The organism is uncultured Parasphingorhabdus sp. (genome assembly GCF_963975735.1).
GTDB lineage: Bacteria > Pseudomonadota > Alphaproteobacteria > Sphingomonadales > Sphingomonadaceae > Parasphingorhabdus.
This window is the reverse complement of record NZ_CAXBIA010000014.1, coordinates 1-55,169: the sequence shown is the minus strand read 5'-3', so window position 1 is coordinate 55,169 and position 55,169 is coordinate 1. Positions and strand designations below refer to the sequence as shown.

The 55,169-nt window shown below is 54.0% G+C and carries 63 protein-coding genes (1 of these 63 running past the window's edge); 32 read left to right on the top strand and 31 right to left on the bottom strand.

Annotated elements, in window-relative coordinates; all coding sequences use genetic code 11:
* The 3 genes in view from AACZ86_RS13560 to AACZ86_RS13550 are tightly spaced (each overlapping or abutting the next) and all read right to left on the bottom strand, a layout consistent with a single transcriptional unit that may run on beyond the window.
* Positions 1-911, bottom strand: the 5' portion of a protein-coding gene (locus AACZ86_RS13560) for a Wzz/FepE/Etk N-terminal domain-containing protein (protein ID WP_339693397.1). It extends 529 nt beyond the left edge of the window; the window shows 911 of its 1,440 coding nt (coding positions 1-911); the start codon lies at positions 909-911; the stop codon falls past the left edge of the window.
* Entirely contained in the window at positions 911-2,149 is a 1,239-nt protein-coding gene (locus AACZ86_RS13555) for a hypothetical protein (protein WP_339693396.1), read from the bottom strand. Before AACZ86_RS13555 ends, AACZ86_RS13560 begins: the two co-directional genes overlap by 1 nt.
* Entirely contained in the window at positions 2,146-2,751 is a 606-nt protein-coding gene (locus AACZ86_RS13550) for a polysaccharide biosynthesis/export family protein (protein WP_339693394.1), read from the bottom strand. Before AACZ86_RS13550 ends, AACZ86_RS13555 begins: the two co-directional genes overlap by 4 nt.
* Positions 2,752-2,870: 119 nt before the next feature.
* On the opposite strand from AACZ86_RS13550, the gene AACZ86_RS13545 reads away from it, so the two are divergent.
* Together AACZ86_RS13545 and AACZ86_RS13540 are read left to right on the top strand one after the other, a co-directional pair.
* A complete protein-coding gene (locus tag AACZ86_RS13545; protein WP_339693419.1) occupies positions 2,871-4,394 on the top strand; it encodes a hypothetical protein in 1,524 nt (507 codons plus the stop codon).
* The gene (locus AACZ86_RS13540) at positions 4,391-5,176 is read left to right on the top strand and encodes a WecB/TagA/CpsF family glycosyltransferase (RefSeq protein ID WP_339693393.1); all 786 of its coding nucleotides are present in this window, start codon (positions 4,391-4,393) and stop codon (positions 5,174-5,176) included. Before AACZ86_RS13545 ends, AACZ86_RS13540 begins: the two co-directional genes overlap by 4 nt.
* A gap of 1 nt (position 5,177) precedes the next feature.
* Here the strand turns inward: AACZ86_RS13540 and AACZ86_RS13535 are convergent, their stop codons facing one another.
* On the bottom strand, positions 5,178-6,377 hold the full coding sequence (locus tag AACZ86_RS13535) for a glycosyltransferase family 2 protein (protein WP_339693391.1): 1,200 nt from the start codon (positions 6,375-6,377) through the stop codon (positions 5,178-5,180).
* A gap of 125 nt (positions 6,378-6,502) precedes the next feature.
* On the opposite strand from AACZ86_RS13535, the gene AACZ86_RS13530 reads away from it, so the two are divergent.
* Entirely contained in the window at positions 6,503-7,462 is a 960-nt protein-coding gene (locus AACZ86_RS13530; protein WP_339693389.1) for a UDP-glucuronic acid decarboxylase family protein, read from the top strand.
* Here AACZ86_RS13530 and AACZ86_RS13525 read toward each other — a convergent pair.
* Positions 7,448-8,533, bottom strand: coding sequence for a glycosyltransferase family 4 protein (locus tag AACZ86_RS13525; protein WP_339693387.1), 1,086 nt, complete (start codon positions 8,531-8,533; stop codon positions 7,448-7,450). The two genes, AACZ86_RS13530 and AACZ86_RS13525, sit on opposite strands and share 15 nt — an antisense overlap.
* Before the next feature lie 90 nt (positions 8,534-8,623).
* Here AACZ86_RS13525 and AACZ86_RS13520 point away from each other — a divergent pair, with 90 nt between their 5' ends.
* Positions 8,624-9,199, top strand: a complete 576-nt coding sequence (locus tag AACZ86_RS13520) for a hypothetical protein (RefSeq protein WP_339693385.1) — start codon at positions 8,624-8,626, stop codon at positions 9,197-9,199.
* 205 nt (positions 9,200-9,404) lie between these two features.
* Here AACZ86_RS13520 and AACZ86_RS13515 read toward each other — a convergent pair whose 3' ends face one another.
* Genes AACZ86_RS13515 through xrtV form a run of 3 tightly spaced genes read right to left on the bottom strand, consistent with a single transcriptional unit; the run spans position 9,405 to position 11,932 of the window.
* A complete protein-coding gene (locus tag AACZ86_RS13515; RefSeq protein ID WP_339693384.1) occupies positions 9,405-10,259 on the bottom strand; it encodes a hypothetical protein in 855 nt (284 codons plus the stop codon).
* Positions 10,260-10,278: 19 nt separating this feature from the next.
* Positions 10,279-10,977, bottom strand: coding sequence for an exosortase-associated protein EpsI, V-type (gene epsI / locus AACZ86_RS13510; protein ID WP_339693383.1), 699 nt, complete (start codon positions 10,975-10,977; stop codon positions 10,279-10,281).
* Positions 10,970-11,932, bottom strand: coding sequence for an exosortase V (gene xrtV, locus AACZ86_RS13505; protein ID WP_339693382.1), 963 nt, complete (start codon positions 11,930-11,932; stop codon positions 10,970-10,972). The genes epsI and xrtV overlap by 8 nt, the downstream gene beginning before the upstream one ends.
* Positions 11,933-12,052: 120 nt before the next feature.
* Here xrtV and AACZ86_RS13500 point away from each other — a divergent pair, with 120 nt between their 5' ends.
* The 4 genes from AACZ86_RS13500 to AACZ86_RS13485 all read left to right on the top strand — a co-directional run bounded on the left by AACZ86_RS13500 (position 12,053) and on the right by AACZ86_RS13485 (position 16,319).
* Entirely contained in the window at positions 12,053-13,066 is a 1,014-nt protein-coding gene (locus AACZ86_RS13500; RefSeq protein ID WP_339693381.1) for a cell wall hydrolase, read from the top strand.
* 19 nt (positions 13,067-13,085) lie between these two features.
* Positions 13,086-13,970, top strand: coding sequence for an NADH-quinone oxidoreductase subunit J (locus tag AACZ86_RS13495; protein WP_339693379.1), 885 nt, complete (start codon positions 13,086-13,088; stop codon positions 13,968-13,970).
* A gap of 69 nt (positions 13,971-14,039) precedes the next feature.
* A complete protein-coding gene (locus tag AACZ86_RS13490) occupies positions 14,040-14,564 on the top strand; it encodes a TIGR02281 family clan AA aspartic protease (RefSeq protein ID WP_339693378.1) in 525 nt (174 codons plus the stop codon).
* A gap of 1,164 nt (positions 14,565-15,728) precedes the next feature.
* Positions 15,729-16,319, top strand: a complete 591-nt coding sequence (locus tag AACZ86_RS13485) for a PEPxxWA-CTERM sorting domain-containing protein (protein ID WP_339693376.1) — start codon at positions 15,729-15,731, stop codon at positions 16,317-16,319.
* 223 nt (positions 16,320-16,542) lie between these two features.
* Here the strand turns inward: AACZ86_RS13485 and AACZ86_RS13480 are convergent, their stop codons facing one another.
* The 3 genes from AACZ86_RS13480 to AACZ86_RS13470 are packed head-to-tail and all read right to left on the bottom strand — an operon-like array spanning position 16,543 to position 17,749.
* Complete coding sequence (locus AACZ86_RS13480) at positions 16,543-16,848, bottom strand: DUF1971 domain-containing protein (protein ID WP_339693374.1); 306 nt, start codon at positions 16,846-16,848, stop codon at positions 16,543-16,545.
* Positions 16,848-17,291: a hypothetical protein gene (locus AACZ86_RS13475; RefSeq protein WP_339693372.1), complete on the bottom strand. Its 444-nt coding sequence runs from the start codon at positions 17,289-17,291 to the stop codon at positions 16,848-16,850. The genes AACZ86_RS13480 and AACZ86_RS13475 overlap by 1 nt, the downstream gene beginning before the upstream one ends.
* A 2-nt stretch (positions 17,292-17,293) precedes the next feature.
* The gene (locus tag AACZ86_RS13470) at positions 17,294-17,749 is read right to left on the bottom strand and encodes a group III truncated hemoglobin (RefSeq protein ID WP_339693370.1); all 456 of its coding nucleotides are present in this window, start codon (positions 17,747-17,749) and stop codon (positions 17,294-17,296) included.
* A gap of 83 nt (positions 17,750-17,832) precedes the next feature.
* Between AACZ86_RS13470 and AACZ86_RS13465 the strand changes: the two genes are divergently transcribed.
* The 4 genes from AACZ86_RS13465 (at position 17,833) to pal (ending at position 21,383) form a co-directional block, all read left to right on the top strand.
* On the top strand, positions 17,833-18,258 hold the full coding sequence (locus AACZ86_RS13465; RefSeq protein WP_339693368.1) for an Rrf2 family transcriptional regulator: 426 nt from the start codon (positions 17,833-17,835) through the stop codon (positions 18,256-18,258).
* Between the two features lie 179 nt (positions 18,259-18,437).
* Entirely contained in the window at positions 18,438-19,949 is a 1,512-nt protein-coding gene (locus AACZ86_RS13460; protein WP_339693366.1) for an ATP-binding protein, read from the top strand.
* The gene (locus AACZ86_RS13455) at positions 19,946-20,629 is read left to right on the top strand and encodes a response regulator transcription factor (protein WP_339693364.1); all 684 of its coding nucleotides are present in this window, start codon (positions 19,946-19,948) and stop codon (positions 20,627-20,629) included. The genes AACZ86_RS13460 and AACZ86_RS13455 overlap by 4 nt, the downstream gene beginning before the upstream one ends.
* Before the next feature lie 238 nt (positions 20,630-20,867).
* On the top strand, positions 20,868-21,383 hold the full coding sequence (gene pal / locus AACZ86_RS13450; RefSeq protein WP_339693362.1) for a peptidoglycan-associated lipoprotein Pal: 516 nt from the start codon (positions 20,868-20,870) through the stop codon (positions 21,381-21,383).
* Positions 21,384-21,476: 93 nt separating this feature from the next.
* Here the strand turns inward: pal and AACZ86_RS13445 are convergent, their stop codons facing one another.
* The 6 genes from AACZ86_RS13445 to AACZ86_RS13420 all read right to left on the bottom strand — a co-directional run bounded on the left by AACZ86_RS13445 (position 21,477) and on the right by AACZ86_RS13420 (position 26,076).
* A complete protein-coding gene (locus AACZ86_RS13445; protein WP_339693360.1) occupies positions 21,477-22,070 on the bottom strand; it encodes a YetF domain-containing protein in 594 nt (197 codons plus the stop codon).
* On the bottom strand, positions 22,063-22,512 hold the full coding sequence (locus tag AACZ86_RS13440) for a hemerythrin domain-containing protein (RefSeq protein WP_339693359.1): 450 nt from the start codon (positions 22,510-22,512) through the stop codon (positions 22,063-22,065). Before AACZ86_RS13440 ends, AACZ86_RS13445 begins: the two co-directional genes overlap by 8 nt.
* A gap of 474 nt (positions 22,513-22,986) precedes the next feature.
* Positions 22,987-23,214 carry a hypothetical protein gene (locus AACZ86_RS13435; protein ID WP_339693358.1) on the bottom strand — a complete coding sequence of 76 codons (228 nt, stop codon included), beginning with the start codon at positions 23,212-23,214 and terminating at the stop codon, positions 22,987-22,989.
* A 71-nt stretch (positions 23,215-23,285) separates the two neighbouring features.
* Complete coding sequence (locus tag AACZ86_RS13430; protein WP_339693356.1) at positions 23,286-24,023, bottom strand: Crp/Fnr family transcriptional regulator; 738 nt, start codon at positions 24,021-24,023, stop codon at positions 23,286-23,288.
* The gene (locus AACZ86_RS13425) at positions 24,023-25,528 is read right to left on the bottom strand and encodes an HWE histidine kinase domain-containing protein (protein WP_339693354.1); all 1,506 of its coding nucleotides are present in this window, start codon (positions 25,526-25,528) and stop codon (positions 24,023-24,025) included. Before AACZ86_RS13425 ends, AACZ86_RS13430 begins: the two co-directional genes overlap by 1 nt.
* A 257-nt stretch (positions 25,529-25,785) precedes the next feature.
* Positions 25,786-26,076, bottom strand: a complete 291-nt coding sequence (locus tag AACZ86_RS13420) for a DUF883 family protein (protein WP_339693352.1) — start codon at positions 26,074-26,076, stop codon at positions 25,786-25,788.
* Positions 26,077-26,243: 167 nt separating this feature from the next.
* Here AACZ86_RS13420 and AACZ86_RS13415 point away from each other — a divergent pair, with 167 nt between their 5' ends.
* The gene (locus tag AACZ86_RS13415; protein WP_339693350.1) at positions 26,244-27,023 is read left to right on the top strand and encodes a response regulator; all 780 of its coding nucleotides are present in this window, start codon (positions 26,244-26,246) and stop codon (positions 27,021-27,023) included.
* An 8-nt stretch (positions 27,024-27,031) separates the two neighbouring features.
* Positions 27,032-27,160, top strand: coding sequence for a hypothetical protein (locus AACZ86_RS13410; RefSeq protein ID WP_339693348.1), 129 nt, complete (start codon positions 27,032-27,034; stop codon positions 27,158-27,160).
* A 36-nt stretch (positions 27,161-27,196) separates the two neighbouring features.
* On the opposite strand, the gene AACZ86_RS13405 is transcribed toward AACZ86_RS13410, so the two are convergent.
* Together AACZ86_RS13405 and AACZ86_RS13400 are read right to left on the bottom strand one after the other, a co-directional pair.
* Positions 27,197-27,787: a sigma-70 family RNA polymerase sigma factor gene (locus tag AACZ86_RS13405; RefSeq protein WP_339693346.1), complete on the bottom strand. Its 591-nt coding sequence runs from the start codon at positions 27,785-27,787 to the stop codon at positions 27,197-27,199.
* Positions 27,780-27,896 carry a NepR family anti-sigma factor gene (locus tag AACZ86_RS13400; RefSeq protein WP_339693417.1) on the bottom strand — a complete coding sequence of 39 codons (117 nt, stop codon included), beginning with the start codon at positions 27,894-27,896 and terminating at the stop codon, positions 27,780-27,782. The genes AACZ86_RS13405 and AACZ86_RS13400 overlap by 8 nt, the downstream gene beginning before the upstream one ends.
* Positions 27,897-28,175: 279 nt before the next feature.
* Here AACZ86_RS13400 and AACZ86_RS13395 point away from each other — a divergent pair, with 279 nt between their 5' ends.
* Positions 28,176-28,391, top strand: coding sequence for a hypothetical protein (locus AACZ86_RS13395; RefSeq protein WP_339693344.1), 216 nt, complete (start codon positions 28,176-28,178; stop codon positions 28,389-28,391).
* A gap of 68 nt (positions 28,392-28,459) precedes the next feature.
* Here AACZ86_RS13395 and AACZ86_RS13390 read toward each other — a convergent pair whose 3' ends face one another.
* Together AACZ86_RS13390 and AACZ86_RS13385 are read right to left on the bottom strand one after the other, a co-directional pair.
* Positions 28,460-28,933, bottom strand: a complete 474-nt coding sequence (locus tag AACZ86_RS13390; protein WP_339693343.1) for a BLUF domain-containing protein — start codon at positions 28,931-28,933, stop codon at positions 28,460-28,462.
* A gap of 71 nt (positions 28,934-29,004) precedes the next feature.
* Positions 29,005-30,393: a mechanosensitive ion channel domain-containing protein gene (locus tag AACZ86_RS13385; RefSeq protein WP_339693341.1), complete on the bottom strand. Its 1,389-nt coding sequence runs from the start codon at positions 30,391-30,393 to the stop codon at positions 29,005-29,007.
* A gap of 131 nt (positions 30,394-30,524) precedes the next feature.
* Between AACZ86_RS13385 and AACZ86_RS13380 the strand changes: the two genes are divergently transcribed.
* From AACZ86_RS13380 to AACZ86_RS13370, 3 genes are all read left to right on the top strand, one after another.
* On the top strand, positions 30,525-30,968 hold the full coding sequence (locus tag AACZ86_RS13380; protein ID WP_339693339.1) for a PA2169 family four-helix-bundle protein: 444 nt from the start codon (positions 30,525-30,527) through the stop codon (positions 30,966-30,968).
* Between the two features lie 37 nt (positions 30,969-31,005).
* Complete coding sequence (locus AACZ86_RS13375; RefSeq protein ID WP_339693337.1) at positions 31,006-31,191, top strand: PLDc N-terminal domain-containing protein; 186 nt, start codon at positions 31,006-31,008, stop codon at positions 31,189-31,191.
* 113 nt (positions 31,192-31,304) lie between these two features.
* The gene (locus AACZ86_RS13370; protein WP_339693335.1) at positions 31,305-31,709 is read left to right on the top strand and encodes a DUF202 domain-containing protein; all 405 of its coding nucleotides are present in this window, start codon (positions 31,305-31,307) and stop codon (positions 31,707-31,709) included.
* Between the two features lie 238 nt (positions 31,710-31,947).
* Here AACZ86_RS13370 and AACZ86_RS13365 read toward each other — a convergent pair whose 3' ends face one another.
* Positions 31,948-33,360, bottom strand: coding sequence for a phospholipase D-like domain-containing protein (locus AACZ86_RS13365; protein WP_339693333.1), 1,413 nt, complete (start codon positions 33,358-33,360; stop codon positions 31,948-31,950).
* Positions 33,361-33,507: 147 nt separating this feature from the next.
* Between AACZ86_RS13365 and AACZ86_RS13360 the strand changes: the two genes are divergently transcribed.
* Together AACZ86_RS13360 and AACZ86_RS13355 are read left to right on the top strand one after the other, a co-directional pair.
* Positions 33,508-34,329 (top strand): mechanosensitive ion channel, encoded by an 822-nt coding sequence (locus AACZ86_RS13360; protein ID WP_339693331.1) that lies wholly within the window; start codon positions 33,508-33,510, stop codon positions 34,327-34,329.
* Between the two features lie 79 nt (positions 34,330-34,408).
* Complete coding sequence (locus tag AACZ86_RS13355) at positions 34,409-35,023, top strand: GNAT family N-acetyltransferase (RefSeq protein WP_339693330.1); 615 nt, start codon at positions 34,409-34,411, stop codon at positions 35,021-35,023.
* A 181-nt stretch (positions 35,024-35,204) separates the two neighbouring features.
* Here AACZ86_RS13355 and AACZ86_RS13350 read toward each other — a convergent pair whose 3' ends face one another.
* Positions 35,205-36,467, bottom strand: coding sequence for a DUF2254 domain-containing protein (locus tag AACZ86_RS13350; RefSeq protein WP_339693328.1), 1,263 nt, complete (start codon positions 36,465-36,467; stop codon positions 35,205-35,207).
* 221 nt (positions 36,468-36,688) lie between these two features.
* Here AACZ86_RS13350 and AACZ86_RS13345 point away from each other — a divergent pair, with 221 nt between their 5' ends.
* On the top strand, positions 36,689-37,192 hold the full coding sequence (locus tag AACZ86_RS13345) for a c-type cytochrome (RefSeq protein WP_339693326.1): 504 nt from the start codon (positions 36,689-36,691) through the stop codon (positions 37,190-37,192).
* Here AACZ86_RS13345 and AACZ86_RS13340 read toward each other — a convergent pair whose 3' ends face one another.
* Positions 37,193-37,768 carry a DNA-3-methyladenine glycosylase I gene (locus AACZ86_RS13340; RefSeq protein WP_339693325.1) on the bottom strand — a complete coding sequence of 192 codons (576 nt, stop codon included), beginning with the start codon at positions 37,766-37,768 and terminating at the stop codon, positions 37,193-37,195. It lies immediately after the preceding gene.
* Positions 37,769-37,805: 37 nt separating this feature from the next.
* Positions 37,806-39,131, bottom strand: coding sequence for an isoprenylcysteine carboxylmethyltransferase family protein (locus tag AACZ86_RS13335; RefSeq protein ID WP_339693324.1), 1,326 nt, complete (start codon positions 39,129-39,131; stop codon positions 37,806-37,808).
* A gap of 154 nt (positions 39,132-39,285) precedes the next feature.
* On the opposite strand from AACZ86_RS13335, the gene AACZ86_RS13330 reads away from it, so the two are divergent.
* Complete coding sequence (locus AACZ86_RS13330) at positions 39,286-40,452, top strand: PQQ-dependent sugar dehydrogenase (RefSeq protein ID WP_339693323.1); 1,167 nt, start codon at positions 39,286-39,288, stop codon at positions 40,450-40,452.
* Between the two features lie 18 nt (positions 40,453-40,470).
* Here AACZ86_RS13330 and AACZ86_RS13325 read toward each other — a convergent pair whose 3' ends face one another.
* On the bottom strand, positions 40,471-41,334 hold the full coding sequence (locus tag AACZ86_RS13325) for a DUF1499 domain-containing protein (protein ID WP_339693416.1): 864 nt from the start codon (positions 41,332-41,334) through the stop codon (positions 40,471-40,473).
* A gap of 132 nt (positions 41,335-41,466) precedes the next feature.
* Here AACZ86_RS13325 and AACZ86_RS13320 point away from each other — a divergent pair, with 132 nt between their 5' ends.
* The 5 genes from AACZ86_RS13320 to acs all read left to right on the top strand — a co-directional run bounded on the left by AACZ86_RS13320 (position 41,467) and on the right by acs (position 46,442).
* Positions 41,467-41,979 (top strand): N-acetyltransferase, encoded by a 513-nt coding sequence (locus AACZ86_RS13320; RefSeq protein ID WP_339693322.1) that lies wholly within the window; start codon positions 41,467-41,469, stop codon positions 41,977-41,979.
* Between the two features lie 47 nt (positions 41,980-42,026).
* Positions 42,027-42,587, top strand: a complete 561-nt coding sequence (locus tag AACZ86_RS13315; protein WP_339693321.1) for a DUF1285 domain-containing protein — start codon at positions 42,027-42,029, stop codon at positions 42,585-42,587.
* Positions 42,584-43,183, top strand: a complete 600-nt coding sequence (locus tag AACZ86_RS13310; protein WP_339693319.1) for a CoA pyrophosphatase — start codon at positions 42,584-42,586, stop codon at positions 43,181-43,183. Before AACZ86_RS13315 ends, AACZ86_RS13310 begins: the two co-directional genes overlap by 4 nt.
* Positions 43,180-44,400 carry a CCA tRNA nucleotidyltransferase gene (locus AACZ86_RS13305; RefSeq protein WP_339693317.1) on the top strand — a complete coding sequence of 407 codons (1,221 nt, stop codon included), beginning with the start codon at positions 43,180-43,182 and terminating at the stop codon, positions 44,398-44,400. The genes AACZ86_RS13310 and AACZ86_RS13305 overlap by 4 nt, the downstream gene beginning before the upstream one ends.
* Positions 44,401-44,480: 80 nt before the next feature.
* Positions 44,481-46,442, top strand: coding sequence for an acetate--CoA ligase (acs, locus tag AACZ86_RS13300; RefSeq protein WP_339693414.1), 1,962 nt, complete (start codon positions 44,481-44,483; stop codon positions 46,440-46,442).
* A 97-nt stretch (positions 46,443-46,539) separates the two neighbouring features.
* Here acs and AACZ86_RS13295 read toward each other — a convergent pair whose 3' ends face one another.
* Entirely contained in the window at positions 46,540-47,217 is a 678-nt protein-coding gene (locus AACZ86_RS13295; protein WP_339693315.1) for a nitroreductase, read from the bottom strand.
* A gap of 158 nt (positions 47,218-47,375) precedes the next feature.
* Here AACZ86_RS13295 and AACZ86_RS13290 point away from each other — a divergent pair, with 158 nt between their 5' ends.
* Both AACZ86_RS13290 and AACZ86_RS13285 read left to right on the top strand, forming a co-directional pair.
* Positions 47,376-47,555, top strand: coding sequence for a hypothetical protein (locus AACZ86_RS13290; protein ID WP_339693314.1), 180 nt, complete (start codon positions 47,376-47,378; stop codon positions 47,553-47,555).
* A 169-nt stretch (positions 47,556-47,724) separates the two neighbouring features.
* Positions 47,725-48,192 (top strand): hypothetical protein, encoded by a 468-nt coding sequence (locus AACZ86_RS13285; RefSeq protein WP_339693313.1) that lies wholly within the window; start codon positions 47,725-47,727, stop codon positions 48,190-48,192.
* 572 nt (positions 48,193-48,764) lie between these two features.
* Here the strand turns inward: AACZ86_RS13285 and parC are convergent.
* The 3 genes from parC to AACZ86_RS13270 form a co-directional block, all read right to left on the bottom strand.
* Entirely contained in the window at positions 48,765-51,038 is a 2,274-nt protein-coding gene (parC, locus tag AACZ86_RS13280; RefSeq protein ID WP_339693312.1) for a DNA topoisomerase IV subunit A, read from the bottom strand.
* A gap of 84 nt (positions 51,039-51,122) precedes the next feature.
* A complete protein-coding gene (locus AACZ86_RS13275; RefSeq protein WP_339693310.1) occupies positions 51,123-51,905 on the bottom strand; it encodes a ceramidase domain-containing protein in 783 nt (260 codons plus the stop codon).
* Positions 51,902-52,366 (bottom strand): hypothetical protein, encoded by a 465-nt coding sequence (locus AACZ86_RS13270; protein ID WP_339693308.1) that lies wholly within the window; start codon positions 52,364-52,366, stop codon positions 51,902-51,904. Before AACZ86_RS13270 ends, AACZ86_RS13275 begins: the two co-directional genes overlap by 4 nt.
* Positions 52,367-52,540: 174 nt before the next feature.
* Here AACZ86_RS13270 and purC point away from each other — a divergent pair, with 174 nt between their 5' ends.
* From purC to purQ, 3 genes are all read left to right on the top strand, one after another.
* On the top strand, positions 52,541-53,320 hold the full coding sequence (purC, locus tag AACZ86_RS13265) for a phosphoribosylaminoimidazolesuccinocarboxamide synthase (protein WP_339693306.1): 780 nt from the start codon (positions 52,541-52,543) through the stop codon (positions 53,318-53,320).
* Positions 53,321-53,527: 207 nt separating this feature from the next.
* Positions 53,528-53,782: a phosphoribosylformylglycinamidine synthase subunit PurS gene (purS, locus tag AACZ86_RS13260; RefSeq protein ID WP_339693304.1), complete on the top strand. Its 255-nt coding sequence runs from the start codon at positions 53,528-53,530 to the stop codon at positions 53,780-53,782.
* A complete protein-coding gene (gene purQ, locus AACZ86_RS13255; RefSeq protein WP_339693302.1) occupies positions 53,782-54,438 on the top strand; it encodes a phosphoribosylformylglycinamidine synthase subunit PurQ in 657 nt (218 codons plus the stop codon). The genes purS and purQ overlap by 1 nt, the downstream gene beginning before the upstream one ends.
* 314 nt (positions 54,439-54,752) lie before the next feature.
* Here the strand turns inward: purQ and AACZ86_RS13250 are convergent.
* On the bottom strand, positions 54,753-55,169 hold a 417-nt coding region (locus AACZ86_RS13250), incomplete at its 5' end, for an OmpA family protein (protein ID WP_339693300.1).

Genomic DNA, 55,169 nt, shown 5'->3' with positions numbered 1-55,169 from the left:
TTGCTTTTCGCCAGCTCGCGCGCCTGCGCCAAATTTTGTCGGGCGATGATTACATCGGGGTGCGTTTCGGAATAAACCGCCCGCGCTGCTGCCAATCGTTGCTCTGCAGCGGAAACCACGGGATCGCGAGTGTCACTGGTTTGCGCAATATTTCTTTGCTGAAGCAAAGATTGATTGTCGCGTTGCAACGCCGCGATCTGGACATCATAGCTACCCGAATTCCCGCTAAGAATCATTGCCCCCCCGGATAGAACGCCGCCATTCTGTGCGTTGATCTGGGCTATTTGTCCCTGGAGATCGTTAATCTGAACCTCCAGACCCTCTGCTTGATCGGTCAGGAACTGAACCGTGTTGGTCGCTTGCTCTACATTCCCGCTGGCATCCAGTTGCAAGATACGGTTCATTAGTTCTTGGGCGACTGCCTGGGTTTGAACGGGTTGACTATAATCGAACGCCAATTCGAAAGCGATCGTCTTCTGATCTGCCCGGCTACCAGGGATATTGGCTTCTGCCGGCGTAAGGCTAATCGCTTCCCGCATATTCTCAATGACTTCGGAAAGCGGTTTGGACCGACGTTCCGAAGTATAAAGTCCATATTGCTCGATTAATGCGATAAGATCTGGACGGCTTGTAATTTGCTGGCGGATCCGCGCGACTCTGCGGTCGATGATATCAAAATCGTCAGTCCCGATCACATCACTCGGTAATTGTGGCGATTCCACAAGCATGATCGCATTGGACCGATAGACAGAGGGGATAAGCAAAATGGCGGCAATTGCAGCAACTATACCCAAAATAGTGGGCACGATAATCCACCATCTACGTTGCCATAATATAATCGGTAACTGCTCAATCAAATTATTCGCGGAAGCCTGATCCGATTCAGGCATATCAAACGCCGGATATTCCATTAGCGCAACTTCCCAAACCGAATTTTAATTGACGCCATGATCGAATAATTGGGATCGCGATCCACCAAGGGTTCATAAATTTTGGTGAAACTGGGCATAATGTCGAAAGATACTCGATCGCTGAGATATCGAGTATAAACTGCCTGCGCCCCGTAAATCTCGCTTTTCCCACGGGTGTTGGAAAATAATGGATCGCTACTACGATCCGTTCGGCCATATCGACCGGAAACTGCAAAACGATCTTTCAGGCTGAGCTGTAAATCATAATTGATTGCGACGCTGGTCACCGCGCTAATACCACCAAGAGCAGTGGGCTCGGCGCTCCGTGACATCGATCCACAAATAGAACTTCTGACATCTCGATCACAGAGCGAAAATTGTCCCGAAATATAGGTACGGCCGTTTCTATCGCCGGCACCATCGTCGATAGATGCATAAGATACGCCAGCGCTGGCATTCAAGGAAACACGCTCGCTTAGTTGATGCTCGACGCCAAATTGGGGACTGACAATCGTAGCATCGCCGATGCTGCTGCCTATATAGTCCGCTATTCCTGCACTTACCGATGCCGAAACCGAAGTCCGCTCTGACAATCGACGGCTATATTGCAGATTTCCAAACCCGGTGCGATAATCCGATCCTACACCATCGCTGAATTTTGAATATGACGTCACGGCTGAGAAACTTATAGAAGCAGAGGGACTCAAAACATGGTTAATGCCGGCAGATGCATCAAAAGTATTTACCCGAACCCGGCGGCCAGCGACGGTTACGTCAGTTAACGGCACCTCTGGAACAAAACCGGGATCGAATGGATCTGACGGGTTTAGAAAGAACGAGTCCTGCAATGTAGAGCGCGAAGATTGAAAGCCGGCGCGAGTGGACACGGAGGTTCGTTCATCCACCTGTGTGCGGGCCTGCGCCCCAATGCGGGCGGCTTCATCGCGGCCATATCTGTTCGTATATTGTGATAAGCGAAAACTACTGTCAATTATCGCGCTTGAACTTTCATTCTCCCAAATAACCTTTGGCTCGATCTTGACCGTAGCGGCGGCGGACGAATCTCCATTCGTCAGGAGAAAGGGATTGCTGTCGGCTACGCCCCCAAAGGATAAATCGATAGTCAATCGCGGTTCATTTGCCTGTGCACGTACGGTCGCGGGGAACGAACAGGCCGCTGCCGCCACCAATAATACAGATAGTTCCAAGCGCACATCATTGCATGATCGGTAGGTCATGGAACAATCACCGTGTCGCCGGTCTTGAGCGGTTGAATATTCGCACGCGCGATGTCATTGGCGTCCGCACCGACCTTGAATAACGGTGCTAGCCGAACCCGGAAGCTATCGAGCTGGTCGCCGACCTTCCTAATAATCAAAATATTATCCAGACTGGCAAATTCATTGGGTCCGCCAGCCATGCTGAGGGCTTCCAGCACATTCACATAGCGACCCGGCGTAAATGTACCGGGGGAGTTAACTCGCCCCATTACAGAGAATTGCATTCCACTTGGAGAAATGACGGATACAGTTACCTGAGGAACTTCTCCCCGATATTGATCCCTGAGGCCGGTACTTATCAAAGTTTCAATTTCGGAAGGAAGATGTCCTTGCGCTACAATCTGGCCAACCAGAGGAAACGCGATCGTCCCATCAGGCAACACCTTCGCTGTCCGCTGCAGACGCTCTTCCCCCCAGACATAGATTGACAGTTCATCGCCAGCATTTATCCGATACGCCGAAGCACTAACAGAGGCTGGCGGCGATCCTGCTTGTGCCATAGCCTGCGAAGATAAGGATCCAGTCAGCGCAAACGCGAGCATATACCATATTCGGGTCATAGATTCAGAATATCCTAACTTCAGTCGACACGTGTTCTTGGGGCTCTATAAGACACCGTATGTTGTTTTGCTATACCATTTACCTTTATCGCTATCTGGCGAAATACGCATGCGTGATTATGCTGCTTATATCCGTTGCGTCGTTGGCTGCGTGTACCAGCTCACAAGAAGAAGCCGCTAAGAAATCGGCACAAGCGCAGTCTTATCTTGGACAGAATAGAATCGCAGAAGCGCGAATCGCGATTGAAAAAGCAGTTTATCTGCAGGATGATGTCCCGGAATATCAAATTCTCCGCGGCAGGATAGAATATGCTGCAGACGCCAATGAAAATGCGTTCACTGCGTTCAGCGAAGCTCTGTCGCTAGATGCAACGAATCAGGAGGCGTTACAAGCCGTCTCCCAGATCGGTTTGCAAATCGGACGCTGGCGTGAATCCCTTGAGGCTACGGACAAACTGCTTTTACTCAATCCGAATGATCCAAATGCGCTTCTGGTGCGCGGACTGCATGCGTTGCTAAAGCGTGATTTTGGGAATGCGGACGCCTATGCCATTAAATTACTGGCCATCAATCCAGCGAATGAGGGCGCCATCGCTCTAAAAGCGCGCGCCGCGTTTTTGGAAGGCAAGCCGGAAGAAGCGCAACATATCCTTGATCAGCATTTGACTCTATATCCTAACACAACGGCAATTTCCCTAACCCGGTTGGAAGTAAATCGGGAACTTCGCAATGCCGCGGAGATGGAAAAGCAATTTTCAGAATTGCGAAAATTACAGCCGGATGACATGTCTATCCGTATTGACGAAGCCAATTTCCGCTACAAAACCGGTAAAAGAAAAGAAGCTACAGCGATTGTTGCAGCGATATTGGCCAATGAAAAGACATCTTTGGAAATTATTCGTTCTGCCGTTGACCTGTGGCGCGAATATTCAGTGTCCCGGCTTGATCGAGATTTTGTAAGCCGGATTGTTCAAACCGCTAAACCACAAGCACGGATCGCGGCAGCCCGGCATTTTGCGAATTCCGGAAACGACACGACGGCAACCCAACTTCTTGAGGGCTTGACGGGTCCGAAAGTGGATGCAGAACTTGCGAACATCGCCATGTTAACGGGCAATGATGCCCGGGCCAGAACCCTGCTAGATTCGATCTTGGCTTTCGATAAGACGAATTGTGCATCGCTGGAAACACAGGCCCAGCTTCAGTTGAATGCGGGAAAGGTCAAAGCTGCGCTTCTATCCGCGCAGAGAGCCGCCTCGGAATGCCCGGACAATATCAAGAGTTGGGCATCCGCAGCAAAAGCATATTCACAGCTTGGCGACCAGGTCAATGCTCGCAGAGTTTTCCGCCAAGGAATAGATGCCAACAAGCAAAATGAGCCGTTAGCACGCACCTTTGCAGAATGGTTGATTGCCGAAGGAAAGGATCGAGAAGCCATTGCGACTGCCAAACGGTTAACACGATTGGCTCCTGCCCTTACCAGCGGCTGGCGACTGTACAGCGAGATTTGCACCAAGACAAAATCGGATTGCGTAGCCGAAGCGAAAAGGGGCCTCGAGGACTCAGCGACCCGATACGGGATCGATCTGCTACCCGGTCAGCTTGCCCCGAATGGCCTGTTTGGCAGATTTGTGATCCGATGAACAAACCTTTGCCGGCACCAATAATGAGTTCTGAGGTAGATCAAAATACGGTCGAATTTTTCGGGCTGGACTTCAATATTATAGACGAGAACATGGCTGTTTACCAAATTCGGCAGTTGGAAAAACAGAGCGGTTATTTTTATGTGGTAACCCCCAATGTCGATCACATCGTGCAATTGGACAAATCGACCGACAGTTCGCTGATAGAGGCCTACCAAGGCGCCGACATGATCATTTGTGACAGCCGCATCCTTTCCTTTCTGGCAAAACGATCCGGTATTAATCTTGATGCGGTTCCAGGAAGCGACCTGACGCGTGAATTGTTGCGAACGGGAAGAAAAAATTGGCGAGTAGCGATGATAGGTGGCGGTTCATTGCTCCACAAAAAGCTGCAGACACTTTATCCCGACTACGAGTGGGTTTTTCATGAGCCGCCAATGGGGATCCGCCGAAATCTCGCTGCCCGCATTACAATTGCAGAATTTATCGAGGACAAAAAGGCCGATATGGTTTTTTTCGCAATCGGTGCCCCGCAAAGTGAGATAACTTGCCGCGAGATTGCCTTACGCGGCAAAGCGACAGGTGTCGCATTGTGCATCGGTGCATCACTAGAATTTCTGACCGGCGCAAAGCGCCGGGCGCCCCGCTGGATGCAGCGCACGGGATTGGAATGGCTCTATCGTCTAGGCAGCGAACCGCGCCGGCTTTGGCGTCGCTATTTGGTTGAAGGGCCGAAGATATTCCCAATCTGGTGGCGATGGAAAAAGTTGAAGCGAAAATAGCTCAGGGTTTTTCCCCATCCCGACGCGTCCTGTTCCAGCCGGTCTGGCGAGAAGTAAAAAAACCGAGATAGATAGGTATTTTCCACATAATGTAGAAGGGAAACCGCATAAGCGATTTATAGGTGATAACGTCGCGCCCTTCTTTCCACCACGCAACGAGTAATAGCGTTACAGCGCCGAAAAAACTCACCAAAAGAACCAATAAAGGTGCGTAATATCCGGACCAAAACGCAATAATGCTTACACCAAGCAACATGAAGATCGACAACAGCATCAACATGGCAAGTGGTGGAACGAGCATATGAGCGCCTATGGCGACAAGATGCCTCGAGCGCTGGCGCAGCCCTGAAAACAACAGTGGCAAGCCATTGTGCGCGGCAGCTTGGAGAAAACCGTGCTCCCACCGACTCCGCTGCCCTTTACTGTCGGCAATAGATGCTGCCGGGCTGGTAACCAGCGCACCATCTTCGAACGAGACCTTAACGCCCCGCCTTGCGAGAGCCAGGCCTAGCTCAATGTCTTCGACTGCATTTGAAGTAGCAAGATCGAGCCGCGCAAATAATTTCCACGGGAACGCCATGCCTGTACCAAAAAGCAAAACGCCGCCGCCCATCCGCGCAAGTCCCCGCGCGCGAACCAAATTTTTAACTAGCATTGCAAAATTGGAAATATCCACGAGCGGCGAGGTAGTCACCGTTCGTTCCAGCAGATTGACAGATTGCACCGGCTCGCCGCTCGTCACTGCCTTCTCAACCAGTCTCGCTACGCTACCCTCCGACAGGCGACAATCCGCGTCAATGACGACAACGGCATCCGGTGGGGCCTTGGCCAAAAAGTCTCGGCCATAGGCGAGCGCAAATCCTTTTCCACGATGATCGGGATCCGACCGGCTTATCGTCTCAGCCCCTGCCGTCCGTGCGAGACTGGCGGTTTCATCAGTGCAGTTATCCGCAACCACCAATATCCTGCAATCCGGCGCACTAAATTGCAGTGCTTCAACGGTCGCAGCAATGCCTGAAGCTTCGTTATGCGCCGGCACGAGTATAACGCCTGACCAATTTCCCGACATCACAGGGGCAGCGTCTTTACCGGACCGCGTTAGTCCCGATGCAATCTCAGCCGTCAGATAGATTAATATAATCGACAATGGGATGGCCATCAGCCAGGCAAGAATCATGAGAGCAAATTGCATATCATGCATTCTAGCACGGGCAATATGGCGGTGTATACTTGCGCCAGACTGTCGATTGCGAGATTAAAAGCATAGACGGACTTGCGCACGCATTCTCTTCGGCTAATACAGGCAAATTTTCTCGGGAGAAGTCTATGGCGCGCGAATATTTTTCAGCTCGGCGAGTATTAGTTACGGGCGGCGCTGGCTTTGTGGGTTCCCATCTTATTGATCGCTTGATCGAGCGAGGCGACGAAGTACTCTGCGTGGACAACTTGTTCACGGGGGCGAAAGCCAATATCGCCCATCTTCTAGACCATCCCCGGTTTGAATTTCTACGCCATGACATATGCTTTCCGCTGTTCGTTGAAGTCGATGCAATATTCAATCTCGCCTGCCCCGCATCCCCGATCCACTACCAGCATGACCCCGTTCAGACGACGAAGGTATCCGTGATCGGCTCAATTAACATGCTAGGGCTAGCCAAACGCATCAAAGCTCCGATTCTCCAAGCTTCAACTAGCGAAGTCTACGGGGATCCAACGCAACATCCCCAAACCGAAGCTTATTGGGGGAATGTCAATCCAATCGGAATAAGGTCTTGCTACGACGAAGGCAAGCGATGCGCGGAGACGCTGTTTTTCGATTATCATCGTCAGCATGATCTCAACATAAAGGTTGCACGCATTTTTAACACCTATGGCCCGCGGATGCACCCATCAGACGGCCGGGTAGTTTCCAATTTTATCATGCAGGCGCTCGCGGGCGATGATATCACTATTTACGGCGACGGCTCCCAGACGCGCAGCTTTTGCTATGTTGACGATCTCGTCGACGGCCTCATGCGATTGATGGACAGTCCAGAAGGATTTACTGGCCCTGTCAATCTAGGCAACCCAGTGGAATTCACGATACGGCAACTTGCAGAAACGGTCATCGAAATGACCGGAGCGAAATCTATGCTTGTCGAACAGCCGTTACCATCGGACGACCCCACACAGCGCCAGCCGGATATCTCGCTAGCAAGATCACAACTGGGATGGGAGCCCGAGCAGAATCTACGAGAAGGCCTTGAAAAGACAATCAGCTATTTCCAGAGGTTAAAGAACGGATAGGGCGCTTTTCTGCAAGCCGCAGATAAAGTTTCTGTACTCCTGTGCGATGGTTGACCATGCAAACCTTTCAATACCATCAATTTTATTGACCCGGTCTGACGTTAGCGCCTCCGTTATTGTATTCGCCAGCGCGGGCGTGTCTTCAGTATCGCAGAGATTGCCATAGTCGCCCAAGATCCACCGCAATCTTTCGGTATCATGCGCAATGATCGGCAGTCCCGTCGCCCAAGCTTCAAGAAACACATTCCCGAAAGATTCCAGCAAAGATAAATGCAGAAAAGCATCAGCAGATTGGTACAGAGCGGGCATTTCCTGAGCGGTCAGACTTATCCGTTGGAATCTGTTTGGCATGAGCCTATCCGCCAGTTTCTGTGCTTCATCGCGCAAGGGACCATCGCCTGCAACGACCAGATAGGCATCGTCCATTGTCGACACTGCCCTTATTCCGTCCAGCACCCGCTTGCTCTCGATAAAAGCGCTGACTATAAGAACAATTCGCTTGTCGGCCGGGAAACCGAAACGGGCGCGGTCTCCGGGACCGGGTTTAAATTGAGCGAGATCCACGCCATTGGGGATCAGCGCGCAATTCCATGTTGACCTGTTGCGATCGTAATAATCCGGATTGGTGCAAACCAGGCCATCACAGGAAAATGAGCGATATTCAGACCGGTTTTCAATAGCTGGCCAATCGCCATTTTGAGTAACAAATATCTGCAGCGGCTTTTTCCGAGCAGGCCTGCGCAACGCCCAATGAGTGAAAGGAAATGAACAGGTAACGACCGCGTCATATGCAGATGGATCATAGGAACGGAGCAAGTTTGCCGAAAAACTGGCGTCCTCCCATGACGTTTCGCTGCGCAACGGCGGAAAATGAGGCCATTTTTCAAAACGTTCTCGCGCAACGGCATCGACATGTTGGAAACGGTAGGAAGTTCCGGGACGCGCTTCACCTGAACCCATCAAAGTGACCTCATCACCGGACGCAGCCAATGCTTCTGCGACAGACATCAGAGCAACTTCCGCGCCGCGGTCATATTTGTGAAACCCTGGCAGGGCGAAAAGCAGTCTCATCGGAATTCCTCTGTATGCATGGCTATCTGTAAGTTAAGCTGATAAGTACTTGGGTATAAAACCGATATCATCATTCCAGAGCAGTATTTCATGACGATCAATTGGGAACCCGGAATTGGCGATCCTACCCAAATAGGCTGGTTCACCGTGTTTGCATATTTTGTGACCGCCATCCTCTGCTACCGTGCCGCAATGACTGCCAACGCAAGATCGATCGATATTAGGACAGCCGCTAATCTGGAACAGTATTTTTGGTTCGCGGCCTCAATTTCGCTAATCTTGTTTGGTATAAACAAACAGTTAGATTTACAATCGCTGTTTACAGAAGTCGCTCGCGTGATCGCCAAGCTGCAGGGCTGGTATGATAATCGCAGAATCTATCAACTGTTCTTTATCGAAGGGTTGGGTATTGTTGCCCTTGCCGTTGGCGTGGGGATCTTATGGCTGCTGCGAAAAACAGATGCTCGGGTTCAGATCGCGCTGTTCGGATTTTTCTGCCTAGGAGCATTTGTTGTCCTTCGTGCTGCATCCCTTCATCATGTAGACCATTTTCTCGGAGACAAAATATTAGGTTGGCGATGGAACTCAATTCTGGAATTGTCCGGCATCGGAGTGGTCGCCATTGCATGTCTCACCTATCTGCGGAAGTTCCATCCGCAGCACTAGTTTTGCTCAAATTGAGCAATCCAAGACAAACTTTGGCCCCTGAATATTAAGGGGTGATAGACCTCTCAATTTTTCACACAATCTGCCGCCAATATGCAGACCCGATCGAGCTTGAAGCTAGCTCGCCCTTTGATCGGATCCGCCAAGGACAAATCCCTCGTCCGCTTTAAAATCGCGAATAATCGGAGCAACCTTACACTTGAATCTATTTAGCGGGAGCTTTCTCGGACTTCTTCTCTTCATCTGAAGAAGGCGCAAATTGGGGTTGGTATTTTATATCTCCCTTTGCCCGCGCTTGCTTCAACCGCTCTTGCAAAGCCTTCGCCAGTTCTTGATTTCGCATCGCCTGCATAGCCATTGGGCCCATATCGGCGCCCTCAGCAGAGACTGGGCTTTCACCCGTTATAACGGCTACTGTAACCATACCATTTTCTGGAATGACAAAAGGTTCACCTTCAGGAAGTGCTTTGATCTGATCAAGGCGCTTTTGGCCTAGTTGAGCAGAATCCATCTTTGCAGCCCCGCGCTGATACTTGATACCTAATTTGTCTAACTTGGCCGCTACATCCGTCATAGAGTGGTCGTCTTCCAACGATTTTAGCTGCTCCATATTACCCGGAAGAGGGAACTGGATCCGATCAATCGTAAAGACCTTTCTCCCGGCGAACATGGACGGGTTCTCAGCCATATATTTGTCCACGGCCTGTTGATCAGGCACCCGAAGGGTTCGCTCCGCCCTTTTTCCTAGCAACTGGACCAACAGTGAATCTTCAAGCTGGCGACGCCGGATCAAATATTCCGGAGTCTTGTCCAAATCTTCTTCGCGAGCAGATTGTGCCAATAGCCGACGTTCTACAATTCGCGACAATGCGGCTTTCTGGATCACTTCCTTGTCGATGCCTTCGGGAATATTTGCATCACCAACTTCGGCATTTATCTCCTGAAGGGTTATCTCTTCCCCATTTACAACAGCCGCAACCTGACCCTCGGGCTCCTTCTCACAACCGGCCAAAAGAAGGGTGAAGCACAAGGCCCCATATAGATAACGTTGATGGAACATATTGATCTCCTTAAGCAATTCAGCCGATGAGCAATTTTTGCAAGTGGCGGGGTGATGCTTCGATAAATTCGCGGGTAAATTCAGTTAAAATCGGCAACGCTTTTTGCTGGTCGACCCCCAACACAGAGACGCGCATCATCATGCCATCAGGGATATCTCCAGCCAGATTTGCCCGCATCACCGAAATTCGCTGTTCGCTCCAAGAGCGTGGGAATGCATTGCCAAGGCGGGTGAAATAAACAACGTGTTCAGTCCGCCGAGGTGACTTTGCGGTGAAAATATTTGCAGGAATTGACCTTCCCGCTCCAGCGATCCCGATTTGGCGCGTTTCGCTGAGCTGGAAGCCTCCGACAGGATAGCATACCTCGGGCCTGTGGACCTGCAACACACCATCCTGTTCGTTGTTATACGCAAGCAACATCATCACGGGCGGGGACCCGGACTTTGCGTAAACACGTGTTACCAAATTATCATATAGCCGATCTTGCAACGCATCAGGCGGCGGCAATACAACTTCGCCCTGTGACAATGACATCCAATTTCCGAAAGCCTTAGGCACAAGCTTGTCAAACGCTTCCGCCTCGACCACGGGTTCTGCAACCTCCGGCTGCCGCGTATAGGCAATCGCTGAAGCACTTGCCAATATCGCTCCGATGATAACATAGCGACGATTGACACGACCGGTCTGATTGCCCTGCTTCGATTTTCCCTTATCCATAATGATCGGCCGCCTTCGATTTCACGATATATCGATCCCAAATGGGCTTCAAAATTTCATCGGCGGCAAATATCGTCAATAATGCTATCGCGAACATCGCAATTCCGGCAAAATTGTGCAGAAAGCCCTGGGCCGTTGCTTCACCAGCATGATAGGTCAACAAGATCAAAATCAGTACTCGGAAAAAATTTGCCACCAGCGCAACGGGTACGATCAAAAATACCAGCAACAGGGAATAACGCCAATCTGCCTGATGACGCATATAGATATAAAATAGGGAGATTGCTGACAAAGAAATAATGGAGTTGATCCCCGAACATGCGGCGGCAACAAGCAATTCATATTGGCCGATGTAGATTCTAACCCCTTCCCCGCCTATCGGGTAGCCAAACAGCTGAAGAAAACCGATAGCCGCCTTCGATAACCATATTTTCATTGGCACTGTAGCCAGTGCGACAATCGTTTCCGGCGGTGGGAAAATAAAGGCCAGATAAAAGATCGGAAACCAGAGCCGCTTCATCACTTCCATACCGACAATACTGTAGAGGACTATCAGCATCGTTGCATACATCAGATACCCCTCGACCTCGACAATCTGGGTGATTCTGGCGAAGATTTGCAGAGGGACGAAAATTGCGAGCAGTAGCCATACGAGCGGCATAGAAGGCGCTTGAACGGAAGTTTTTGACACTTTCCACCTGCGCAACAACAGCCATATTCCCGTGGCCAGCACGATGGGGCCGTGTGCGCCCTCTTCTCCGCTCCAAGATTGCTCGATGACAAATTTCATGGTTGGCACACAAAACACAATAAGGCCGAGCAACAATATCACGGATTGAAACGACCACCCACCCGGAATCTTGTCTGGCGAAAAAATTTTGTCGCCGCGGACGGGCGCATTGGCTATATCGTTATTCAAAAATACCCCCTCCTTGAGGCCTTCCCAATAGATCACGTCATACCTGTTGCCAATGGCTGATGTTAGACTATGTTTCTATCATGTCTCAATCCGGAACATTTGGGATCCTTTTGTTGTTAATCGCCGGAATGGTGTAAGTGTTCTTATCATCAAACCTTGTTTACATTGGAAGAGAATATGAGCCGGCAAGGTCAAAATATTCGGCTACGCTTGATCACTGTGACGGGATTACTTCTAGCTGCAGCAGGAATTGGCACCGCGTTATATTTCCTGTTGGGGCACGCTGGCCCTACTACTGGACACGGCAAGATGCCAGTTACAACCGCCAATAGAGAATACGCCCCGCCTCCGAACCCGGAACTGCAATTGTACAAGCCGATAACTGCTGAACAGGCGGAAGAAGAAAATGACGAGCTGCCATTTTCGGATGCGCCAATCGAACGGGCACTACCGTTAGTCTTGCCATCCAGCCAGTTGCTGCCGATTGAACGTCGAAATGCGATTAATTGCCTGTCCTCTGCGATTTATTATGAAGCAGGTAATGAAACTAGCCAAGGAAAACGGGGTGTTGCCCAGGTTATTCTTAACAGGGTTCGTCATCCCGCATTTCCCAATTCAATTTGCGGAGTAGTTTATCAGGGCTCGGAACGCCGTACCGGCTGTCAGTTCAGTTTTACGTGCGACGGCAGTCTCGCTCGTCGGCCTGCTCGAAATAGTTGGGAGCAGGCTAGGCTCATCGCAATCGGAGCCATTTCAGGAGCCGTGGAGCCAAGTGTCGGAATGTCCACGCATTATCATGCAAATTATGTCATGCCTTACTGGGCACCATCACTGAACAAGATCGTTAAAGTCGGCTCGCATATTTTTTATCGCTGGAAGGGCTCATGGGGCCGACGACAGGCGTTCGTGCAGAACGTCCAACTGGACGATAACGACCTTTTCCCGATGATGGATAGAATTGCCCTGAGTCCCGAAGAAGAAATATTCGAAATTAACCTCCCGATAAAACCGCCATCGCGTATTATCGCGGATGATACATCATCCGTTCTTGCCAGCGTTCAATCCCGCCCAAATATGACAAGCCAAATAGCACCCGAAATCTTGGCTGATCAGCGCATCTCAACATTGACGGCGGACGAACAAAAGTCCACACTTAGAACAGACCAATAGTGTTGGTGTGGGGGCAGCGTTGAACATTAAAAATACATCGGATGGAAATAAGCTTTCCATACCTTATTTCGCCTTGGCTCTTGGCTTGATAGTGCTCATTCTCGCTGCTCTCGGCAGCTGGTATTACACTGGCTTGATCAGTCGCCTGGGCGAATGGCAATTCGCTAATTTCGGGATATATTTCAACTTAGCATCCATTCTGCTTTTTGTTGCGCTGCTCGCCGTCATCTGGCGAATCGGTCGAGCCTTGATGAACCGCACGCGAAAAAAGGATGATGAGCTTGACGTTGAGGAAGCGGAAGACATTCGTAATAATCTGCTCTTGACGACCATTGCCAAGAAAATCACGGGCTGGCTTGGATTGGCGATACTTTTTTCAGCATTCATTACGTTGATATACTTGCTTTTGCTCCCTTCGGACGAAATGAAAACGCGAGAGATTAACGCTGCTCAGGCATCTCGTGGACCAGAAGGTCCTGTCGAATTGAGCGGCGTTACCGCGATCGGGCAAACAGCACGCTATCAGCAAGGCTTCCTGTTTTGGCAACGCACATATTATTTCATGCCGATTGCTATGGAAATAGATCAGGACAAAGTTGGCAGAGCAAGTGTGTTTCTGGAAGTTCCCGCAAAACTTGCCAAATCAAATTCAACGCTGCGCGCGCAAGGTATTCTGCGTCACGGGACGTTGCCTGACGAAGTTTCCGCCATGTATAATGGCGTGAAATTTCCTGTAGCAAAGGATGCCAGCGTCATTTTTGCAAATGGATCGAGTAGCAGCTGGACCACGCGGGTTTTATTTTACGACATGCTCTTACTTGGTTCTATAAGTCTTATTTTCAGCTGGTTGCTGAAACGGAGGGAAAAGCGACTAGAGAAAGAACTTGGTAACCATAATCACTAACCAAATGCTCTAATCGATTTTTTATGCCTTGCTTCCATAAAGCTAGGCATGCTCGACTGTGGTAACATTATGACTGCTTCAATTGTCTTGCTCTTCGGAGCAATACAAATTGGCGACGCCTTGGACACTGATAACGCTCGCGTATCTGATACCGCTTATCTGGCAAGCAGTAAAAACATAGCCCGTGGCACATTCAACCTCAGTCCGTCCGGAATTTCAATCGAACGTGCACAAGACGGTCTTTTTCATGTTACTGCTTTGGTAAATGGCCAGCCCGTTGACATGGCTATTGACACAGGCGCGACACGGACCGTGATCACGCAGAACGATGCCACCAGGATCGGCTTGTCCTCGCCCACGGGTACTTATAGCAATATGGAAACCCTGAACGGTCAGGTGCGGCTATCACGGATGAGGATAGACAAGTTGACAGTCGGAAATCGGGAAATAGAAGGCCTGGAAGTCGTTCTGGGCCCTCAAGCTCTAAAGCAATCTGTAATCGGACTTGACGCTATCAGCAGAAGCAGTCCTTTACTGGTGGACGGCGACCGGTTGACGCTTCTGACGACGAAGAGCCGCGCCGCTAGCGAATAGGCCTAGAAGGAACAACATCCATACGCTCGGCTCGGGCACAGGCGAGCTAACGGGTGGCACGACTACGCCAGGAGTTTCAGGTACAGTTGGCGTTGTGTCATTTGGATCCAGCAAACCAACGGTAGTGATCGGTGATCCACCAAGATTTCCAAAACCTGGACCGCCGCCACCAATATTACCGGTTGGTATAGCTCCCGCGTTACCAGAGCTTCCGCCATTCGAAACACCACTATCAAAGGCACCGCTGCCTGAAGGGCCTTGATTGCCCGAAGCCGGTACAGCTATCGAGTCGCCGCTGGAAGAAGACGTCAATGGTCCTCCAGAACCACTCGGTGCAATATTCCGACGAAAAGAGCCGACTGCTCCGTTCCCTCTGCGAATGAGTCCCGGAATGAACCGCGATAAATTTCTCTCATCTAGCGACACGAGATCAGTAAGACCAGATTCGCCCACTTCCCGTCCCAAAAATCCAGTGTCACCCTCGCCTTCAAATGGCAAAAGCGCACGCTCTCTGTAAGAGGATCCCGATGCGATCAACATACCAACTGCAAATGTCGCTAACCATATATCAAGCTTGACGGCGATGATTATTCCCCTTGGATTCGCCCAAAATTAAACTGTACCTTGTGCATTCCATAGCAAAGATCAGAACTTTCTAAAAGGTAATTAACCAAAGATTCTATCGCGCGTCGCATATGGTAAAACCGATCGCCAACTGCGGTCTGCTCGCATGGATTGGCGCGGGCGTGCTAAAAAAGTGCGCGCTATACCTCCGCCATTGCAACAACGTCTTGAACGCCTCCTTCGTCCAGAGGCTGGTCGAGGACCTTTTCCGCCGACGCCTCGCCTCAGAAGATATCTCTTTATGCCCGAAATTATAATAGTCATGAGTGTCGCACCGGCAAATTAGGGATCACTGTCGGCCAAACAACCGACTTTCGATTTCAAACATGTACCCAAAAATGGATTGTGCCGAGCCAGCGACAGAATTGATGCAAGGAGAGTGTCTGCCATATTTGCGTTAAATTGGCACAGGGACTGAAAATGAATTAGAAGAATTGCGTACAATTTAATAATCTGTTAACTGGTTGGAACAGTTCGGAAAATTTCAGGGCCGAATCAGGCCCGCTGATCAAAAAAACCGGCGGCATATTGAGGACACATATGAAAAAACTTCTGATGGCGACTGCCGCCATATTGCTAACCACCCCGGCGAACGCCGCAATCTTCATAGTAGATGCAACGAATAATGCGTCTTCGGGCGGGACTGCGCTTGGCACTATTTCGCTAGCCGCCGGACAAGTTTTCACGGTAAGCTCCAGCACCGATGATCTTTGGAGCGCCGGACCACTTCCTCGCTTCTCTGATGCCAATGGCCTGGTTGCAGACAGATTCGCGACCGCGTCCGATGATTCAGGACAGGCTGTCGGAACGCAGATTGGCACGAATTTTGGTCTCCATTCGCAATTCGGCCATTCTGCCGCTTTCGGATCACTGGTCGGCAGAATCAATGGCGTTTACCAGACGATTGGCGCAAATTATTCCGGCCCCGCCTGGCAGACCGGGTCGCTGGAAGTGTTTTACTGGGACTCAAATAATTTCGATAATTCCGGTGATATCAGTTTTGATATCAACGCCGTAAGCGGTGCGGTCCCCGAACCAGCTACATGGGCCTTCATGATCTTTGGCTTTGGCGCCATCGGCGGTGCCATGCGCCGGCAGCGCAAAGCCAACCTAAAAGTCAGCTACGCTTAAAGACGGGCAAGCAAGTCGTTCCAAAGCCGCAGCAGAGCAATCTGAGGCCGCTTTTTGGCGCGCAGGCTTCGCCCGAAAGTGCTACTTTGGCCGAGGATGGCGGATGACTATTGGACACCGCTGACAATCTTGCCAAAAGGTGGATAAAACCATTGATTCTTCTCTAAGCCGAACAAATGGTTTGTTCCGCAGACCCCAGTGAATGCCGCCATTTGCTCCGCAATCAGCCATCGGGATCATCCGCGCCCAGCGGATGTTTAGAATAGAATTCCACCTGCATTTTCATCGGACCGACAAGATTGACGAAATGCGGCGATTGCGGAGGGATCGGTGCGGGATTATCGACCGTTACCAGTTGCCGTGATGGCGGATCGATGAACACAAGTTCAACCTCGCCTTCCAGCACACGCAATAAACCCCAGGTGCCGTCTTTGGTACTATGCTTGTTGCGCAGGGAATCCGGCAGGCTAAGCTCGTCGAATATCGGCGACGCACCGTAAGGGGCGATGGCTTTGGACGCGCCGGCCATCAGACGAGAGCCCGGATGACGGCAAAGGCGCAGGCAAACAAAGCCAGCAAGATCGGTACCGTCAGAATTTGCGCATTTGCGGCCCGATTGTTCATCCATCCGGTCTGTGTTTCGATCCCGCCAATCGGGTCAACCGGCGGCAAGGCCTTGCGCTCGGCTGCGGTGACGTTGTTCAGGACTGCGGCGGTACCAAAATACATCACGGCATAGGCCATGCTGACCACCAGCGCGAATATGGCTGCCGTCCCGTGACCGGTGGCGATGAAGAGCGCGCCGAAAAAAACGGCATAAGAAGTGAACATCGTGATCCAGACCGAACTGGGCAGTTCAAAGGTGCGGATCTCGTGTGATGGCGAGTTATAGCCCTCCGGAATATTTTCCATCTCTGTCATGATCTCGGCGGTAATTGCCTGTCCACCTTCCATCTGGAAATCCATCAACATGATCACTTCTCCTTTCGGTTGGAAATTGAGTCCAGACCGCCGCGCTGGACCTTGATACCGGTGAGCAGGCTCTCGGCGATCCGTTCGGCAGCCTGGCGGAAGACCTGCGCGGCGGCTTCATTGGGTGCAATATCGTCGAGAGTCTGGTTCCAGAGCACCAGCCAGCGGTCGAAATGCATATTATCGAGGCCGCCGACGGCGATATGCTTGAGCATGGGATTGCCACGGAAACGACCAGATTCCAGTGTTACGGAAGCCCAGAAATCTTTCATTCGCGCGAGATGCGGCGTCCAGTCGGCAACATGGGCCATAAAGATCGGACCGAGTAGCTCATCGCTGCGAATAGAACCGTAAAAAGTCTCGACCAGATTGGAAATCAGCGCATCATCAATGCCAAGCGCATTGGCTTGTGCGGTCTTTTTCGCTCTGGCCCGTTCGGCATAGCTGGCTTCGGTCATGATCTCGACTCGGATAAGGTGTATTTCATATGCACTGTTTATACCGCTTGGCAATTAATAGCAATATATGATATGCATGTTTTATGAGATTGTCCGTCCACACCGATTATGCGCTCCGCACGTTGATGTATCTGGCCGCAAATGACGGCCATCATTCGATCACCGAAATCGCCGGGCAATATGGCATCTCGAAAAACCATTTGATGAAGGTGTCCCAGCGACTGGTGGCGGAAGGTTTTGTCGACAGCGTCCGCGGACGCAGTGGCGGATTGTTGCTTGGCCAGCCCGCCGACGCCATAAATGTCGGCAAGGTCGTCCGCACGTTCGAAGATTACGGCACCTTTGTCGAATGTTTCGACAAGGCAAATAACACCTGTGTGGTAAGCCCTGTCTGCGGCCTCCGTCATGTTCTTGCCGATGGCGTCGAAGTCTTCCTGCGGCATCTCGACGGGTTCACCGTCGCCGATCTGGTTGGCGACAGAATCAGGTTTCAATCCGCCTGGAACTAGGCGCCCAGCGCCGCATAGCGGCTGTGCTGGCCACAACAATCTGCACGACTGCCGGGTGACAATCGACACAGGGCATTAATCCGCCCGGCCAGTCGGACTAGCCCCGAAGCGGCCAGCATAGAAAATCCGTGCATGTAGCTTTCCGGATTCTCCGCTATGCCGTCGCAATGGAATTACCGATGCCTGATAAAATGCCGCCTATGGTCGACCGACTATCCCCGGATAGTTCGCGTAGCTATTGGTCTTTCTTCATCGGCATTGCGGTTTTCATCGTCGGAACCCTGGCAACCTATGTCGCCCAGAATGCGGACCGGCCGGTCAGTGCGGCGCTGATCTATGTGTCAGCCGTGACGATCATCGGCGCAGTCAACGGCCTCCGCGGCGGCTTGCTGGCCGGCATTGGTGCTTCCTTCTTCTATAATTTCTTCTTCAGCGAACCGCTGCTGGATTTTGGTGTCACCACCTCCGATGAATATATCCCGCTGCTGGCGTTTAATTTAAGCGCCCTTTTGTCGGGTGCGCTGGCGGGAAGGATCAATGACCGGGCCCGCGCGGCAGAGATTGCGCAGCAAAAGATCAACCTGCTCCTCGATATCAGCAATCAGCTTCAAACCGCCGTCCATCTCGAAGATATCGACAGGGCGATCGTCCAGACCGGGATATTCGATTCCGCCAGCGCATTCGAGATATATGCGCTGAGCGACGATATATGGATAGCGGTAGCCGGAAAAGAACGTTGGCTGGTCGAAGCCCGGCAGGCCGTCGAACCCGACGAATTGCAGAATCTCAAGGACCGGAAAATCGCCTATCAGCTGTCATCGTCGCAACGCCCGGTAGGGATGCTGATCTGTACCGAGAACGCGCAAAACTCCAAAAGACTGAGCAAGATCGATTTCGCCGCAGTATTGAACCTGCTGAGCATGGCAATCGACCGGTTTGTTCTGCTGCACCAGAAAGCGGAAGCAGAAGCGATGCGCCGGTCGGAAGAGTTCAAGACCGCGCTGCTGTCATCCATTTCACATGACATGCGGACCCCGCTTGCGGCCATCTCCGCATCGGCGTCCAGTCTTGCGTCTTATGGCGAAAAGCTGCCCGAAGCTTCCCGCAAGGACATGCTGACGATCATCCAGGACCAATGCGAACGCTTGAACCGCTATACGACCAACCTGCTAAATCTGGGCCGGCTGCAAGCCGGGATATCGCCCGACCAGCTGGAAAGTCTGGATTTGCTGGAAATGCTGGGCTCGGCCGTCAACGCCGTCAAGCTACATCACAGCGGGCGGGAAATCATCATATCGCTGCCGTTTGATTCGTGCACGGTGCGCGCCAATCCGGTTATGCTGGAACAATTATTCTACAATATTCTGGAAAATGCGGTCCAATATAGTCCCGAACCCGCGCCGGTTTTGATCACCGGTCACAAACAGGCCGGGCGGGTGGAAATTGCCATATCCGACCAGGGATGCGGAATCCCGGCTTCAGAGCTGACCAGAATATTTGACCGCTTTTACCGCTCGGCAGAAAATGTGCGCAAGGAAGGCCATGGCTTGGGTCTTTCGATCGCTTCCGGATTTGCCCAAGCCTTCGGCGGCAATATTGCCGCGCACAGCCCGCTGGAAATGGGCAAGGGGACAAAAATAGTGGTGAAACTCCCGGTATCCCCCTCCCCCTCAGAAAGTATCGGTCAATGAACGCGAAAATATTATTGGTCGATGACGAGACCGCTCTCATCCGCTCGCTGCAACCTGTGCTAATTGCACAGGGCTATAGCGTCGATTCAGCCGGCTCAGCCGCAGAAGCCTTGAAAAAGGCGAAAGATACCGTGTTTGATATCATCCTGCTCGACCTCGGCTTGCCCGATGCCGATGGCAAGGAAATCATCTCCAAATTGCTGAGCATGAACGCCTTGTCGATTCTCATCCTGTCGGCCCGGCATCAGGAAGCGGAAAAGGTCACCGCGCTGGATCAGGGTGCGGATGATTTCATCAATAAGCCGTTTAATATCGAAGAATTATTGGCGCGAATCAGGGCCGCTGTCCGGCGGAGGAAGAATGAGGCGGTTAAAAGCCAGCAGTTCCAGTCCGGTCCCTTGTCGATCGACTTTCAGAAAAGGAAGGTTTTCTTGATGGAGGAGGAAATCAAATTTTCACCCAAGGAGTTCGATCTGTTGGAAACGCTGGCGCGGCATGCCGGACAGGTTGTGACCCATCGCCAGCTTCTGCTCGCCGGATGGAATGACCCCACAGTCGATACCCAATATTTGCGCAGCTATATGGCGCTTATCCGCCAGAAGCTGGAGTTTGATTCATCGCAGCCGGAATATCTGCTGACCGAACCCGGTGTGGGCTATCGGCTGGATATTGAATCATAACATTGAAAAGTGGATGACGCGGGCGTGGTCGGGGCGACGGGTGCCCGCGTCATCTCAGGGTGGGGGACCCTGGTTCATCCTGTCCCTGAAGTGGACGCACCTCTTTTACGGCAATTCGGATCGCGTTGTTACAATGGATTTTATATGACCGCTCACGAGCGGGCGCATATGAAATCCGTGGTAATTACTTTGGAGAAAAGGACCTATGAAACGGGTGTAACATTCAAAAGGTTGTGCCATGTCCAATTCATCAGTTTCACTCAAACTATTAACAACACCATTGTTGATTGCGGCCTTGTCTCTGTCAGCATGCAGCAAGAAGGCGCCGGAAGCCCTGCCGCCCGCACCCGGAGACAGCATGGATTATAACAATTCGTCCAGCGGCCCGGTCAAGGGCAGCCAGGAAGATTTTCTGGCCAATGTCGCAGCGGACAGAATATTCTTCGAAACCGACCGGAGCAATGTCGATAGCGAAGATCAGCAGATATTGCGCAGTCAGGCCGCCTGGCTTGTTGCCAATCCGAGTGTCCGTATCCGGATCGAAGGCCATTGCGACGAGCGCGGCACCCGCGAATATAACCTGGCCCTTGGCGAACGCCGGGCCAATGCCGCGAAAAACTATCTGTCAACGCTGGGCGTAGAATTGTCGAGAATATCGGTGGTCAGTTTTGGCAAGGAACGCCCCGACGCGCTGGGCTCGGATGAACAGGCATGGGGCTTGAATCGCCGCGCCGTAACGGTGACGGTGCGCTAGATTTCCATCTGGCGACACGCCCGCCTAAACAGCCCGCTCCATCATGATCCACCGACGAACATGTTGGTGGATCATGAGCACTCGGGACTGTTGCTAGCGAGGCTGGTCAAGAGGATAGCGCTCGCCAGCGATCACGCCTTTTAAAAGTTCGGGCTGGATATTCCGATCGCCGTCCTCAGCGTGCAGCACCGACACATCACCTGTAGTCTCGGCAATCACCGCCAGCACTTGTGAAAAATTCAGGGCATTCGCCTCGCGCAATTTCCCCCAAAGGTCGCTTTCGGTCATCTTGGCTTTCTTCAGCTGATCATGCTGGATTTCACCGCCGATCATGATCAGCCGTGGCCTGTTGTCAGCCAGCAATTGCAAACCGGGAAACCGGCTTCTGAGCACCGCCATCCCGATCTGGAGTGCGAACAGGATGACGAGTGCTGCGATGCCATTGGCAATCGGCGGATCTTTGGAGAGGATGACCGAACCGAGCACCGACCCGATCGCAACCGTGACGGCAAAATCGAAACCGCTCATTTTGGAAAAGCTGCGGACGCCGGCCAGCCGGGTAAGAACGATCACCGCCACATACATGCACAGGGCGGACAGAGCGATCAGCGAGACCTGTACCCATCCTGTGCTGGTCCAGTCCGACAGCATGTCAGCGGCCGCGGTTCCGATCAGTTGATCAAGCAACTTCCTTTTTCTCCACCGGCTTGCGATCGTCGAAAATTTTAGCGAGCTCTTTCGCACGCTCGGCACTCAGATCCTTTTTGGCGGCGGCAAATATCTCGTCCTCTTCCTCGTCCATATGATGTTCCAGCCGTTCCTTCAGCGTCTTGAACCGCGTCAGCCAGCCGCTACTGTCGAAATCCATATCGACCAGGTCCTCGAAATAATCCTCCGCTTCCTTATGCTCGGCGACCGAATGGCGGCCCTTGTCCTGCAAATCGGGCCTGCCCAGCATTTCGGCATATAGGGACTGTTCTTCGGCGTTTGCATGGGCTGAAACGTCGATGCGCAGCTTTTCAAAAGCCTCGCGCCGTTCCTTGCTGTCGCCGCTGGTTGCTGCCACCCTGTCGAGCATCTCCCTATGACGGTCGTGATCCTGTTTGAGACGGGTAAAAATGTCAGTCATAATATCTCCATCACCTATTTTCTCCTGAATAGACGCACGAACCGCCTATCGGTTGCGCTGTTCCACCTCGCGCGATCGCGAGCATCCTGTGAAAGAGCTTTTTACCCGCCGAGAAGCTACCCGCAGATGAGGTAAAAGGTCCCTTGTTTAAAGCCATCCGACATGGACGAAAAATTTTTGCTACCCGGAGGGAACCAATAGTTTCGTGACAGGTTATAAGCTTTGAATGAGCGACAATCCCTGACCCGGGTTTGCCTTCATTCCTCAAAAAGCCGGCTGGGAAATTTGCCGATTCGTAATCCCCCCCGTTTTCCGAACGGATAGATTTCCCAGCCACCTTTCCAAACTGACAATGCAAACGTCCGTCTGTTGCGGCAGTCGACCGGCCACCGAGCTTCGGTTGGCAAACCCTGACTGGCAAAAAAATAGCCAGGACATATTGCCTGGCTATTTTCGTTTATTGAATATCGTAGATTATTGTTCGGAAGGCATTTTCACGTCCACATCGGGCACGTCCACAGTAACCTCTTCCGTACCGACTTCAACGTCGGCCGTGTCCACGTCGATCTCGGGAAGCTTGCCGGAATCACCGGAAACATCGACGTCCACCGAAGGCATTTCGCCTTCTTCGGTAACTTTGGCTTCACAGCCAGCGAGTGTAAGGCCTGCAGCCATTGCTGCCACGATTGCTAATTTTTTCATCATGAACTCCCTTCATTGGTTCGATAGGTTCAACGCACGGACCCAGCCGAGAGTTCCATCACCCCGGAAAATTAATTGCGGCCGAGACGCATCCGAAAGGCGTCGAGATGGAAATAGGCTGGATCAAACTGGCTGATATCGGCGAGGCGGGCTGCATCTGTAAACTGGATCCAGCCATTGGCGCGCTCGAGCAGTCCGTCGCGTTCCAGCTGCCGGAGCACCCGGTTAGTATGAATCGGGGTCAGGCCAAGCGCGTCGGCGATTACGGTTTGCGTCAACGGCACGCGAAACCCGTCGCTTGTGCCCTCGCCGGCGATTTGCACACGCCTGTGCAACTCGAGAAGGAAATGCCCGATTCTCTCGCGCGCTGTCTGCTGGCCGTTGCGAACAATCTGCTCGCGCAGGAAAGACTCTTCCTGAACCTGCATCCACCAGAAGGCGAGAGTCAGTTTCCCGGAATCGGTAAGCAGGCGGCGAAATACCGACGGTTTGACCGAAAATGCGGTCAGGTCGGTGACGGTCTTTACCGAGTGATCAGCCTCGGCAGCGACCAGAACCTGCAGATCGAACATATCTCCCGGCAAGAGTATGTTCAGGACCTGACGCCTGCCATCCTCCAGCGACTTGTAGCGAATAGCCCAGCCTTCCTTGACGATCAGCACGCTGTCCATTTCCTGGCCGGCATCGACAATTTCGGTATTTTTCGCGAAATGCTGCTCACGCCCGTCCAGCTGCGTGATCACATGCCGGTCATTGATATCGAGATCGGCATAGAAGGATATCCGCCGCAGCAGGGCCTCTTGCGCCACTAACGAACCTGATCTTCGGGCACAGGGAAAACGACAGTGCAAAGCAGACCGTCCGCGGTCCAGTCTCGCGTAATCTCTCCGCGCAAGTTGCGCGTGATACTGTGGTCGATAAGGGAGGAACCAAATCCGAAAGTAGAAGGCACTGTTGCTGCAGTCGGCCCGCCCCGTTCTGTCCATGTCAGATGGACGATGTCCTGGCCATTCTCTTCCTCAATGGCCCAGTCGATCTTCACCAGCCCCTTTCCGCTGGTCAGGGCGCCATATTTGACTGCATTGGTGGCCAGTTCGTTAAGAACCAGCGAAATCGACACCATCGCATTTTCCGATAGCGAGAAATCGGGACCGGACCAGCGCACCCTCGGGTAGGTCTGACAGAGATCCCTGACCAGCGCGGCAAAGGAACCGGTCACGAAATTGGTGTCGAGCAGGATTTGCTGAGCCCGGTTGAGGGCGCTCAACCGGCTTTTGATCCGTTCGATATAGTCGTCGATCGATGTGGCCGAATTCTTGGTCAGCGACATGATCGATTGCAACGTCGCGAACAGGTTGCGCAGACGATGATGCAGTTCGCGGGTATGGAGCCGTAACTGCTCCTGCTGGTCGACGGAATGGGTGATGTCCTTGTTGATACCCGTCAGCGTCGGACGCCCGTTGGCTTCAAGATAATCACCATAGCCTTCCACCCAGCGAATCTCGCCGGAGGGCAATATGATACGAAAACGCGTTTGGAATTTTTCACCCGGAGCAACCGCCAGGCCCATGGCTTGCCGCACAGCTTCCTGATCGTCTGGATGGACGCGAGCCAGTGCGCTTTCCACTTCCGTGATCGCTTCGCCGGCATCCTCTCCCCAGATTTTCATATAGGCGCCGCCCCAGTCGATTAGCCCGGTTTCAAGATCGATCCGGAAACTGCCAACGTCGCTGAGCGCCAGAGTGAGATCGAGATTGGACCGGGCGATGGCGGCATTTTTTTGCGCTTGTTCCCGCAGAATAATTTCTCGTCGCAACTCCATTTCACTCATCACAATATCGGCCAAGCTGCGGAGCTGGTTGAGCTGGTTCTTCGATATCCGGAATCGCGGGACGGTGTCGCCGATACTGAGTGCTCCCAAAACCAGCCCGCTGGGGGCAATCAGGGGCGCACCGGCATAGAAGCGAAGGGAGGTATCACCGGTGACCAGCGGGTTGTCGGAAAATTGCTGCTCTTTCTCGATATCCTCGATGACAAGCGGCTCGCGGCCTTCAATCAGCTCTGTGCATAAAGAAACACGTCGGTCGATGTGCACCGGAGGCAAGCCGACCACAGATTTGAACCATTCCCTACTGTCATCAAAAAAAGCGATGGATGCCATCGGCGCCGAAAAAATATCGGCGACCAACCGTGTGATACGGTCAAAGGCTTCCTCCGGCGCGCTATCCATGATTTGATAGCTGCTCAGAGTAGCCAACCGCTCGGTTTCAATCGATGGATGTAGCTCGCGTCTGACACGGTTACCCGCACTCATATCTGATCCTTTTACCCATGCCCCCCGCAAGGGATCGACTTACCAACGCTCAACTCGCGATCTTGTTGCATGGTTGTGAAGAACCAAAGAAGCGAACCGGGGCCCCGCTAACACAACATTCCGTCCGGGACGAACATAATCCAAGACAGACTTTGGCACGACCAAGGATGATCGCGCAACATTATATGTCATTCCAAGCCATAGAAAAGGCGAGGGAATTTACGCCCCTCGCCTTTTATACCTGCTATTGCGGACAACTAGCGACGAGCCATCAACGCTCCGATAATCAACCCCAGTCCCGCTGTAGCCGCGATGCTCACAATCGGGTTTTCCTTGAAGGTGACGCGCGCTTTTTCGCGACCCTTTGTCCCGGCATCCATCGCGTTTTCGCGGGCGGCCTTCAGCTTGGTTTTCGCGTTGGCCCGCAATTCTGATGCATTGGCCTGCGCATCAACCTTGACGGATTTCGTCAATGTCGCCAAATCTGCTTTCAGGCTCTGCAAATCCGATTTTACCGCACCCATTTCCTCTGAATAATTACCCGTCATTTCATTTTCTCCAATTTCTGTTTAATGAAGAGTCTACGAATGCCGCCCCGTTTGGTTCCGGGCCAGACCAGAAATCGGTCTGATTGGTCGACGTCATAATTCTACCTTTTTTGTGGAACTCTTTTTATTATCGGACGTTAGAGAGGAGTTCATGGAGATACATATATATGTCGCTAGCTGAAATTCTGAAACCGCATTTGCCTTATCTGCGGCGCTACGGGCGCGCATTGACCGGCAGTCAAAAAAGCGGTGATACCTTTGTCAAAGCAACGCTCGAGGCAATCGTCGCCGATCCGGATTCTGTGACGAACGACGACAATGTGCGCGTTCAACTCTATCGGGTTTTTTCCCGCATCTGGGAAAGCGCGCACGTAAGTCTGACGGAAGATCCGGACGACAATACCGCGCAAAGCCGGTTGAATGCCATCCCGCCAATCAGCCGGCAAGTGCTGCTGCTGACCTCGCTCGAAGGATTCTCGATCAGCGAAGTTGCAAAAATTGCGGATGTCGGTGAAAATTCCATCAATGGATTGCTGGAAGACGCGATTGCCGACATCGACAAGGAAATCCGGTCAGACGTGCTGATCATCGAGGACGAAGCGCTGATCTCGATGGAATTGCAGCAGATCGTTTCAGGCCTGGGTCACCGCGTCTGCGGAACTGCGACAACCCACCAAGGTGCGCTGGAAGCCGTGGAGAAAGCGAAGCCCAGCCTCGTGCTGGCCGATATCCAGCTAGCCGACGGCAGCTCCGGCATCGACGCGGTAAAAGACATATTGGAACAGATATCGGTTCCGGTTATTTTCATAACCGCCTTCCCCGAACGCCTGCTCACCGGCGAGCGGCCCGAGCCGACGTTCCTTATCACCAAGCCATTCCAGCCCAATGCGATCCGCGCGGCTATCAGTCAGGCGTTGTTCTTTTCGACTGAAGCGCAACCCGCATAAGGAGCATCATGGCCCGGATCGATCCCGACGACGCGCGGCAGGCCAGTTCGCGCAAGATGAACCGCAAGACGCTGGCGTGGTCGATCCCGCTCGCGGTGATCGGTCTGGCCATGGTGATATTCTTTTTAAAATTGTAATCGGACAGGGAATGTTAGGTAAACGGGGAGAAGTCGCTAGGACGCGATCTTCTCAACCGCGCCAATGATATTCTCGAGCGCCGTTGCGGTCTGGTTTTCATGGCCATCCGACGCGGATGTGAAACGTCCTTCATCCAGGATTTCTTCCAGCGTCTTGCGCGCGCGGGACACGCGGCTCTTCATCGTGCCAATGGCGCAATTGGCGATTTCAGCGGCTTCTTCATAAGAATAGCCACCGGCACCTACCAGAATGATCGCTTCTCTCTGGTCGTCAGACAATTCCATCAGCCCGCGCTGCAAATCTGCCAGATGCAACGGATCCTGCTGCGATGCCGGAGCGGATAATATCCGTTCTGCCGCCAGCTCGTCGTAATTTCCGGTGAATTTCTTTCTGCGCATGCTGGAAAAAAAAGTGTTCCGCAAAATGACAAAGGTCCATGCCCGCATCGAAGTGCCCGCAATGAAACGGTCCCGGGCAGCCCAGGCTTTCAGCAAAGTGTCCTGAACGAGATCATCTGCCACGTCCCGGTCGCCGGCCAGACTCCGTCCAAAGGCACGCAAATGCGGTATGGCCTCCGCCAGTTCCTTCTTGAACTGCCCTGAAGATAAGGCCTTATCCTTACTCATTCAGGTCGGACCGACTATCGTCGGTATCTTCATCGTCATCATCGTCCAGCTGGTCCAATAGGGCCAACATGTCGTCAGGGAGTGGTTCCTCCAATACGCTTAAATACATATTTTTAAGCCCGAGGCCCAGTCTCTGTTCCATATCGTCCTTGCTTTTCACCGGCACGTCCTTTGGTTTTTTAACCCGTCACCGCTTTCCGGTGAATCAGTCTGATGTTTTTCGGGCTCGCCAAACCATGCCTCGTATTTGTTTGCTTGTTGAGAGAACCCCTGATGTTCGTAAAGGTTGCATATAAATTTTTAACGCTAATGTCCAACAGCAGGGAACGATCTTTACATCTGTCCGTTTTTTCTCCGAGGGAACAACTCGAACTCGGAGATTTTAGTGATGTCGGATAGAACAGATGAAAAGTCCAACCTGAAAATGGAAGGCGAAGGAAGCCGGGAAGGGTCGCGCCGATTCCAGGATGCCCAACATGAATTCGCAGAACATGGCGACGTCGAAAGCAAGGCAAAGGATGCCGCAAGGGCGCTCGAGGGCGAGGAAGCCGCGGAACTGGAGAAAGCCAGAAAAGCGTCCGCACAGGGAAAAAGCTCTGATTGAGGGAATCGAAGCAGAAGTGGTGCAGATAATGATGGGCGCGGGATAACCACCGCGCCCTTTCGTCACCGCTACATACCCGGTAGACCGCCACCAAGGGAACGGAAGCTTTCGAACACCGTTCTTGTCGCATTGGAAACCGAATCGGCGGACAAGACTTCCTTTAGATCGGCATGACCCATCCCGTGCTTCTCCGGCAGATAACGTCCGGCCATGTGCCATGAAGCAAATTGCAGTTTCACCGTCTGGCTTTGGCTGACAACGGTGAGGCCGTTATGCCGGTCGTCCCGTTCGATGTGATGGAGAAGATCGTTGGTCGCCGCTTTGTCTCCTTCGAGACATTGCATGAAATTAGTTCCGTTAAACACCAACAGTCCCGTGATTCCTAGCCGCTGATTATTGCGTTGCGAAACCGTCAGAATGGCCAGAAAATCGTCCAGGCTTAGCGCGGCGTTGGCGGTACTAACGTAAATGAGGGAGGTCAGATTGGCGGGCACATGAAACTTTCTCGTGGCAGCCTGGCAGCATTGATTGTCGCGGCCCAACCAATTGTCAAAAAGGTCATTTAGGCAAGTTGATCAAAGGCTTCCTTAACATAGGTTAGCACCGCTGGCTATCATTCCACAGGCTGTTTGTCGTCCAGCAGGTCGGACCGCCCCTGCCCGAACCGTTCGGAATCGACCAGCTTTTCGACATGGTCCTCGGGAGATACGTCAAACACCTTTGCCATCGCTGCTTTGACAGGTTTCTCGACAGCCACATCGCGCGTTTCGGCCTTGCCCGATTTTTCGGCCAACAGTGGCGGTCCATTGTCAAAACGCAGGCGATATATAGGCTCCGGCAAAGCAAAGCCGGACTCTTCCAGCGCATTTTTTGTAACCCGTATCGCCGCCCCCCGCGCCTTGTTGAAATCGCTATCACGCTGGTCGATCCAGCCGTGGAACGCGATCAGAATATTCGAATCGCCGACTTCCTTGATCTCGGCGGTCGCTTCGGGTTCGTTCAGGACAAAATCCTGTCCGTTGATGGCTCGCAAGCCGGTTTCGATCGCGGCTGCCGGATCGTCATCGGCATCGACGCCCAGTTCAAAGCTGAACCGGCGTTGCGGATTGCGGGAGTAATTCAGTATTTCCGCCTTGAACACGGTGGCGTTGGGAATACGCAGATGATTTCCGTCGAGCGTCATCAAAATCGTTGCCCGCGAGGTCAGCCGGACAACCCGGCCTTCCCGGACGCCGATCAGCACATGATCATTGGCCCGAAACGGCTGGCGGATGCTCAGCATGATGCTCGACATATAATTGTCGACCGTATCGCGCAGGGCAAAGCCGACCGCCAGACCGATCACACCGGCACCGCCCAGTACCGCACCCAGCAAGGCGGTCGCGTTGAGAATATCCAGGCCGATAAATATCCCGACCAGTATGAAGATGACGCGGACGGATCCCGCGATCAGTTCGGCGAGAAAAATATTGGGCGTTACCCGTTCCCAGAAGCCCATGCGCGAGGCGATGAAATGGCCCAACAGGCCGACCGATATCGCGACAAGAAAGGCAATCCCGATCAGCGGCAGCGCCGAAAGGAAATTCTGCAGACTCGTGCCGAATTTATCGACGACCGGCTCAACATTTTTGCCCACCGACAGATCGCGTTCAAATTGCGTTTCCACCGTGACCACGCCGGATACCCGCTCTGCAATAGCTTTGGCACGATCCGCTGATGCACTGTCGGAAATCGCCCCCGACAGGCTCACGACACCCGCATCAACCGCGACCTCTACGCCTTCGAGGCCCTTTATCTCCTGGAAAATGCCGTTTAACCGGTTGGCAATGGCTAGATCGTCGCTTCCGTTCGCCGCGGGATCGATGACGGGCGCCGCTTCGTCGACCGGCTCCGGCAACTGGACCTGGGCATTTGCCTCGCTGACGACGGGAAGCGCGGTGACCGATCCCCAAAAGGCCGTGGCCGAAAAGACGATCGTCAGAAGTCCGCGATATAAGATCATGTTTCTCCAGTCAGCAATAACCGCATACGTCCTAGCATAACAAAAGTTCCAGCTGCCGGGGAAAATTTAGTTTGGAACCGAGCGGCGATTCCGATGTTGTTTGACCATATTCAACGAACAACGAGGGTAAAATGACAAACAACACTTCCATGGACATATTGAATGACATTCTCGAAACCCTGATCGATTCCGCGCATGGCTACGAAAAAGCGGCAGAGATTGCGGACCGGACGACTTTCAAGAATTTCTTCTCCCGTCGCGCAGCTTCCCGCCGCGCGATGGCGGCTTCCGTTCGCAATGAAATAACGGCTCTGGGCGGGACCGCGGAAAATGATGGCACAATCCTGGCATCCGCCCACCGCGTATTCATGGGCCTGAGCGCTGCGTTGCAGGACAATGACGAAGCCGCGATCGAAGCCGTCGAAACCGGCGAGGAATATCTTCGCATGAAATTCGAGAAAGCCCTCGAACGCGATGAACTGTCGGTTTCCGCAAAGACGTTGCTGCGCAATTATCAAGGCGAATTGAGAGCGGATGGTCGGCTTATAGATCATCTCGAAGACGCAACGTCCTGATCACCCAACGCTGTAAGCATAACGAAAGGAATTTATCATGGAATATGGAATTATTGGCCTTCTGATTTTGGCTTTGGACATTTGGGCGCTGCTGAGCGTCTGGGGAAGCGGATCGTCGACGGGCGCTAAAATCATCTGGACCCTGATCATTCTTATCTTGCCGGTTGTCGGACTGATTTTGTGGTTCTTCGTCGGTCCAAGAGGGACTGCACGGGCGATTTGACCTGATATCCCGTCTGACATAATAAGCCCCGATAGATGCCTCCATGGCGGATATCGGGGCTTTTTGCTATAGTTGGACGAGAAACCATTCATCCACACGATCGGGAACCCATCATGGCCGGCACTCCATCTAACAACAGATTGGCAAGCGAAAGAACGGACCTTGCCGAAGACCGCACCGAATGGGCCGAGGACCGGACGATCATGGCCAATGAACGGACCTTTGCCGGATGGATGCGCACCGGGCTCGCGGCAGTCGGGATCGGCCTGGGGTTCAATGCCCTTTTTGGAAAGCTCGAACCGCTCTGGGTGCCCAAGGCCATTGCGTCACTCTTCATGGTCATCGGTATATTCATTTTCTGGGCAGCGCAGCGTAACGGCTGCGCGGTTCAGGACCGTCTGAATTCGCACCACGCCACGCCGGTCAAACCCAATAATATGCGCTTGATTTCCGGCTTGATGGCATTGGGTGCCAGCTCGTTGATTATCGCCATATGGGTAATGGATTTTGGCGACTGAATTTCGGTTAATCGGGAACCAATGCGCCTCCTGCCGGTAGATAAGATGAATATATGATCACGGAGACAGGAGAGTAACATGCGTTTCATCATCAGAACTATTGCGGCAGGAGCCGTTTCGATTGCCGCCAGAATCATCATCAAGAAAATCCAGGACAAGAAGCAGGCCGATACGGCCGCCTAGCGGACAGGGAGGGGCGGTTGGCGTCCGGCAGCAGCGGCGGGCGCGCGCCTAAACCTTAGATAATACCGGCGAAGACATCGTCCGCCCGTTTCGGATCGAGAATATCATTGTCCGCCAGCCACTCTTCCACCGCATTGATATCCGGCGTTTGATATGGTCGCAGCCTGCGGCCTGGGTCCGAGAGGGTCTCTATAGTGGCGATTAGCGAACCGGTTTCGGCGAGCGACTTGCGAACTTCACTTTCATCCCGTCCCAAATGCTCGGATAGCAAATCGTTGCGGACGCTGGCGATCTGGCTGGAAACCGTCGTGCCTTCAGTAGCGGAAGCATCAATCGCAGCATCACACTCGCTGTCAAACCCGAGCGAGCGGTTGTTGAAATTGGATGATCCGATACGGATATACCGGTCATCCACGATCAATATCTTGGCGTGGACGTAGACGGGCGTGCCAGCGGCATTAAACGGATGGAACATGCGGAACCGGTCATATTTGTCCCGCGCCTTGACGGCTTGATATAGACGCGCCCGCGACGAATTCATGATTTCGGCTTCCAGCCATCCTTCGGCGCTTTGCGGATTGACGATTATCACTTCCGGCCCGTCCGGTTCCGCGAGACGTTCGACGATGGCACGGGCAATCGCGGCTGATGCAAAATATTGACTCTCCACATAAATATATCGTTCGGCGGCAGCGATCAGATCGACGCTTAAATTCTCGATTTCGTTTACGCGTGGCTGGTCATCCATTTCGGGTAGCGTACGGGCGATGGCAACGGGACAGTCGGTGAAATCGGCCTCCAAACCTGCGGGCCAGCAATCCGCTCGAGCGGCAACCGTCTTGACCTTCTTGCCGCCGGCGGCATCCCAATGCTGCACGGCATATTCCGACAGGGCACGGGCGACATCTCCCTGAACCACCATCGCCGCATCATGCCATGGCCCGGCATCATTGCCATCGGGCTGATAGCGCTGCTTCTGGTTTTCTTCATGGGATCGCGTGTCCCAGCGGTTGTTAGCGACATCGATACCGCTGCAAAAAGCCGTGTCTTCGTCGATAACGATGACTTTCTGATGATGCGCAGCGCCTACCGGATGATGGGCATCGAGTTTGAAATGCACCCGCGGGTGAAAATACCAGCGGGCTAGAGTCAGGAGCCCGTTGAACCGGACAAAGGATTTTAGCGCCCCGGTATCCCAGCGCAGCACATAGATGTCCAAATCGCGATTCTTCTTGAGCAGCCAGTCGAAATAGGCGCCGATCTGCAGCGGCCCCTCCATTTGCTCCACAGTATCGTGCATTTCCACACGCTCATCGAAATCCCAGCCCAGCAGCATGATCCGCTGTTTTGCCTGCGCGAGCGACTTTCGCACCGCCCGAAAATAATTTTCGCCATCGATAAGCACCGCAGAACGATCTGCATGCTCCACGCGCCAGCAATTTTTACCGGGTTTGAATATGTTCGCCATGGGAGAACAACGTTCCTGCACGATAACGGTTCCCACTGAAGCATTGGTCATGCAACCAAACTCAAAGTTATGCGTTTTGGACGAATGAATGAACAGGTCAATAAATCGCTGAGCACGCTTGAAATTTTAATCGCACAACTACAGTCAATGTGGGAAGGTATTATCGCTCTCTTGCCCAGTCTGGTCATCGCGATTGCATTCCTGATCTTTACATGGATCATCGCAAAATTTGCCACCAGGATTTCTGACAAGCTTACCGCAAGAACGTCAATGCGGCCCTCGCTTCGGGAACTTGTTGATACGCTTGTCAAAATAGCAATATGGGCCGTAGGACTGCTGGTTTCACTGACGATCCTGTTGCCCGATTTGACGCCCGGTAGTCTGGTTGCCGGACTGGGTATCGGAACGGTCGCAATCGGCTTCGCCTTTCAGGATATATTTGAGAATTTTCTCGCCGGAATTCTGATCATGGCGCGCGAAAAGATGCGGATCGGTGATTATGTCAAATGCGAAGGTATCGAAGGGAAAGTTGAGCAGATTTTGCTCCGTGAAACGCATATCCGAAAGCCATCTAACGAACTGACAATCGTTCCCAATTCGGTCCTGTTCAAAAATCCTGTGGAGATATTGACTGATCAAAAGCAGCGACGGCACGAAATTGTCGTTGGTGTTTCCTACGACACCGATCTCGAACAGGCGCGCGCTGTGATTCGCGATGGCGTGAAATCCACTGATGTCGTTGATGGCGAAAAATCGATCGATATATTCGCTAGCGAGTTCAATTCCAGTTCCGTCGATTTCAAAGTTCGCTGGTGGTCGGGTTCGGCCCAGCGCGACATGCACGAAAGCCGGGATTTTGTAATCCGGTCGATTAAACGGGCGCTGGATGACGCGGGCATTGAGATTCCATTCCCTTATATGACACATACATTCAAAGAGCCCTTGCCGATATCCTCATCCGGCGACTGACGGGAGCCCCGGGGGAACCGACCAGGTTGAGGCGCCCGGCGCGCCATGAGGTGACCGTGGCGAGAAGAAGGAGAAGTCGATGGCTGAGGCAGCAGCGTTTCAGAATCAGGTCCAGTCGGTGGAAGCCAGGCTCGACGATGGCACCCATGTCTGCCTGCGGCGCGTCCGCCATTCGGATCTGGGCGAGATTGAAAAAGGCATCAGCCAATTGTCCGATCAAAGTCGCTATTTGCGCTTTTTTTCCGGATCGAAAACCATGCCGCCATCGGTCGTCGAACGGTTGGCGAGCGTTGATGGCATCAAACATCTCGCATGGGGCATGATCAACATGGACGAGAAAGATCATCCGGCAATGGCTGCCGCGCATGTTTTCCGGGAAACGGAAAGCAGCGACAGCGGCGAGTTCGCAATCGCTGTTCTCGACCAATATCATGGTCTTGGCGTCGCGCGGTTGTTGATGACGGCAATATTCCTCGACTGCTATTGTGAAGGCCTGCGACACTTGCAGATCGATATACTGCGTAGCAATAACAAGGCGTCCGGCCTGATCCGGGCCATCGGGGCAGTGCCCGGCGCAATGGAAGGGTCCGTCGCGCAATATAGTCTCGACATCGAGGTCGCGATTTCAGCACTGCAAAAAATGGACCATCCCGTCGCGATCCCGGATATTATGGCCGCCTTTGCGGCAAGCTAAAAACCGGGAAATGGCATGAGCGGGCCACATCAAAAAATCGCGCGCCGTGGAACCATTGCCTATCGGCGGCGTTTAATCACTAATCTCTGGGCGATGTCCGAATTCACCTTCGACCCATAGACCTCCGCCGGAAAGCGCGGCCCCGAACTATATTATATTTCGAGGTTCGCGTTTTCCGGCTTTACCTCTCCTCGACATCCACGACCTTTTGCGATCTTGCCTTGAGATCCTCTATGTCCTGCTCATGGACGATATGCTCTAGCGCTCTCGCCAGGGCATTGCGGGACGCCTCGGAAGCATCTGCCGAAAATATATCCGGCCATGATTGGGCAAGAGCCAGCAGGCACAACTGGATGCGCTGTTGCACCTCCACGACTGCGGCCCCGTCCCTGGCAATTTTGATGAAAAAATCTGTAAACAAATCTCCCGTCTCGATGGCCGGACCATGCACTCTGGAACATCGGGCATCCTCGGGCGACGCGCATGCTTCGGCAAATATCTCGAAACAGCGCAAGCCACTGACCAGTACCGAGATCGCGGTGCCCGGGTCGTTGACCGCGGGAGACAGCGCCCGTGAGGCGATCTCGGAAAGCACCACCAGTCCGAAGCGGGGGTCCTGATCAAAGCTGCGGTCATGCTCGACCAATATCGCATCCCGAAACGGTTGCGGATCAACGCCATTTGCATCCTCGCCGGACAGATAGAGTAACGGGCGCGCCGGATATACGAGCTTTCCCGGGTGAATAGAGAGATGGACTGTCACACCATATTTTTCGGCGGCTTGCTCCAGACGTCCCATATCGACCGAGGTCACAACACCACTGGCGATATCGCAACTGACGGGACAAGCCTGCTGCGGTATCTCGACTGGCGGCTGCGCGCCCAGAAAGGGGTGCTGGCCATGCCAGCGCAGCGCTTTCGAGGTCGCCTGCTCGACGCGCCCGATCAGGTCATTCATCCTGCCGAACGTGGAAAGCTGCTGGATCCAGTTGATCAGCGTCCCGGTGATCAGGACAATCACCAGAATCGTGGCGAAGAATAATATGATCCGCCCCTGATCGTCATAATAGCCGGCAGACAAGCCGATAATACCGACAATGCTGAACAGGAACGTACCGAGGAAGGTCGACAACGCATTTTGCGACCGGTCGTCTGCAAGCATCAGCGCGATGGTTCGCGGCGTGGCGGTGCTGGTCGCCGAACCGTAAGCCGACACCATGATGGAGACGGAAAAGGCAATGACCGCCAGCATGCTTGATGCCAATATCGTCAATATATCGCCGACCGAACCGCTGGCGATCTCGAGATCCGCTTCATAGGGGATCAATGGGCCGACCCATTCCGCCGCAGCCGCGGCGGCGATCGCCCCCAGGCTGAACAGCATTGCCCGGAACCAGATCTTTTCGGGCAACCGCGACACATATTTCTTCACTGCCAATATCATTTTGCCGTTCTTTCCCGTCAGTTCAATCCGGCTTCTAACCGGCCAAAATCAGTTCATCCAGCAAGGATAGCGGCATTTGAACAGCCCGGCCAGCACGGCTTTCGCTATCCGATCGGCAGCCACGAAGGCTGCTGAAAATAAAAATGCCAGATGGACGCTTTAATTTTGCAGCAATCGGCATTAGGCAATCGTGAAATCGGATATCCTGATAATATGACTCGATGGGAAAGAATATGGTTCGCATGAAGACGGTAGCGGCTGTCATGGCTTTGTCTATTTTGGCTGCAGGCTGTTCAGGTGGTGGTCCAGAATCCAGCGAACCGGCGGCAGATACAGTGAAAGCAGAAGCACCGGTCGATACCGGACCGCCAGCCGCTGACGATGTCGCCACATTGGACGGCGTTGCTTATGCAAGCCTGACCGGTGATGCCGCCTCCGGTAAGTCGAGTTTCGCCCAGTGTCGCACCTGCCATGTAATCGATCCCGGAATGAATCGTCTCGGTCCCTCGCTGGCCAATATTGTTGGGCGAGAAGCCGGAGGGGTCGCAGGCTTCAACTATTCCCCAGCCACTGCCGATAGCGGTATCATCTGGACGGAAGAAAAATTAAACCAGTTTCTCGAAAAGCCGGCGCGGGTTATCCCGAAAACCAAGATGTTCTATGCCGGCATGCCGGACGCACAGGCACGCGCCAACCTGATTGCCTATCTCAAAAACCCAAGCTGATCAGGCTTTCCAGCATCCGGCGAGATGGTCGTCGGTCATGCCGATGGCCTGCATATAGGCATAGATGATGGTGCTGCCGACAAAGCTCATACCGCGCTTCTTGAGCGTCTTGGAGATCGCATCGCTGACCGGCGACGTGCTCGCCATCTCAGAAAAACGGGCCGGCCGGTTCACCGGCGGAACGCCGTCGAGATGGTTCCAGAGCCAGTTGTCGAAGCTGCCAAATTCCCGCTGGATTTCCATGAAAGCCAGCGCGTTTTTGCGAACCGAGTAAATCTTGAGCCGGTTACGGATGATCGACTCATCTACCCGCAGCGCCTCCAGTTCATCGTCGTTCATGATAGAACACCGCGCGATATCAAAATCGTGAAAGGCGCGGCGATAGCCGTCCCGTTTGCGCAGCACTGTCTCCCAGCTCAGGCCGGCCTGCGCGCCTTCAAGAATCAGATTTTCGAATAATAACCGGTCATCATGGACGGGCACGCCCCATTCCTGATCATGATAATCGCCATAAAATTCCTTGCCCGGTTGTCCGCCAAAGCATCGGTGTTTCCCGTCTGAGCCAACCACTGTCATGCGGGCAAATTAGCGTTTCCGGCTGGTTCTGACAATTTTATTCAGCGGGCTGCACTTCCGGTGCGCGGCCCTGATCCGGTGTCCACCAGCCGATCCGTCGCTTGGTCGCGTTGAGCAGCCGCGGAATCGGCGCGTTGCGGTCCATCCACTCGGCATAATCCTTATAGGCAGGGTCACCGAGCAAATGTTTCTCTTCGGTCTTGGCGCGCCAGTAATAGACCCCGCTGACCAGCGCCATCAGTACCGTGTTTCGGACAAAGTCGGTGAAGCTGCCGGAGGTCACCAGAAACGGCATGCTCGCCAGCCACCAATAGGCATTTTTCGCGACATAGGCGGGATGCTTGGTCCAGCTATAGGGACCGTGAGTCAATATCCCGCGATGGGTGAGATTGGAAAAGCGCAGACCGAAAGCAACCGTCGCCCAGGCATAGAGGGCTGTGAGAATGACCAATATGCCGCCCCATATCCAGAGGATCGTGGTCTGGCCCTCGAACCAATAAGCCCAGTCGGCGGTGTTGACATGATAGTTGAGCGGTCCGTTATCGCCCATCAGGATGAACGGCGGATAGCACATCAGGGCGGCAACCCAGCCTGCGAGATAGGGATTGGCAGTGCGGATATGGGCATCGAGCGGCTTCATCGTCAGCAAATAGCCAACCGTCGCAAACTGGACATCGACGACGAACATCGCGGTGATCAGCCAGCCTGCAATAGCCACCGGGTCGCCGGCAAGCTCGTTGATATCAAGCCGGACAAGATCACCAAATCCGCCGGGCACGATCGAGATCATGAAGGCGAGGAAGAAACCCTTCACCGCCCAGGCGCGCAGATGATGATAAATTTGTTCGCGATCAAATTCGCTCTTCCTGCCGGTCAGCAGCTGGCCGAAATGCCACGCTCCATCACGTGGCTCGATCGTATAGCGGTCCATGAACAGGATATAGGGGATGGACAACACGAACAGCCAGGGCGCGACCATTTCCATCATCTGCATCGAAAATTGATATTGTCCGGTCCAGTACCAGCGTCCGACACAATAAATGGTGGCGATAATTCCCCATGTTGCCCAAAGGCTGGCCAGCTTCACCAGACTGATGTCAAAAGTCTGTTTGAACGGTTTCGGGTTCTGCCAGTCCATCCCGGTAGAGGGTCGCAAATGGACCTTGTCCATCAGCAGCGACCAGATCACCATCGGCGCGGCACAGGCGACACAAGCAGCGAGCGCGGAATAGGGCCCATCCATGCCATATTGACGGGCAATCAGGACCCATGAGGCCAGTCCGATCAAACCCGCCACGCCCACGCCATGGGAGACCGCCGACCGGGGGCGCGGGTCTACGCTTCTGGATTTCTGTCCGAACATGCGGATGCTTTAACCAAAAATAGTAAGCAAGCCGTGAACAGCGCCATATTATGGGGATTATCGTCGGTTTGACCTAGAAAAATTACTCCGGTTACCTTATGGTGTTTTGCAAATGGCAGATCGGCATAATTTGATCATAAAACACGGGAATCTCATGAAAAATATTGGACTTCCACTCGCAATTTCAATCCTCGCGGTTTCTTGCACCAACGGGGAAAACGCACAGGCGAATGGAGGCGCTACAACAGAAGCGCAGGCGCTGGCCGATATTTCTCCAGTCGATCGCAAACCTTTTGAAACAACCGAAATCGCCAGTTTCGATGAGCCATGGGCGATGACCTTCCTTCCCGATGGCCGGATGCTGGTCAGCGAGAAAGCGGGCAAATTGCAGCTGGTCGATGCCAAGGGGCAGAAAACAGAAATCGGCGGCGTGCCCGAAGTTGATTATGGCGGACAGGGCGGCTTCGGCGATATCGTGCTCGCACCCGATTTTGCGACGAGCAATATGGTCTATCTGAGCTGGGCCGAGGCTGGCGAGAAGGACACACGCGGCGCCGTGGTTGGCCGCGCCCGACTGGAACTGAAAGGCCCGAAGCCCGCACTGAGAAATTTTGAAACCATCTGGACGCAAAATCCGAAAGTGACCGGCAATGGGCATTTTTCCCATCGAATCGCATTTTCACCTGATGGCGAGTATCTGTTCATCGGTTCGGGAGATCGGCAGAAATTTGACCCGGCCCAGAATATGGCAATGAATCTCGGCAAGATTGTCAGACTCTATCCGGATGGCACCGTCCCCAAGGACAATCCTTTTATCGACAAGGAAGGCGCGCTTCCCGAAATCTGGTCGCTGGGTCACCGCAATATCCTGGGCCTCGCCTTCGACAGCAAAGGCCGCCTGTGGAATCAGGAAATGGGACCGCGCGATGGCGACGAACTTAATCTGGTGCAGCGTGGCGCCAATTACGGCTATCCGATCGTTTCGGAAGGCAATCATTATGATGGGAAGAAAATCCCGAATCATGACACGCACCCCGAATTCGAAGCGCCCAAAGTAGCCTGGGTGCCGACGATAGCACCGGGCGGATTGATCTTCTATTCCGGCGATATGTTCCCTGCCTGGAAGGGCAGCGCCTTCATCGGTGGCCTCGCCAGCCAGGCCTTGATCCGCGTCAGTTTCGATGGCGATAGCGCCAAGGAAGCCGAGCGTTTCCTGATGGGCAAGCGTATCAGGGAAGTCGAACAGGGACCCGACGGCGCGATCTATGTGCTGGAAGACGGCGAAGGCGGCCGGATGCTCAGGCTGACACCGACCAAATAGCCCGTCGCTGCAAGAAATCTATTGCGAAGCGGCGGTCGTCGTTCCTGACAAGTCGCTCAGAAAGCGGCGGACGCGCTTTGCATTGGCACCAAGATCATGCACACCGACGCGACTGACCGAGCGCATGTCGATGATGCTCGCTGCACCATTTTCTGCCGAACGGGCCCGAATGACGATATCATCCTTGAACCGGAACAGCGAAATCGTATCGGTTGCCTCCAGATTACCGGACGCCGGATCGACGCTGACAATTTTCCAGCCACGATCTGCTGCCAGCCGCTTGGCTTTCTCGATCACCACGGCGACCGGTTGATCAATGCGGACCGAACGAATATCCGGATAAGCATCCTGATGCGCCGTAGCCCAGCGCTGGCGCGGGTTCATGCCGCGCATATCACCATCATCCGCACCCGGTATATTGTCCCAATTGTCAGCCCGCAGGGTCAGAGCGGTAAACTCAGGCGGATCGGCGAGATCGGTGGTAATGTCATGAATGGCCGGAAGCGTCAGAATAGCTATAGCATAGGGGACCATAAAACCCAGAAAACCGAGCGTCCCGACGATGCCGATGCCCAACAGGGGCCAGCGCGTCTTGCGTGCCTTGCGCCGGTCGAGCAAGATGAAGACTATCGCCAGAATGAGCGTGAGCAAAGCTGCCAGAAGGATCCACGGTATCGCCCCCAGACCCGCTTGCCAGCCCCACAAACCAATGCCGCCGCCAGCGGCAGCGATGACAAATGCAAGAGGCGTCCCCAGGCCGAGCAGCAGGATAAGCCAGCCCCTGGGATCGCGGCGCAGCGACGCCAATCGGACCGGCTTCGCTGACGCGGCTGCCGGTGGCAAATCGCCGGTAGATGGTTCGGTAGGCTTGTTCTGGTCCATCACGCGCAAACTCCCTTAACAGATCAATCTTTTAGCTGGCGCTCCGCAATCATGCAATTGCAACCTATGTGGCTCGACATTTACCACAAAGCGGGGTAGCGCGCGCTTTTCCTGATAGACGAGACCCACGAATTGGCCAGCATCATTCCTCTCGCGGAAATCGACCCGCAACTTGTCGAGGCCCTGCTAGACTCCGCCTTTGGCACGGACCGGCATGACCGGACTGCCTATAAGCTGCGCGACGGCATGGACATGCTCGAAGGCCTTTCGCTTGCCGCAGTCGATCAGGAAAAGCATGAATTGCTTGGCTCGATCCAGTGCTGGCCGATTGCCTTGACCGATGAAGAAGGCCGGAAACATCCGATGATCATGGTCGGGCCGGTAGCGGTCTATCCCGATTTCCAACGCGAGGGCATTGGCCGGTCAATGATGGCGGCCCTGCTGAAAGAAATCCATGCCGATGATCCGTTGCCGCTGGTGATGATCGGCGACCCTGAATATTACGAGCGTTTCTTCGGATTTTCCGCCGAGGGAACCGCGGGATGGAGGCTGCCCGGGCCATGGGAACCATCGCGGCTGCTAGTCCGCGCCAACCCGAAAAACCCCTTGCCCAAGACCGGCACGCTTGGTCCCTGGACAAGATAGCGAGTCTTAGGCTTTACAGAAATCGCGCCGCGCAATAGGCCGTTGTCATGCCCTATACGCCGCCACCCGAACTTGCCTCGCTCTCCATCGCGGAAATCGCGGAATTGGCCGAAGCGCAGAAACTTCCCCCTGTCGATCAATGGGATCCGCAGGAGACTGGCGATAGCGAGATGCGTATCGCCGCCGACGGAATCTGGTATCATCAGGGCGACCCGATTCTGCGCCCCGCGATGGTGCGCGCCTTTTCCAGCATTCTCAGAAGAGAAGCAGATGCCAGCTATGCCCTGGTCACACCCTATCAGAAGCTGGGCATCATCGTCGACGATGCGCCGTTCGTCGCGGTTGAACTGGAAAGCGAAGGCAGCGGCGCAGAACGGACGCTGGCCTTCCGCCTCAACACCGATCATCTGGTGATCGCCGGTGCCGGTCATCCGTTGCGATTTGGCACGGACAAGCCGCAACCCTATCTGCATGTGCGAAACGGGCTGGAAGCAGTGCTGGCACGGCCGGTTTATTATCAGCTTGCGGAGTTGGCGCTCGAAGAGGACAGCAATCCGCTCGGCATCTGGTCAGCAGGAACTTTCTTCCCGATAGCGACCGATTCATGACTTTGCGCGACCGGCTGGAGAAAGCGCTGGTGAAAGGTCACGAAACTGATCTTGACCATCTCCTCTACAACGAACGCGACCATATCGATGACCTCAAGGTCCTGCGCGACGCGGCGGTGTTGATCGCGGTGACCGATCGCCCCGATCCGGGTATAATTTTCGTCCAGCGGCCCCAGCATATGCGCAATCATCCGGGACAGGTCGCCTTCCCTGGCGGCAAGATTGATCCGGGTGACCGGGATGCGATCGACGCGGCCCTGCGCGAAGCGCACGAGGAAGTCGCCCTCGATCGCAGCCATGTCGATATCATCGGCATGACCGACAGTTTCCAGTCGGGAAGCGGTTATAATATCCAGCCCGTGCTAAGCGTCATTCCGCCCGATCTGCCCTTTATCGCCGACCCCGGCGAGGTCGAAAGCTGGTTTGAAGCACCGCTGGATTTCCTGCTCGACCCCAAGAATCGCACCATCCACGAGGGGACCTGGAACGGGCGCAAGCGTCACTATTACGAAATCTACTGGCAAGAATATCGCATCTGGGGAATTACCGCCGGGATTTTGAATAATCTCGGAAAAAGGCTAGGCTGGGAACCATGATATTACCACCGGCAGACTGGATGGAAAGACGGGGCCTTGCGGCGTTGATTGCAGCGCTCGATGGCAGAGCACGCTTTGTCGGAGGGGCCGTGCGCGACACCCTGTTGAGGCTGGAAGTGAAAGATATTGACGTCGCTACACCCCTGCTGCCCGAGGATGTGATCGAGCGGCTCACCACAGCCTCGATCAAGGTCATTCCCACCGGCATCGCCCATGGCACGGTTACTGCCGTATTGCCGGACGGCCCGGTCGAAATCACAACGCTTCGCCGCGATGTTTCTACCGACGGGCGCCGGGCAACCGTGGCATTCAGTGATGATTGGCAGGAAGATGCCGCGCGCCGGGATTTCACCATCAACGCGCTCTCCGCCGATCCGCAGACTTTCGAGGTCTTTGACTATTTCGGCGGACTGGAGGATCTCGAAAATCTCCAGATCCGCTTCATCGGCTCGGCCGCAGAACGGATCGCCGAAGACCATCTGCGGATCATGCGCTATTTCCGCTTTCTCGCCCGCTTTGGCCAGGATCAGCTTGATGACGAGGCTTTCCTTGCCTGCACTGCGGCGGCGGCAAAACTGGAGAACCTGTCCCGCGAACGGGTGGCGGACGAACTTCTGAAACTGCTCGGCACCGAAGACCCGGTATTCGCGGTGAGCCAGATGCTCGAGGCCGGAATTTTCGCCCATATCATCGAAGCGTTTGATCAAGACGCGAGCGCCGCTTTGGGCCAGCTGGTCGCGCGAGAGAAGCGACTGCATTTGGCACCGACCGCGCTACGTCGCCTCGTGGCTCTGCTTCCCAAAGACGCGGACAAAGCGAGCCAGATTGCCAAGAGCCTGAAACTGTCCAGGAAACAGCAAAAGGCGATCGGTGAACGGCTTTCATCGCGGATAGCCGGGAACGCCCCGGAACCCAACATCGCGCCAACAGACATTCGCGCACTTGCCTATCGCACCAGCGTAGACACAGCACGTGATGTCGCGCTGCTGTTCGCCGAAGAGACCGCCCTGCCCGAGATGCTTGCGCAGCTTAAAGGCTGGCAGCCGCCAATCTTTCCGCTAACCGGCGGTGATTTGATCGAACAGGGCTTGAAACCCGGCCCGATTATAGCGAAGAGTTTGGCGAAAATAGAAGCGGCTTGGATTGCCCAAGGATTTCCGGACGAGCAGTGGGTCCGTAAATTCGTGGCAGATCAGGATTTGACGCTTCTGACATGAACCGGAACACCGGCGGTGACAGGATTGCTATTTACGGCGTGGAAGATATTCCACCAGACGCCGAAACAGGAGAGACAGAGATGACAGACAATGCAGGAAACAAGGATCTGGTCGCGTTGATCCCTTCGCCACGCGGCGATGCGCCCACCCATTGCACGGCAGCGGACTATGACCGGCTCTATCAGGAAAGCATCTCTGACCCCGACAGCTTCTGGTCGCAACAGGCCAAGCGCCTCGACTGGCAGACAACGCCCGCAAAAATATCCAACTGCTCCTTCGATCCGGTCTCGATCAAATGGTATGAAGACGGCATATTGAACATCTGCCACAACGCGGTCGACCGCCATGTTGCTGCTGGAAAAGGCGATGTCACCGCCCTGATTTTCGAACCCGATGACCCGAAGTCGCCCGGCCGCACCATCAGCTATGCCGAGCTGCAGGCAGAAGTCATCAAAATGGCCAACTGTCTCAAGAAACTGGGCGTCCAAAAGGGCGACCGGGTAACCGTCTACATGCCGATGATCCCCGAAGGCGCGATCGCCATGCTGGCTTGTGCCCGTATCGGCGCGATCCACAGCGTTGTCTTTGGCGGTTTCTCGCCCGATGCGCTGGCCGGCCGGATCGAGGATTGCGACAGCAAGTTCGTGATCTGTGCCGACGCAGGACGCCGCGGCGGCAAGCTTGTACCGCTCAAGACCAATGTCGACGAAGCGCTGACTCGCGCCGGCACGGACGTCACCGCTGTGCTGGTGATCAACCATACCGACACCGACGTAGAAATGACCGCTGGCCGCGATCACTGGTATCATGAAATTTCCGCCGACGTCCCAGCGGATTGTCCGTGCGAAATGATGAACGCCGAGGATCCTCTGTTCATTCTCTATACGTCCGGCTCGACCGGCAAACCCAAAGGCGTGCTCCACACAACCGGCGGCTATGCGGTATGGGTGGCGACGACTTTTCATTATGCGTTCGACTATCAGCCGGGCGAAATATTCTGGTGCTCGGCCGATATCGGCTGGGTCACCGGCCACAGCTATATCGTCTATGGGCCGCTGATCAACGGGGCCACCGAGATCATGTTCGAGGGCATCCCCAACTATCCCGATTTCGGTCGTTTCTGGGAAGTAGTGGAAAAGCACAAGGTCAATATCTTCTACACCGCACCGACCGCCATCCGCGCCCTGATGCGCGAAGGCGACGGGCCGGTGAAGGCCCATGACCGCTCGTCGATCCGTCTGCTCGGCACCGTCGGCGAACCGATCAATCCGGAGGCCTGGCGCTGGTATTATGACGTGGTCGGTGAAGGCAAGTCGCCGATCATCGACACCTGGTGGCAGACCGAGACCGGCGGCATCATGATCACCACCCTGCCCGGCGCGCATGGCATGAAACCGGGCAGCGCCGGCAAGCCGTTTTTCGGCGTTCAGCCCCAGCTGGTCGATGGAGACGGCAAGATATTGGAAGGAGCAACGGACGGAAATCTGTGCCTCACCGGCAGCTGGCCAGGACAGGCGCGCAGCGTCTATGGCGACCATGAGCGGTTCATCCAGACCTATTTCAGCACCTATAAGGGCAAATATTTCACCGGTGACGGCTGCAAGCGCGATGCCGACGATTATTACTGGATCACCGGCCGGGTCGACGATGTAATCAACGTCTCAGGCCACCGTATGGGCACGGCGGAAGTCGAATCCGCGCTGGTCTCGCACCCGCACGTCGCCGAAGCGGCGGTGGTCGGCTATCCCCATGATATCAAGGGACAGGGCATCTACTGCTATGTCACGCTGAACGCGGGCGTGGAAACATCTGAGGAACTGGTTGCCGAACTGCGCGGTCACGTTCGCAAGGAAATCGGACCGATTGCTACGCCCGACCATCTCCATCTTACCCCCGCTCTGCCCAAAACCCGCTCCGGCAAGATCATGCGGCGCATCTTGCGCAAGATTGCCGAGAATGAACATGGCGCGCTGGGTGACACATCAACGCTGGCCGATCCGAGTGTTGTGGATGCGCTGGTCGAAGGGCGCTTGAACAGATAATCCGTTCACCTGTGAAGGCAGCTATTCCTCTCCAGTCGGTTCGGCTTGGTGCATCAGGGAGATGGGCCCCTGCCTTCGCAGGGGCACGCGGCTCCAACTAGCCGTCGAAGCCGACAAACACCGAAGCTTCGTCTACCGACTTGCGCGTCGATACTACTGCGTTTGCCGGGAAACTCTCGTCTGGCCAGCCCAAAGCGATGCTCTTCATGATCACCTGATCATCGGCAATCCCGGCATGTTCGCGAACCACGGGCGATTGCATGATACCCTGGCTGTTGATGACCGTACCCAGGCCGCGTGACCAGGCCGCGTTTACGAGCGCCGTCGCAACAGCGCCGCAGTCAAATGGCGTGTCGTCGCTGCCGTCGACCGCGCGGTCATAGGTGATGATCACACATACCGGTGCGTCGAACTGCCGGAAGCCGCGCATGACCCAGTCCTGCCGCGCATCCTTGTCATCGCGCTCGATTCCCATCGCTGAAAAAAGCTGCTTCGCCACGCCAATCTGCCGCTCGCGGTGCTCGCCCGCAAATGGCTCACCTTGACGAAACTCGCGCGATTGCGGCACTCCGGCCAGCATCCGTTCGGTGTTGCCTGCACGAATTTTTTCGAGCGGCTCGCCGGTGATGACGTAGAAATTATAGGGCTGCGTATTCATCGACGAAGGCGCACGCATCGCCAGTCCGAGAATTTCCTCGATCAGCTCTTTTGCTACTGGTTCAGGTTTATAACCGCGTATGCTGCGGCGACCGAGGACAACTTCGTCAAACTTCATAAGTAGCTCCGATTAAAATGTTTGTCGCTGGCTAGCGGACAAATGGTCACATGCAAACCCCACTATCATCAGCGGTGCGGCATAAGGTCTAGGTCGCCGATGACAAGTCGGCCGCGATATTGGGTGCATGGCAGCTATAATCTGCTAAGTCATAGCCCATGAAAGAACATTTTGAACGCCACAAGCAGGCATGGACCAGCGAAGAAATCCAGAAGCTTCATGCCTTTGCAAAAAAGGGTATGACCCTCAAAGCCATTTCCAAAGCCCTGACCCGCAGCGAAGAATCGATCCGCACACGGTCGAAACTGGACAAGGTAAAAATCGCCAAGAAGCGCTAGGTTCTGATTTCGGATATTCTCCCACGGAGAACGCAGCGCAGCCATGGGAATTGTCACAGAAATCCTTGATCGGAGATTTGCCCGAATATTACCGCTGGTCTCGATTGACGACCGATTGATCGGTCGATACGGTAGAGCGAGTTTAATGTGCGACAGAGCGGGGCGATATATGACTGAGCACGAAGATCCGCTTTTTTTTAATGTCGATATTAGCAATCCGATCGATAATGCCCTCGATCAAATTGAAATCTCTGCTTCAAACGTCCAGCTGAAAGAAGGTCGCGCTGTAGATCCGGTGACTACCGCAGCATTACTGTTGAAAAGCCGCGCTGTCCGACTGGAGCATTTCCAGGATCGCCAGCCCGAAATTGATGATATAGGCTGGCACATCTTGCTGGATCTGATGGTTTCAACGAATATGGAAAAACCGGTGGCGATGCATGATCTTGCCACGACACATAATTTGGCAATGAATACAGTGTCCAGATATGTCCGCTATTTGAGCCGTATTGGGCTGATCGACAAGGATATTGAGGCTGAAGCTGAGCAAAAGGCGCCATTAAAACTAACCGCATCCGGTGATGTTCTGATCCGCGCTGCTCTTCATGATATCAGTCAGGAACTGGCAAATTTCTGACCAGTTTTTCGTCAGAAACTAAGCAGCTCTTGTATCCGCAGATGTCCTTTCGACGTCTGCAATCTGACAAAGTTCAACAATTGCTATATCAACATGAATTGCAGCTATATCTGCGTTGATAGAGTCAAGTTGCGATAATATCTGTTCGAGTTGATCAATCCAATCTCGCATAGTCTGGTTGTCACTGCTCATAGGTTTAGAGAATTCTTTCTGCTATAGATTGAGCGACTAAATCCGACCAGTTGCATTTGACTCTATTTCATCAAAAAGTCAACTATTTACAAATAACGCACATTAACTAGACTCGATCTTGAATATTTTTTTGAATATTCGACAGTGGCCGTAACTGCCCCCTCACGCAAGCCGATGTAACATAAAGTAAATTAATTCTAAGTCTTAGTATATAAAATTATCGATCAATTGTCCGCATGATTGTGCAGAACTGTCCGACGAGAAAAACATCGAACCAGTATATGCAAACAGAAATATTATCAATATCACTGCCCCCGATTTCAAAACCATTATGGGTTAGTCTCTGAAGGAAATGCCTGTCAGAACGCCCATGTCTGGCTTCAATCAAACTTCCCGCTCTTCGGAAATCCGGTCGGTGGCAAACGTCCCGCCGCGCCGCGCGCTACCCGCCACATGGTGAGATCATTCTCGGTCCGCGTGCGGCCACTGTCTCCACCCATCGCCCAACTCAGGCCATCTTCAAGTCTGAACACAGTCGCGTCAGACAGTCCGCCATCCTTGTAACGTTGCAGCATGACTCCCTGTCCCTTCGCCATTTCCGGCATTTCAGAGAGAGAGAAAACGACCAGCTTGCGGTTCTCGCCAATCGCCGCGACATGGTCGGCGCCTTCGGGAACCCGTCGGACTACAGTCAGCCGCGCATCGCCCTTCAGATTGACGACCTGACGGCCCTTTTTGGTTTCCGCGACGACATCGGCAATATTGCAGATAAAACCGCGTCCCCAGGTGGAGGCAATCAACAGCTTCGCTTTCATGTCCGCGACCATCAGCGCCATCGGCTCGGCATTCGCCTCGAGATCGACCATCGACCCGACCGGCTCGCCGAAGCCACGCGCGCCGGGCAGCTTGTCTGCCCCGATCGTATAAAAACGTCCGTTATCGCAGCACATCAAAAGCTTGTCGGTAGTCTGTGCGTGGAACGCATATTTCGGACCATCGCCTTCCTTGAACTTGAAGCTGTCCGGTGCAGAGAGGTCCGCGTGCCCCTTCATCGCCTTGATCCAGCCGCGCTGCGACATGATCACGGTGACCGGTTCTTTCTCGATAAACGCCTCAAGCGAAATTTCCCGTGCCGGTGCTGCCTCGATCAGCATAGTCCGCCGAGCGCCCAGCGCCGTGTCCTCGGCGTAAAGCTTGCGAAGGTCGGACAGGTCCTTCTTCAGCCGTGTCTTCTGCCGCGCCGGGCTTTCGATCAGCTTTTCAAGTCCATCCCGTTCTGCGAGCAGCTTGTCGCGCTCGCTGCGCAATTCCATTTCTTCGAGCTTGCGCAACGACCGCAGCCGCATATTGAGAATCGCCTCGGCCTGCCGGTCGGTTAGCTTGAACTCTTCCATCAGCATCGGCTTGGGTTCGTCGTAATTGCGAATGATCTCGATCACGCGGTCGAGATTGAGATAGGCAATGATATAGCCTTCGAGCAATTCCAGCCGGGCATCAATCTTGTCGAGACGATGCTGCGAGCGGCGGAGCAGCACTTCGATCTGATGGACAATCCATTGTTTCAGCACTTCGGTGATGCCCATCACCTTGGGCACCCGGTCCTTGTCGAGCACATTCATGTTGAGCGAGAAACGATTTTCCAGATCGGACATCCGGAACAGCGCGTTCATCAGGTCTTCGGGGTCGACGGCGCGGCTCTTCGGTTCCAGGACGATCCGTACCTGCTCGTCGGATTCGTCGCGGATATCGGCGAGTATCGGCAGTTTCTTGTCGGCGATGATCTGGGCGATTTGCTCGATCAGCTTGCCCTTTTGCACCTGATAGGGAATTTCGGTGACGACAATCTGCCATGCACCGCGCCCTTCGGCGTCTTCCTTCTCCCACTTGCAGCGCACCCGCATCGCGCCGCGTCCGCTTTCATAGGCAGCGTCAATGACGGATTTGGGATCGACCAGAGTGCCGCCCGTCGCAAGATCGGGGCCCTTGATGATCTCCATGATCTCGGCATGCTCGGCCTTGGGCGAATCAATCAACAGCGTAGCTGCATCGATAATCTCGTGAACATTATGAGACGGGATGCTGGTCGCCATGCCCACGGCAATGCCGCTCGCGCCATTTGCGAGGAGATTGGGAAACAGGCCGGGCATGACTTCCGGCTCTTCGTCTTCGCCATTATAAGTGGGTTTGAAATCGACCGTGCCTTCGTCGAGACCGTGCATCAACTCGATCGCCGTGCGGGTCAGCCGGGCTTCTGTGTAACGATAGGCAGCTGCGTTATCACCATCGATATTGCCGAAATTGCCCTGCCCGTCGACCAACGGATAGCGCAGCGAGAATGTCTGGGCGAGGCGGACCATCGCGTCATAGACCGACTGGTCGCCATGCGGGTGATATTTACCGATAACATCGCCGACCACGCGAGCACATTTCTTGTAACCTTGCGAGGGATCGAGCTTGAGCAGCCGCATCGCCCACAATAGGCGCCGATGCACAGGCTTTAGGCCATCACGCAAATCCGGCAGCGACCGCGCGGTGATCGTCGACATCGCGTAAATCAGATAGCGTTCGGATAGCGCCGCATCAAAGGGCGCCTCGACTATCGCATCAAATTCATCTTCGGGTTCTTCGGGCGGGGCTTCGGTTACATCACTCATGCGAGAAGCGATAGCAGGCTGGATTCATGCTTGGTAGTGGGAAAGTGGCGGAATGACGATGGAGCCTGCCTTCGTGACACGATTTTATCTTACCGGCCGCTCGCTGCGATAATAGAGAAAAACAAACCACAATGCGACAGCGCCAAGCAAGTGCCAGATTGCATGGCCCTGCAACAGGCTGTCGGGCGCACAAAGCTGGCCGCGCTGATCCAGATTCCAGATCGTGAAGGCGACAATATTGGCGACAAGACCCGCAACATAATAGCCGGTCCGGACCTGAAGGCGCAGCGGTCTGGCAAAGACAAGTTCGAGGACAATCGCGGCGAGCAGGATGACCGCAAAGAGCCAGCGGCGGACCTCGGGGAGCGCATAGAGGATCGCAACAAGCACCGCACAAAGCAGTCCGTAATAGATCATTGCACGCCGGTCCGGGATGCTCCGCCATTTCGCCAGTGCACTGACCAGAAAAAATCCGCTGACCAGATACATGCCAAGCACATCGAAAAACTGCCCCCATAATGTGAGCGTGGCGTGGAGCAGGACGGATCCAGTTCCGACGATGATCGCGGCCACCCCAAGCATGTTGGCGGAAAGAGGCGGCAAGGCCGAATTCCAGTCACGCGACCGGGCCATCAGGATCATCAGAAAACCGATGAAGACGAAGCCTAGTGACGACAGGCTGTTCGCGGGCTGTAACAACAACGCGCCGGTTCTCGGCATTTCGCAAAAGCATCTCGTTTCGGTGCAGGTTGCCGAAGCGAACCGCGACCAGTCTGGGCCAAACAAACTCAGCAAGCCGATGGCTATTGTTGCAGCCAGTGCTGTTAGCGCCAAAGCAGCAAACAGCTTTCCCGGAATGTTGGTCATCGAGTCAGCCACTCTCTTGGCAATGCCAACCCTTCGCGCTCATTGTCCCAGATAATCCCCATGATCCACCAGCGGCCACTCGGTTTTCCGTCCTCGCCGATATCATCATTCCAGAGATGGATCATGTTTACGCCGCGAAACTGGATTTCAGGATGGTCCGGGGTCTCGCGCGCCTCATAGGCGGAATAGACATGGGCGACCTGACCGAAAATATCGATCTTGCGGCCGATTTCGATCTCGTAAAAGGATTTGCCTTCCAGCAACGGGATTGTCGCCTCGACAAACTCATCATAGCTGAACGGATAGGCGACCGGCTTGCCATCTTCGATCCGCGTCCGGACAAGCACGCAGCGCGGATGATAGATTCCGCGGTCGCGCTCCCAGTCCTGCCCACCCGGCGGCCCCGATATACAATCGTAGAGCGTGTCCAGGACTTCATCTATGGTCGTATATTGGGTCATCGCGATCACAATCTCTCGGTTTGTTCGGCCAACCATCATGAAACGGGATTGATTGCGCCGCAAGTCGGTTTCGCATATAGGAAGGCTCGGTTGCCCCGATCCGTTCAATCCGTCATGATTCGAACAATCGGGGCATGATTTTTTGTCGCTCTCTTTGCGAAGTGGAACCAAGCAATGTCCCGTCGCCGCCAAATCTACGAAGGCAAGGCCAAGATTCTATACGAAGGCCCCGAACCCGGTACCATCATCCAGTATTTCAAGGATGATGCCACCGCTTTCAACGCCGAGAAAAAGGGCACGATCAACGGCAAGGGCGTGATCAACAATCGCATCAGCGAGCATATTTTTACGCTGCTCGGCCATATCGGTATCCCGAGCCATTTCATCCGTCGCCTCAACATGCGCGAACAGCTCGTCAAACAGGTCGAGATTGTCCCGATTGAAGTGATCGTCCGCAATGTCGCAGCCGGCTCTCTTTCCAAACGCCTCGGCATTGAAGAGGGCACACCGCTGCCGCACACATTGCTGGAATATTGCTACAAGGATGATGCGCTCGGCGATCCGCTGGTTGCAGAAGAGCATATCGCCTGCTTCGGTTGGGCCAGTCAGGAGGAAATGCAGGATATTTCCGCCATGGCCATCCGGATAAACGACTTCATGGCCGGAATGTTTGCCGGAATCGGCATCCGGCTGGTCGATTTCAAACTCGAATTCGGGAGAGTTTTCGAAGGAGATTTCTCGCGGATCATTCTGGCCGACGAAATCAGTCCGGATGGTTGCCGTCTGTGGGACATTGAAACCAATGAAAAGCTGGACAAAGACCGTTTCCGGCGGGATTTGGGCGGGGAGGCCGAAGCTTATCAGGAAGTTGCAAGACGCCTGGGACTATTCCCCGAAGGCGGAGTCAGCGAAGTGGCGGATCTGGACAGCGAACGGAAGAAGCGCGGAAAATAACCAGCGCTTCCAGGCCCGTCGCCAATGAATATCCGGTCGGAGGATGCTCGGTCACGGTGACCGGCATCCGCCGTTTCAAAATTGACGGGCTGTCGTGATCTCATTCCACCATATGTCTGTTCCATTTTTCTTTCTTGCTCTTGCCCCGGCTAATCTTGGCGCTATAGCAAGGCAATATTGGCCGGCGGAACAGAGCGAGAGCGAAGCATGAAAGTCAGAATTTTTGTAACGTTGAAAGACGGTGTGTTGGACCCTCAGGGGAAAGCCATACATCACGCTTTGGAAAGCCTGGATTTTTCCGGGGTCAATGACGTTCGCGCCGGCAAGCTGATCGAACTGGATGTTGACCCGTCCGTCAGTCGGGAAGAAATCGACAGAATGTGCGACAAGCTGCTCGCAAATACTGTCATCGAAAATTATGAAATCGAGCTACCGGAAACTGCCTCGGGGACTATGTCCTGATGCAATCCGCAGTGATCGTCTTTCCTGGCTCGAACTGCGACCGCGATATGGCTGTCGCACTGGAAACAGTTTCGGGCAAAAAACCGCATATGGTCTGGCACGGAGACAGTGAACTTCCTTCAGGCCTGGATGTCATCGCCATTCCGGGTGGATTTTCCTACGGGGATTATCTGCGGTCAGGCGCGATGGCCTCGCGATCCAATATTATTAAGGCGGTTGTCGAAGCGGCCCAGCGCGGCGTCAGGATATTGGGTGTGTGCAACGGGTTCCAAATCCTCACCGAAACGGGCCTGTTGCCCGGTGCGCTGATGCGCAACAGCGACATTCATTTTGTCTGCAAAGACGCGGATCTAGATGTCACGAATAACGACACCATATTTACGTCTGGCTATGCCAAAAATGCTGCTGTCTCGATACCGGTAGCCCACCATGACGGTAATTTCTTTGCGGACCAGGACACGCTTGACCGGCTCGAGAATGAGGACCGGGTCGCGTTTCGCTATCGCAACGATATCAACGGTTCATCGCGCAATATTGCCGGCATTATCAACGAAGCGGGCAATGTCCTTGGCATGATGCCGCACCCGGAACGTGCGATTGACAAACAGCATGGCGGGACGGACGGGCTGCCATTGTTCGAAAGCCTGCTGCGCTAATAGCGCATTGCCCGGACTAGCCCGACCAGCCGGTAGAACCGCCGAGATACAGGATGGCGGTTCAAGCTGATCCACCTTCATATCGATCGACATGGATCACCCATATTTTTGATCGATCATAACTGACTTGGTCAGCCAAGACGGCACGTCCGCGCGCCGATTGCTGCAGCATTAAAAATACGAAAGACTTTCAACTGCATCGGTTGAAGCACCGTTGCACATGTCGGTTGCGGATCAATCATATCACTGGTCTGCAAACGAAAAAGGGCCGGTCCGAAGACCAGCCCTTTCCACAATTCGTATATATGTCGGTATTAGTTACCGGAACCAGGTCCGTACATAACTTCAACACGACGGTTCTGAGGCTCGCGAACGCCGTCTGCGGTTTCAACGCGAGGACGCGATTCACCGAAGGCTTCACTCGAGATAGAGCCGCCGCCAATTCCGCGCGATTCAAGATACGCACGAACAGCACCGTTGCGACGCTGGGACAGACCGACGTTGTAGCTGGCAGAACCAGATTTGTCAGCGTGACCAGCCAGCATGACCTGAGCCGAACCACAATCACCATATGCGGTAACCGCATTGTCAAGAACCGAAGCCGCTTCTGGTGTGATGTCCGACTGATCCCAGTCAAAGAACACAATATAAGGGCCAGGCGCACATACCGACGCTGGTGGCGGCGGTGGTGGCGGTGGTGGAGGTGGCGGTGGTGGTGGAGGCGGTGGTGG

Bases quoted from the DNA above. Each gene is read 5' to 3' on its own strand.
- AACZ86_RS13555 (WP_339693396.1), bottom strand. From the start codon at position 2,149: ATGACCTACCGATCATGCAATGATGTGCGCTTGGAACTATCTGTATTA.
- AACZ86_RS13550 (WP_339693394.1), bottom strand. From the start codon at position 2,751: ATGACCCGAATATGGTATATGCTCGCGTTTGCGCTGACTGGATCCTTA.
- AACZ86_RS13545 (WP_339693419.1), top strand. From the start codon at position 2,871: ATGCTGCTTATATCCGTTGCGTCGTTGGCTGCGTGTACCAGCTCACAA.
- AACZ86_RS13540 (WP_339693393.1), top strand. From the start codon at position 4,391: ATGAACAAACCTTTGCCGGCACCAATAATGAGTTCTGAGGTAGATCAA.
- AACZ86_RS13535 (WP_339693391.1), bottom strand. From the start codon at position 6,377: ATGCATGATATGCAATTTGCTCTCATGATTCTTGCCTGGCTGATGGCC.
- AACZ86_RS13530 (WP_339693389.1), top strand. From the start codon at position 6,503: ATGGCGCGCGAATATTTTTCAGCTCGGCGAGTATTAGTTACGGGCGGC.
- AACZ86_RS13525 (WP_339693387.1), bottom strand. From the start codon at position 8,533: ATGAGACTGCTTTTCGCCCTGCCAGGGTTTCACAAATATGACCGCGGC.
- AACZ86_RS13520 (WP_339693385.1), top strand. From the start codon at position 8,624: ATGACGATCAATTGGGAACCCGGAATTGGCGATCCTACCCAAATAGGC.
- AACZ86_RS13515 (WP_339693384.1), bottom strand. From the start codon at position 10,259: ATGTTCCATCAACGTTATCTATATGGGGCCTTGTGCTTCACCCTTCTT.
- epsI (WP_339693383.1), bottom strand. From the start codon at position 10,977: ATGGATAAGGGAAAATCGAAGCAGGGCAATCAGACCGGTCGTGTCAAT.
- AACZ86_RS13490 (WP_339693378.1), top strand. From the start codon at position 14,040: ATGACTGCTTCAATTGTCTTGCTCTTCGGAGCAATACAAATTGGCGAC.
- AACZ86_RS13485 (WP_339693376.1), top strand. From the start codon at position 15,729: ATGAAAAAACTTCTGATGGCGACTGCCGCCATATTGCTAACCACCCCG.
- AACZ86_RS13480 (WP_339693374.1), bottom strand. From the start codon at position 16,848: ATGGCCGGCGCGTCCAAAGCCATCGCCCCTTACGGTGCGTCGCCGATA.
- AACZ86_RS13475 (WP_339693372.1), bottom strand. From the start codon at position 17,291: ATGTTGATGGATTTCCAGATGGAAGGTGGACAGGCAATTACCGCCGAG.
- AACZ86_RS13470 (WP_339693370.1), bottom strand. From the start codon at position 17,749: ATGACCGAAGCCAGCTATGCCGAACGGGCCAGAGCGAAAAAGACCGCA.
- AACZ86_RS13465 (WP_339693368.1), top strand. From the start codon at position 17,833: ATGAGATTGTCCGTCCACACCGATTATGCGCTCCGCACGTTGATGTAT.
- AACZ86_RS13460 (WP_339693366.1), top strand. From the start codon at position 18,438: ATGCCTGATAAAATGCCGCCTATGGTCGACCGACTATCCCCGGATAGT.
- AACZ86_RS13455 (WP_339693364.1), top strand. From the start codon at position 19,946: ATGAACGCGAAAATATTATTGGTCGATGACGAGACCGCTCTCATCCGC.
- pal (WP_339693362.1), top strand. From the start codon at position 20,868: ATGTCCAATTCATCAGTTTCACTCAAACTATTAACAACACCATTGTTG.
- AACZ86_RS13440 (WP_339693359.1), bottom strand. From the start codon at position 22,512: ATGACTGACATTTTTACCCGTCTCAAACAGGATCACGACCGTCATAGG.
- AACZ86_RS13435 (WP_339693358.1), bottom strand. From the start codon at position 23,214: ATGAAAAAATTAGCAATCGTGGCAGCAATGGCTGCAGGCCTTACACTC.
- AACZ86_RS13425 (WP_339693354.1), bottom strand. From the start codon at position 25,528: ATGAGTGCGGGTAACCGTGTCAGACGCGAGCTACATCCATCGATTGAA.
- AACZ86_RS13420 (WP_339693352.1), bottom strand. From the start codon at position 26,076: ATGACGGGTAATTATTCAGAGGAAATGGGTGCGGTAAAATCGGATTTG.
- AACZ86_RS13415 (WP_339693350.1), top strand. From the start codon at position 26,244: ATGTCGCTAGCTGAAATTCTGAAACCGCATTTGCCTTATCTGCGGCGC.
- AACZ86_RS13410 (WP_339693348.1), top strand. From the start codon at position 27,032: ATGGCCCGGATCGATCCCGACGACGCGCGGCAGGCCAGTTCGCGCAAG.
- AACZ86_RS13405 (WP_339693346.1), bottom strand. From the start codon at position 27,787: ATGAGTAAGGATAAGGCCTTATCTTCAGGGCAGTTCAAGAAGGAACTG.
- AACZ86_RS13400 (WP_339693417.1), bottom strand. From the start codon at position 27,896: ATGTATTTAAGCGTATTGGAGGAACCACTCCCTGACGACATGTTGGCC.
- AACZ86_RS13395 (WP_339693344.1), top strand. From the start codon at position 28,176: ATGTCGGATAGAACAGATGAAAAGTCCAACCTGAAAATGGAAGGCGAA.
- AACZ86_RS13385 (WP_339693341.1), bottom strand. From the start codon at position 30,393: ATGATCTTATATCGCGGACTTCTGACGATCGTCTTTTCGGCCACGGCC.
- AACZ86_RS13380 (WP_339693339.1), top strand. From the start codon at position 30,525: ATGACAAACAACACTTCCATGGACATATTGAATGACATTCTCGAAACC.
- AACZ86_RS13375 (WP_339693337.1), top strand. From the start codon at position 31,006: ATGGAATATGGAATTATTGGCCTTCTGATTTTGGCTTTGGACATTTGG.
- AACZ86_RS13370 (WP_339693335.1), top strand. From the start codon at position 31,305: ATGGCCGGCACTCCATCTAACAACAGATTGGCAAGCGAAAGAACGGAC.
- AACZ86_RS13365 (WP_339693333.1), bottom strand. From the start codon at position 33,360: ATGGCGAACATATTCAAACCCGGTAAAAATTGCTGGCGCGTGGAGCAT.
- AACZ86_RS13360 (WP_339693331.1), top strand. From the start codon at position 33,508: ATGTGGGAAGGTATTATCGCTCTCTTGCCCAGTCTGGTCATCGCGATT.
- AACZ86_RS13355 (WP_339693330.1), top strand. From the start codon at position 34,409: ATGGCTGAGGCAGCAGCGTTTCAGAATCAGGTCCAGTCGGTGGAAGCC.
- AACZ86_RS13350 (WP_339693328.1), bottom strand. From the start codon at position 36,467: ATGATATTGGCAGTGAAGAAATATGTGTCGCGGTTGCCCGAAAAGATC.
- AACZ86_RS13345 (WP_339693326.1), top strand. From the start codon at position 36,689: ATGGGAAAGAATATGGTTCGCATGAAGACGGTAGCGGCTGTCATGGCT.
- AACZ86_RS13340 (WP_339693325.1), bottom strand. From the start codon at position 37,768: ATGACAGTGGTTGGCTCAGACGGGAAACACCGATGCTTTGGCGGACAA.
- AACZ86_RS13335 (WP_339693324.1), bottom strand. From the start codon at position 39,131: ATGTTCGGACAGAAATCCAGAAGCGTAGACCCGCGCCCCCGGTCGGCG.
- AACZ86_RS13330 (WP_339693323.1), top strand. From the start codon at position 39,286: ATGAAAAATATTGGACTTCCACTCGCAATTTCAATCCTCGCGGTTTCT.
- AACZ86_RS13325 (WP_339693416.1), bottom strand. From the start codon at position 41,334: ATGGACCAGAACAAGCCTACCGAACCATCTACCGGCGATTTGCCACCG.
- AACZ86_RS13315 (WP_339693321.1), top strand. From the start codon at position 42,027: ATGCCCTATACGCCGCCACCCGAACTTGCCTCGCTCTCCATCGCGGAA.
- AACZ86_RS13310 (WP_339693319.1), top strand. From the start codon at position 42,584: ATGACTTTGCGCGACCGGCTGGAGAAAGCGCTGGTGAAAGGTCACGAA.
- AACZ86_RS13305 (WP_339693317.1), top strand. From the start codon at position 43,180: ATGATATTACCACCGGCAGACTGGATGGAAAGACGGGGCCTTGCGGCG.
- acs (WP_339693414.1), top strand. From the start codon at position 44,481: ATGACAGACAATGCAGGAAACAAGGATCTGGTCGCGTTGATCCCTTCG.
- AACZ86_RS13295 (WP_339693315.1), bottom strand. From the start codon at position 47,217: ATGAAGTTTGACGAAGTTGTCCTCGGTCGCCGCAGCATACGCGGTTAT.
- AACZ86_RS13290 (WP_339693314.1), top strand. From the start codon at position 47,376: ATGAAAGAACATTTTGAACGCCACAAGCAGGCATGGACCAGCGAAGAA.
- AACZ86_RS13285 (WP_339693313.1), top strand. From the start codon at position 47,725: ATGACTGAGCACGAAGATCCGCTTTTTTTTAATGTCGATATTAGCAAT.
- parC (WP_339693312.1), bottom strand. From the start codon at position 51,038: ATGAGTGATGTAACCGAAGCCCCGCCCGAAGAACCCGAAGATGAATTT.
- AACZ86_RS13275 (WP_339693310.1), bottom strand. From the start codon at position 51,905: ATGACCAACATTCCGGGAAAGCTGTTTGCTGCTTTGGCGCTAACAGCA.
- AACZ86_RS13270 (WP_339693308.1), bottom strand. From the start codon at position 52,366: ATGACCCAATATACGACCATAGATGAAGTCCTGGACACGCTCTACGAT.
- purC (WP_339693306.1), top strand. From the start codon at position 52,541: ATGTCCCGTCGCCGCCAAATCTACGAAGGCAAGGCCAAGATTCTATAC.
- purS (WP_339693304.1), top strand. From the start codon at position 53,528: ATGAAAGTCAGAATTTTTGTAACGTTGAAAGACGGTGTGTTGGACCCT.
- purQ (WP_339693302.1), top strand. From the start codon at position 53,782: ATGCAATCCGCAGTGATCGTCTTTCCTGGCTCGAACTGCGACCGCGAT.